The organism is Fibrobacter sp. UBA4297 (assembly GCF_002394865.1).
Taxonomy (GTDB): Bacteria; Fibrobacterota; Fibrobacteria; order Fibrobacterales; family Fibrobacteraceae; genus Fibrobacter.
This window is the reverse complement of sequence record NZ_DGUZ01000019.1, coordinates 205,448-263,118: the sequence shown is the minus strand read 5'-3', so window position 1 is coordinate 263,118 and position 57,671 is coordinate 205,448. Positions and strand designations below refer to the sequence as shown.

The window sequence follows — 57,671 nt, the reverse complement described above, 5'->3', positions numbered from 1 at the left end:
TGAGGGATGTTCTCTTGTCGCACTTGTTGCGGTTGCTTTTTACGCAGGCTTTAATTCCCCTGTGACGCCTGCGACTCCGTGGGAGTCTATTGGCGGTTGCGGTGCGGGCGGTTCCGGTGGCGGTTCTGGCGATGGTATCAAGTGGATTGGTCAAGGCGTTTCGGGCGGAATCCTCGAAGCGGAGGTCTTTACAAAGTACAATGTGGGGCAGAATTTCTCGGCTCTTACGGTGAATCCGCATTTTTCGATTAAGCCGACGTGGGATACAAAGGTTGGTGTGACGATTCCGTTCATGAGCCATCAGGGCGAAGTTCAGTATCGCAGTAACCAGACTCCGACGGACCGCACAACGGGCGGTCTTGGCGATATCTCGTTCGATTTCTCGAAGACGATTGGCAGTGGCGGTGCGGCATCGCTTTCGGCGTCGCTTTCGATTCCGACGGGGCAGTATGATATCAAGCGCGGTAAGGATGGCGGTAAGGAAATCTTGCCGAGCAGTTTCCAGAAGGGGAGTGGCCTTTACTCGCTTACGCTTGGATGGGACTACAGCCGCGATACGGACAAGGGCATCTGGCTTTATAGCTTGAGTTACACGCACCCGTTTGCGATGCACTTGTTCTCGGGCGAAAATGAGTTTAACGACAGCTATTGGAAGGATATCAAGAAACATGGTGACCGTTTCAATTACCGCTTCAAACCGTATGGCGAAAATGACCTTGGCGCATTTACTCCGCCGTCTATTGGTGGTTCTGTCGCTTATGGTTATCGTGGTCGTTCGGGCATTGTCCAGTCGTTTGGCTTGAATTTTTCGATCCCGCTTGGCGTGGCTTGGATATCTTCTGAATCTGAAGGCATTTACGACCCGAGGCCGGACCCGGATCACCAGGCTTGGTCTGTTTCGCTCGTGTACGGCTTGGAATTCTCGAATCCGGACTTCCCGGTGTTCCTCGCGTTTTCGCTCCCGATTCATGATAAGGCGGGTGGCGCAGATTCTAAGAATGAATACAGCGAAAAGCCGATGAAGAAGTGGAACGCTCCGGACTGGAGTGACATTGGCCAGCAGTGGACTATTGCTGTCGGCGTTAAAGGAAGTTTCTTTTAGTTAGAGGGCTAGGCGCGCGGGTGCGTTTTCTTGAAGGCCTGCTTGAGGCGTTCGGCGTTCACATGCGTGTAAATTTGCGTTGTTGAGATGTTCGAGTGTCCGAGCATTTCCTTGACGCTCATGATTTCGGCGCCGTTTTCGAGCAGGTGAGTGGCGAAGCTATGGCGCAGAACGTGCGGGCTCGCCTTGCCTTCCCAGCCTATTTCACGGAGCAGGTCGTGGATGTCGTTGCGGAGTGTGCGGACGTCGTAAGGCTTTCCGTTTTCGTTTAAGAACACGTAACTTGTAATTGTTGGGGTATGCCCCGCTTCAATTTCTGCAGCCCTGAATTTTTCGAGCCAGAAAATTAGCGTGTCTGTAATCGGGACAATGCGTTCTTTATTGCCTTTACCAATCACTCGGACAAGTCTTTCTTTTGTTTGTAATTGGTTCCAACAGAGACTCTGGCATTCCGAAATTCGAAGTCCCGAACCGTAAATGAGTTCGAGCAAAAGACGTGCGCGGACTTGCGGGAGCGTCGGATTCTGAGGCAATTCAGGGAATTTCTCTTCGGCGAGGTCCTTTTGACCGAGAAATGCGACGAGGCGCTTGGGGCGCTTGGGCATGGGGACCGCTTCGGCGGGGTTCTTCTGCAAAATTTTGGAACGCACGAGGTACTTGCCAAAACTTTTTAATGCGGCGAGATGCTCGCAGATGCTTGTAGGCGCAAGCTTTTGCTTGATTTTCAAGTCCCACACAAAATTCTTGACGTTCGTTTCGGAAAACGCTTCGAGAGGCGCACTTTCGGTGAGTGTGGCGAGGTATTTTTCTAGCGATTTTCGGTACGTAATGACCGTTCTTTCGGAATACCTGCGCTGGGTTTGCAGGTATATCAGGAAATTTTGGATGTATTCGTCTAAAAGCATGGCCTTGATTTATTTTCGAAAAGAAAAATATCTATTTTAGATGACACCAAATGTCTTTTTTGAAAAAAATTATATCTCTGCGGACTTGTTTCCTTGCCTGCGCGCTTGTGTCGACTTCTTTTGCTGCCGACCGCGTTGTGGGTGCGAATGCAACTCTTGATATTGGACCGGGTGCGCGTTCTGCGGCCTTGGGTTCTGCGACTTTAGCGGTCGAAGGTGATTATCTTGGGCTTGGTACGAATGCATACCAGCTTTCTCAAGCCAAGTACATGTGGGCTTCGTTTTCGCATACGGCATATTACGAAGACACCAAGTACGATTACGCATCGATGGTGATTCCGCTCCCTGATAATCAGGGCTTAGGTGTTTCATTCTCCAGATTTGGTGCAGATGACATTCCTTACATCCATGAAGGGGACCCGCTGCCGGAAGGTTCGGACTACAATACGCTTTCGATTGCCGACTGGGTGTTTTCTGTTGCCTGGGGCCGCCGCATTATAGACCGCTTGGACTTGGGTCTTGCGTTCCATGTGCTTTATCGTGATATAGACCAAAGTGGCTGGGGTTTCCGTGGCGATGCTAGCGCTCGTTACCAGATCAAGGACGATTTTTATGTATCCGGTCTCTTGAAGGGCTGGACCTCGTCGGCAACGTCTTGGGAATCGGGCGAGTTTGAATATTCTTCACCGGAGTTTTACGTGGCCTTGAGCTATGGCTTGCCGGTGAACTATTTGTATGGCAAATTCAATTTCTATTGGCAGAGTGCGGGGCTTTTCCACCGTGAAGCTAGAGATTTGGATTATGAGACAGACACTAACGGCAAGCGCATTTGGGAAAATCCGATAGACTGGCTGTCTGGTGGTCATGGCGGTGTGGAATTCGCATTTGACTTTGGCCTCAAGTTGCGCGTTGGTTTAAGTAGCTTTACGACATTCAAGAGCGTGACGGCGGGTGCCGGTCTTACGATTGCAAACTTCCTTGAAGTGGATTACGCCTTTGAATCGCATCCGGTGTTCTCTCCGGTACATCGTGTGAGCGTAAACTTTAGCCCGTATCTCTTTGGCCACAAGCCTAAAGAATCTGGGCGCTTAAATAAGACCGACGCATTGAAGAAGCTTGTCACGGAGGAGCCCGAAGAATATCCGGTCGAAGAGTTTGTAGAGGAACGCGTTTCGGAAACGCCTAGTGCTCCGGTGGAAGAAATCGCAATTCCGGTGAACGAACCCCCTGCGACAGTTCCGACGAAAGAATCGCCTGCAGCCTCGGAATCACGGACTTCGATTGTTGAGACCGACGATGAAATTTTGGAATAAAGCAAGGAGACTCTTTAAATTTTTTTGATATTTTGAGTGTTACTTTGCTTGCTCAATAGCTTATATTTTTAGTCATGATGATGGATAATAAAAGTGTGGGTTTATTCCGTGTGCTTCCGGCTCCTCTCAATCCGATTGGAGCTTTCGATGCTGAATCTTTCAAGGCGAATTTCCGTGCCGTAATGGCGGAAAATGATGATGTCAAGTTTATCGGTGTTGATTTGTCGGGCATTGATTTTGTCTATAGCGATGCGTATAATGCCTTTATGCAGTTCCACCAGGAACTTTCCAAGCGGAATGGAACGTTTGCTGTTCTTGCCGATAGGGAGTGCCTTGCTAAAAGCCTCAAGAAAGTGGGTCTTGAACGCTATATTCGAATTTTCATGAGTGAAGAAGAAATGGCGGCCTATGTTCCGGTGGAACAGAAAAAGCTTGTTCAAGAGGAACCTGCGAAAGCGGAACCGCAAATTTCGGAATCGTCGGCAGCTGTTGAAACTTCAGCTGCTCCGCAGACGCCTCAACCCGCTCCGCAAAAAACGGTGTCGGAACCGAAAATTTTGGACAAGAACCCTCTTGTGGACGAATCTTCGTCTTCGAAGGGTTCGCTTGTTGCGGTAATCGTGCTCTTGCTGGTTGTCGTTGCTGTCGTGACTTATCTGGTCTTGTAACCAATGGCTGTAGAGTTCTCTGAGTATCAAGGAAAGCGAAGGAAGAGGCGGGAACGTCGCAAATTCCCGCTGATAAGGATTGTCTTAGTCTTTGCATTGATTATTGCCGCCTATACAAATGGCTGGTTCCACAAGTTGGTGGATATGCTCCCGCTCCCTGGTAACGAAGAGCCTGCACCTCCAGTTGTTGAAGACTGGATTGCTGGTTGCACGTCGTATGACGGAACTCCGTTTGAACTGAAGAACGATTATGCCCAGTGTTCATGGATTGTGACGGATTCGCTTGAACTTCCGAATACGTTCTTGCGCTATGTGAAAAATTTGGCAAACGATGGGGCTAAAATTCATTGGGTGGCCTCCAAGAAGGACTTTGGCGATGCGCTTCTTGTCGTGCTTGAAGATTCGACGCGCAATGTCTTTTTGCACATGATGCGCGAGGATTCCTCGAAGGTCTGGATTTCGAGCAAGACGGGCTGCCTTTTCCCGGGACCGTGTCCGCATGTCCCACTGGGATGGTCGGCGCTTGCGATTGTAGACAACTTTGACTTTGAAGGTTTGGAGCAATTGCTTTCGGCCGATTTGTTCAAGGGACTTGGCGAAGCCCCGATTTATCCGGTGCTTCCGGGGATTGTGCTTGAAGCTGGACGCGATTCCTTGGGCATGTTTGTTGAACTTAACCACGGAAACGGCATAACGTCGCGCATGTTTGGCATCGGTTACTGGAAAATGGCGCCTGTAGTCGGCAAGACGCTCAGCGTGAAAGACGCCGTCGGCCGCCTTTCGCCGCAGGACAGTTCCTCTTTCTTCTTGACAGTTCGCCAGAATGGATTGTTCGTGCGCTGGAAAGATTTCTATAAGGCAACACACCCGGTGGATTCTGCTCAAATTGCTATATTCAAAAAGAATTTGCCATTTTGAGTGAGCCCGTATGAAGCGTCCTTTTGCAAGTAATTTTCCTGTCTACATGCTTGTCATTTTGATGTCGTCTTTTATGGCGTTATTTTCTTCGTGCTCGCAGGATGGCGATGGCCCGCTTTCGGTAATGCCAAATGGACAGGCTGTAGAGGGTAATGGCTATTTTCTTGGCGCAACGCTTGATTCTGGTAGGGCGATTCATCTGACTTCGGATACGCTCTATATTACGCTTTCAAAAATCTGGTCTTTTTCGAATTGCTCGCTTAAGTCAATTGACTTGAATTATACTTTTGAAGATTCGGCCATCGTCATTTCGCCCAAGGTAAATATCAAGGTTAATACGGAGGATTGCCCATCTCCGATGTTTCGCCCGGACACGACATTTAAGAGGTTGACGAACGAAGGAATTTCTTCGAATATCACGAGAATAGTCGTAAAGAACGATGCGGATTCGCTTTTGGATTCCATCATGTTGCGCCGTGGGAAATTGGAACTTGATACATCCGTTATTTATGTCGATTCTGCTTTTGCAAAACCTAGTTCGCTGCCGTTACGGACAAAAGAATCTCCCTCGGTCTTGCGCGTCTTGGATTCGCTGACTCCGCAGATATTCCATTGGAGAACGATTCGCGCAAATTGCACGATGCGTGTAGATATGTGCGATTCCGTTATCGCGGACACTGTTTATCCGACCTCCTGGAAGACTAGTGATACAGCCCTTGTTCCAGTGCGTTACGCTTGCGCTTCTTCGGATTCCACGTATTGCCTTGATGCAAAGTGGGAACTGGATTCTACTGCTTTGGGCAAGGTGATGGAGCGTCCTGATACCGTTTGGCACACGAGTACGTATTACGTGGAAGAAGTCCCTACCTGTGCTACGGTAAGTCGCTTTGTTCATTCGGCGCTTTATTATGGCGGACGGATGATGTTTATTCGCGAACTCTTTGTGCCAAATGAAGAGGAACGTTCTTGCGGCCCTGCGACAAAGAAGGACTGGGTGGCGTACGACATTTCTACGGATAGCCTTGTGGTTGAATCCGAAGATAAAATCTCTGTAGATAGTTTATATAAAATCTGGAAATCGGCGACGGTTGCAAACGATACGCTCCGCACCGATTCGACGGAGTTGAAATGATTGAATATTCCTTTGCTGCTGAAATTGCCGAAGAAGATAAGCCCGTTATTCTTGAAAGTAAAATTTATAAACAATGGCTTGAAGCTTCTGAGAAAAAGTTCAATATTACGAAGGTGCATTTTGCTTCGGTCGATTACTTTAGCAAACGTCATGAGCCGCTGTTCATCAAGCTGAATGCGACGGCTTTTTTGCCAGACGGTAAGCCTGTGCACGGAATTGTGCTTGTGCGAGGCCATGCCGTGGGCGTGCTTGTCGTGCTTCATTGCGAAGGCAAACGCTATTTACTCTTGGTGCGCCAGCCGCGATTTGCTATTTCGGAAACGGCTTCGCTTGAAATTCCGGCAGGGATTCTCGACTGGTCGGGCGATTTCCGCAAGGTGGCGCTTTCGGAACTTGAAGAAGAGGCTCAAATCAAGGCGAAGGATTCCGAACTTATTGATTTGATGGACTTCTGGTACAAGGGTAAAAGCGATGGCTTTGCCGGAAGTTGCGGGCTTTTGGACGAACGCATCCGCCTTTATGCGATTGAACGTAGCGTGACGCGCGAAGAACTCGAAGCGATGGACGGCAAGAATCAGACCTATACCGACGAGAACGAATGGATTCGCACGGAAGTCTTGCCTTACGAAGAAGCGGCTCACCAGTTTATCGATGGAAAGAACTTTATTGCTTTGTTCCTGTACGAACGCTGGCTCGAAGCGCAGAAAGTGTATTACTAGCTATTAGTTTTTAGTTTCTAGTTATTAGTTCGAAGTTAGGCGGCTACGCCGCAGTTACTATGCTAATGACCAAAGACCAATGACTAATGACTAGAAAATCGTATTGTTGATGGTGAGGCCTGCGAAGAACAGGATGAGGTAGCCGTACCAAAGTCCGGTCGGCACATAGTTCCAGATACGCTTGTATTTTTTCGGTTCGTCCTTATTTTTTTCCTTGATGCGGACAATGTTCTTTTTGAGATAGAAACCGCAGAGTGCAAGTCCTGCGATGCTGATAAGGATGAGAAGTACGTAAGCCATGCCTTAAATATAGCATAAAGCGAGCGTCGCGACAACAAGTTTACTTGTTGGCATGACCGAACTGAGCTATATGCACTCCATATGGAGTGCCATATAGCATAAAGCGAAAAATTTTATTATTTTAAGAACAAACTTTTATTCAGTGCTAGTGTGTTTTTTATCGCCTAGCTATAGTAAGGAGGAAAAATGAATAGAAATAAAAGAAATTTGGCTTTAATTGTGCCGATTATGGCATGTTTGGCAGCTTGCTCTGAAAGTGACCCTGCTCCTGTTGATTTTGATGGCGCTCAATATAGGACGGACTGTCCTACGGATGGGTCTAGACCTCTTGCGAAAGAGGGGGCTAGCGCCGAAAATTCTGTGCTTAATTTAGATGTCGTTATACGCGATTTTCAGCAGAACCATTCGGATTTTGAAAACTTCTCGGAAGAAGCGGTTGAGCATCTGGATGATATCTATAACTATGGGTCTGCGACCGGTGCTGCCATGAAAGCTTTTGGCTTTGATGAAGAATGGTATTCGGCTGCGGCTTACCACAATACATGCGGTAACATGTACGCTTTCGAAAAATTCGGGGCGGGGGCTCAAATTGGCGTTGATGGCTTGCCAATGCAGGCGAATCCTTTTTTGCCATCGTATTTGCAACAGGTTTCTGCGGGGCCGGTCCTAGAATACGGGGAATGTTATGAGACTGTGGACGCTCTATCTGGGCTTAAGATTTTGCGCGGCTACAAAAATGCTCTTGATAACGTGAATGGTTTAAAGTGTCCTGGCGGTAAAAATAACTGGGCGAATCCGGTTGTTTATACACCGGGCATGGTGAATCCTTATTTGCTGTTTAAGAATACAAGCAATGATGGGACCATTGATATGTATGATGTTGCCGTTCAAAAGCTGAACGAACGTTGCGACAATAAGAACTTTGACCAGTGGTTTGCCGATGTTCCTTCTGTAAACAAACGCGTCAATATGATCCTTGATCTTGTGAGGTCCTCTGATGAAAATAATGATTTTGTTTACAATTATAATTCCAGTAATGGCGGATTCTTCCCGCTTGATAGCGTGAACCCGGTGAATCGGGAATGGGTGAGTGCAAAACCTTGTATTGAAACTATCCAGCTGACGGGTTCTTGTGAAGTTTTTGAGCCTCAGTCGCTCTCTATTTTCTGCCCGCCTTACAGGTATCAGTATGCTCAAACTCAGCAGGATTTGTACGGCCAGAGTACCGCTAAGCTTTGCGCAGACTGGCTGAATGCGGGTGGCCCGCGTGCTGTAAATTCTGAAGGGACCGGACATAGTGCGGCTTTACAGGCGACAATAAAGAATGGAACTCTTGGCTTGCAGCACTTGCGCAATTATGGCTTTACTATGGAAGGTTACACGACTTTCCAGTATAAGTCATCAAACCAGTTGCCGGTACCAGAAGAACTGAAGTTTATTAGTAGTGGTGACTTGTGGGTGTTTGTCGATGGTGTTCTGGTGATTGACTTGGGCGGTACGCACTTGCCTGCTCCAGGTAGCGTGAGTATTCAGACTCTTGCAAAGAATAATCATGGTTGCCATGTTGGAGAGCCTTTGGCTATGTATACGAATTGTGATGGGGCGTCTGATGCTACGGGATGGGCTGATGATTCTTGGCATCATTTGCATTTCTTTGTGGCAAACCGCCAGACCGAAATCTCTGATTTCTCGATGTCGCTGCCATCGTCCTTTAGCATTTATGCCGCACCTTCCCGCTATGGCATGCCGATGGTACGTAAGGTTACGACATTGGTAGATGAAGCTGGTTTTGCTCTTAATAGCTTGTATGTAAATACGGAATTGGCGGATTCCACAGTTGCTAAGATGAACAGCTCTCAAGTGCCTTCGTTCGTTGTATTACGTGGTGACAATGTTTACGGATTCTATGTGTCCCGAATTTCTGGGGCGACAAACAAGGGTGAAGAAGGGACTATGTACCAGTTTGAAGGCGTTTTGAAGGATGTTGATGGTAATGTTGTCGAAGGCGGGATTTTGCATGGCGACCGTATTGCCTTTAACGTTCCGTATAGCATGACGCTTGATGAAGAAGGTAATGGTGGAAATTACCCCGCAGGTAAGTGGGCGCAGTTGATGTTCTGGGCTAAGCTTATGGATTTCTATATCGCTTCAAGTTCTGGTAACCGTGTGGAAGGTTTTACCGAACCGGAAAAGTTTGGTGAGATCGGTGTGAACTGCGCTTATTGACGCCAAAGTCCGTAATAACGGTTGCCTAAAGCAAAAAAAATTTCTCTATTTGGTATGTACTGACGTTCGTGGGTTCAAATTTGGCTTGAACGAGCCGGATTCGGGCCCGAATACGAACGCCGTTTATTGTAAGAGGTTTATTTGGTCGCCCAAGAAAAACTGAATTCTCTCATTGCCGATGCATGCAAGTCCGCATCTGTTACGCTTGTGGAAGCCGATGTGTTCCGTGCTGGCAAACGCAAGACATTGCGAATCTTTATCGACAAGCCCGAAGGTGTTACTATCGATGACTGCACGAACGTGAGTCATTTCCTTTCGGATGCGCTGGACCTGGATCCCGAGTTGATCGAGGGCGCTTATACGCTTGAAGTTTCTTCTCCGGGAATAGACCGCCCCCTCAAGTCTATGGCGGATTTTGAACGCAACAAGGGGCGCTTGCTCCGTGTGACCCGCTCGACGGGCAAGCCAGTGACTGGTGAACTTTTGAATGCCGACGAAGAAAATCTGACGCTCAAGCTCAAGGGCAATGCCGGCGAAATCGTCATACCGCGGTCCGAAGTGCTTTCGGCCAAGGTCGAAGTAGAAATTAAATAGGAAGGTCAACTATATGAAGAACGAACCGAAAGTAAACTTGCTCGACGTACTCAAGGAAGTCGTTGAAGACAAGAGTGTCGATGATTCCGTGATTTTGGACGCCCTCAAGAAGGCTCTTATTTCTGCGGCCCGCAAGTATCTGCACATCGAAAAGAAAATCAACGTCGATATCGACATGGAAACAAACGAAGTCCATGTGTTCTTGAATGTCGAAGTTGTCGATGACTATCCGGACTACGACCCGAACATGACTGCCGACGAAGTGGCTGAAATGGACGAAGGCTACATGCTCGTCGATGAAGCTCGCGACTTCAACGAAGATGCTCAGGCAGGCGACAGCCTTTATATGGAACTCCCGACCTCCTCCTTTGGTCGTCAGGCAATCCAGACTGCAAAGCAGCTCTTGACCCAGCACATCCGCAGTGCTGAATGCCAGCGCATCATGGACATTTACCGCAGCCGCATCGGTACGATTATCAACGGTACGGTACTTCGTTTGGAACAACGTAACGTTATTGTTGACCTTGGCAACAAGATTGAAGCTGAACTCCCGGCTCGCGAACAGATCCCGCACGAACGCTTGACTCAGGGCGCTTCTGTGAAGGCTGTGATTGCACGCGTGGAAGAATCTACGAAGAGCGGTGCTCAGGTTATTTTGTCTAGATCCAACGCTGACTTCCTCAAGGCTTTGCTCCGTCAGGAAGTTCCGGAAATCTACGAAGGCACTGTCGAAATCAAGGCTGTTGCCCGTGACTCCAAGAATCGTCGTGCAAAGATCGCTGTTTACTCTCGCGATGAAAAGATTGACCCGGTTGGCGCTTGCGTCGGCATGAAGGGTGCTCGCGTGCAGACGATTGTCCGCGAACTCGGCAACGAACGTATCGATATCGTTCACTGGGACGAAAACTTTGATGTGTTCGTTCAGCGTTCCTTGGCTCCGGCATCAGTCCTCAAGATGTTCCCGGTTCCGGATACGGACCGTATCGTGATCATCGTGGATGACGAAAACCTCGCTCAGGCTATCGGTAAGGGTGGCCAGAACGTGGAACTTGCCGGTCGTTTGGTGGATCGCAAGCTCGATGTTCATGGAGAACAGGAATGGTCTCAGATGGACGAAGAAGCCAAGAACAACATCCTCGCTCCGAACTATGAGGATGAAAGAAGAATGAGAGCGAAGCGTATGGACGAAGACAGAAAGGCAAAGGCCGCAGCTGTCAAGAAGGACGTGAACGCTTAAAAACTTTTGCGCAGGGCAAATAGTTTAACGGAAGAATAAGAAAAGGAATTGAATAGGCTATTCATGACGAATGAATCTCAAATGAAACCTAAGGATTGGGCAGATGCTCATGGATTGAAGGTTGATGTGGTGATGAAGCTGCTTCGCGATGCAGGCGTTGCAGTTCGTACCCATATGTCCAAATTGGATATGGCAGACTTTGCTAAAATCGAGGATGCTGCCGCTGCCGAAAAACAGAAGCAGGATGCCCGCAACAAGAATCTCAAGAGGCCCGCTACTTCTGAATCTGATTCTTCCGCTTCCGCTCCTGCAAAGAAGAAGGAAACGTCGGTTGCGACGAACAGACTTGGCTTGAAGGTGAGCCTCAAGAAAGGCCCGGGTCCCCGCAAGGAGGCTCCGAAGCCTGCCGCTAAACAGGATGTGAAGCCTTCGGTTGCAAAAACTGCAGCTCCGGCCGCCGTAAAACCGGCCGCCCCGGCCCCGGCACAAGTTGCACCGAAGCCAGCCGCACCTGCTCCGGCTCAAGTGGCTCCTGCCGCTCCGGCCCCGAAGCCGGCAGCACCTGCTCCCGCACCGGCCGCAGCACCTGCTGCTCCGGCTGTTAAGCCCGCTGCTCCCGCACAGGCCCCGGCACCTCAGGCAAAGCCTGCCGCCCCGGCGCCTGCACAAGCTGCTCCGAAGCCCGCTGCTCCTGCTCCGGCTGCAAAGCCTGCCGCTCCGGCAGTGAAGCCCGCAGCTCCGCAGCCGACGATGATGTCTGCTACGACGGAACTCAAGCAGCCGCCGATGAAGGCACAGGTCTTCAAGCCCGATGCCGCAATCCTTGCACGTATCGAAAAGTCCCGCCAGCAGGCTCAGGCCGCTCGCAACAACCACCGTCCGAATGGTGGAAACCGCAATGGCGGCAATGGCCAGGGTTACACGGGTACGTTTGGCCGTCTCTCGAACAACGGCAATGGCGGTAACGATAACCGCAACAATAACAACAATAATCGTCGCCCGAACGGCGGTAACGCTAGCAGCAGTAGCCGCGGCTATACCGGTCGTAACGGTGGATTCTCCAGCGGTTCCATGCAGGAAGCCTTCAACGCTTCCAACAACAATAACCAGTCTCTCGGTCAGAACAACCAGAACGGTAAGGGCAATGGCAAGGGCCAGAACGGTCGCCATGCCAATGACAAGAACCGCCGCAGCAATACTAAAGACCGCCAGGAAATGCAGAGGGAACAGCAGCAGGAAGCCGTTCGTCAGAATGTCTCCCGCGTGATGGCCTCGCTTTCCAAGAACCCGGTCAAGAAAGTTTATCACAAGGATCACTCCGAAAACAATACGGGTGAAGAAAAGAAGATTCTCAAGACTTCGGACTTCATTACCGTGGGCGAACTCGCAGGCCTCATGGACCAGATGCCGGCACGCGTCATTGCAAAGTGCATGGAAATGGGCATGATGGTGACCATCAACGCTCGCCTTGATTTCGAAACGATCCAGATTTTGGCTGATGAATTCGGTTACGAAGCTCAGCTGATGGAAGAATACGAAGAAGAAGCTCTCGGCATCGAGGAAGAATCCCAGGAAAATCTCCAGCCGCGTCATCCGGTGGTTACCGTCATGGGCCACGTTGACCATGGTAAGACCTCTCTCCTCGACTGGATTCGTAAGACTCACGTGGTGTCCGGCGAATCGGGTGGCATTACGCAGCACATCGGTGCATACGAAGTCACCACCAAGCAGGGCAAGGTTACCTTCCTCGATACTCCGGGTCACGAAGCCTTCAGTGCTATGCGTGCTCGTGGTTCCCAGGTGACTGACGTTATCGTTCTCGTCGTGGCTGCTGACTCCATGGTGATGCCGCAGACGGTTGAATGTATTGAACTTGCCAAGCGCGAAAATGTGCCGATGGTCGTCGCCATTACGAAGATGGACCTTCCGACCGCAAACCCGGACAAGATTCGCGCCCAGCTCGCAGAACGCGGTGTGGAAGTCGAACAGTGGGGTGGTCAGACCAGCTGTATCGAAGTTTCTGCACGTACGGGTCAGGGCATGGATGTCCTCCTCGAAACGCTCGCTCTCGAAGCTGAAATTCTTGAACTTAAGGCTAATCCGGATACGCACGCCCGTGGCGCTGTCGTTGAATCCAAGCTCGACGTGGGTAAGGGTTCCATGGCTACGATCCTCGTGCAGAACGGTACGCTCCATGTGGGTGACCCGTTTGTTTGCGGTATCTACGCTGGCCGTGTCCGTGCCATGTTTAACGAACGCGGTGAACAGATGAAGGAAGCTCCTCCGTCTGCTCCGTGCCAGGTGCTCGGCTTTGACGGTACTCCGCAGGCTGGTGACGAACTTGTCGTGGTGGAAGACGAAAAGACCGCACGTGAAATTGCTTCCAAGCGCCGTATGGCCGCTCGTGAACGCGATCTCCGCGCCCGTAAGACGGTCTCTCTCGAAAACTCCTTCAATGCAAAGAAGGAAGGTACGCTCTCCGAACTCAACCTCATCGTCAAGGCCGACGTGGGTGGTTCTGCAGAAGCTTTGGCCGCTTCCCTCGAAAAGCTTACCAACAAGGAAGTCCGCGTCAACATCATCCGCAAGGGTGTGGGTACGATTACGGAATCCGATATCCTGTTTGCAACGACCGCACAGGCAATCATTATTTCCTTCCACTTGATGCCGTCTCTCGCTGTCCGCGAAATGGCCCAGAAGGAAGGCATCGAAATCCGCAACTACCGCGTGATTTACGACTGCATTGAAGATATCAAGAACGCTGTGGAAGGCCTCCTCAAGCCGATCATGCGCGAAGAACTCGTTGGCGAAGCCGAAATCCGCCAGGTGTTCAAGGTCCCGAAGGTTGGTCTCATCGCTGGCTGTATGGTTACCGACGGCGAAGTCGACCGCACGAGCCATGTCCGCGTTTACCGCAACGGTATCGAACTCGGTACGACCGTGGTCCAGTCCTTGAAGCGCATGAAGGACGACGTCAAGTCTGTTGCTCGTGGCTTTGAATGCGGTATCGGCCTCAAGGGTTACGACGATATCAAGGAAGGCGATAGCCTCATCTTCTTCAAGGAAGTCAAGGTCGCCCGTACGTTGGAAGACGTTGCCCGCGAAGAAGCTGAAGAAAAGGCAAAGAAGGCTGCTGAAGAAGCTGCCGCAGCGAAGGAAAGTAATTAGAACTTAGAACTTAGAGCTTAGATTATCTTTCTAAGTTCTACCAACTAAGTTCTGCCAACTACGCCGAAGGCGAAAATGACTAGAAGAACCGATAGATTAGGCGAGCAGTTCCGCGAAGAGATCTCCAAGCTCATCCAGAAGGGCTTGAAGGATCCGCGCGTGAGCACTCTCGCGAGCATTACCCGTGTGGACATTACCGAAGACCTGAGCTATGCAAAGGCCCTCGTCTCGGTGATGGGTTCCGATAAAGAAAAGCGCGATACGCTTGTCGGACTCAACAATTCCGCCGGCTTTATCCGTGGCGTCTTGGGCAAGGCTTTGAAAATTTTCAAGGTTCCGGAGCTCAAGTTCGTTCTTGACGAAAATCTCGAACATGCCATGCACATTGAAGATATCCTTGCAGAACTGAAGCAGAAAGGGGAACTTTAATTGTCCTCTTCCGGCTTCGTCCTTTTGGACAAAATTGCAGGTGAAACATCTTTTAAGGCCCTTTTCCCTCTGAAAAGGGTCTTTTGTACTAAACGTGTGGGCCATGCGGGTACGCTTGATTTGCGTGCAAGCGGGCTCATTATTGCCGCTACGGGTCGTGCAACGCGCCTTTTGCCTTACATCGAGGCGAAGGACAAGTGCTATACGTTCCGCCTCCACCTTGGCTATGAAACCGATACCCTGGAATGGGACGGGGAAGTGGTTAAGGTAGACGACAAATGCGTGGGGCGAGAGTCGCAGCCATGCTTGCATGGATATGACCGAGCCCAGCATTTGGGACTTGAGCAAAGCGAAAGTCCAAAGACTAGAGACGAGAGTAGTTGTCATCCTGGAGCCGAAGGCGATAGGATCCAGTGCGGAGTGCCATCGGTGACGCGTGCGGACCTCGAAGCGGTTTTGCCGCAGTTCATTGGCGACATTGACCAGGTTCCGCCGAATTACTGTGCCGTGAAAATTAACGGTCATCGCGCTAGCGACTTGGCGAATCGTGGTCGTGATGTGGAACTCAAGCCTCGCCGCATCCATATCGAATCGCTCAAAGTTGTGGGCGAGGGGCTTGTGACGGAAGGCTGTACCGGCAAGAGCTTTGCCACGTTTGATTTGGAATGCAACTGTAGCAAGGGAACGTACATCCGTTCGCTCGGTCGAGATTTGGCTCGTGCGCTTGGAACGTGCGGTTGCGTCTCTATGATCCGTCGCCACCGCATTGGTGATGTGACTGTGGATCGCGCTGTTCGTGGGGACGCCCTTACGCCGGAACATTTGCTCCCTGTAGACCAGGTGCTTGATTTCCCGGTTGTCCGCTTGAATGACGACCAGGTGAAAGCGATTCGTTTAGGAAATTGGGTGCCGTGGCGCACTCCTGTTGAAAATTTAAGCACGACGCCAGGGGCGGAAAAGTTTGTCTTTACCGCCGATAAAGATGGCGCTGTGATTGGGCTTGGCGTTTATGACCCGGGCCGCATTTGCCCCAAGTTCTTTTTAGGTGATGATTAAAAAGGTGATGATTGGATGAAACGCGCTGTGACAATGGGTAATTTTGATGGATGCCATTTGGGGCATCAGGCGCTTTTTCGCACGCTCAAGGCGGTTGCCGAAGTGAACCATTTGCAGCCGACAGTCATCAGCTTTGAACCGCATTCCAATTACGTCTTGCGTGGGCCGGGTGATCCGTTGCTCCTCACGACGACCGAAGAAAAACGCGAATTTATCGAAAGCTTTGGCCTCGAATTTTTGGTTTTGCCGTTCACGCACGAATTGGCAAAACTCCCGTTTGATAAATTTGTCCGCACGGAACTGATTGAAAAGCGCGAAGTCGTTTCGATGTTCTTTGGCCATGACCATTGCTTTGGCGCTGGCGGCAAGGGCAATTACGAGACGATTACCGCTGCGTTCCCGGAACTCTCGACGCAGATGCTTTCAATGGTTTTGCACAAGGGCGAACGCGTGAGCTCTTCTGCAGTGCGCAATGCGCTTTTGAACGGCGATGTGGACCGCGCGCAGACTTATCTGGGGCGCCCGTATCGCTTGTCCGGAACGGTTGTGGTCGGCAAGCGCCTTGGTCATACGATTGGATTTCCGACGGCAAATGTGCAAATGGAACAGTACAAGTTCTTGCCGAGAGGTGGCGTGTATGTCGCCAGTGCAAGACTCTCGGACGGTCGCATTTATCGCTCTGTTGTGAACATTGGAACGCAACCGACAACGCCCGGAACGCATAACCTTGCGGTCGAAGCGTATCTGCTCGACTTTAGCGAAGACATTTACGGCCAGCACTTAGCGCTGGACTTGCTCGCCTTTTTGCGCCCTGAAAAGAAGTTCGCAAGCATCGAAGATTTGGTCCGCCAGATTGGCATGGACGCCGACACCGCCAAGAATTACAACGGAAACCATTGGGCGGAGTAGGGTAAGGAATAGATTCTAATTCCGAAAACTATTGCGGCTGAATTATTTTTTTGCTTTTTTCATTTCTTGATATGCTTTCTCGATTTCCTCGAGCTTTTTCTTGTCTGTTGAGCGTAGAAGGAGCTTACTTTGTCCTTCCCGTTTTGGTGGAGTTTCCAGTCCCAATGTCTTGTACATATCCTGGACCAAAATCGCGATATCACCATAGTCAAGTCCAGTTTCTTTAATGTTATGTGTTGTAATAGCGATGGCGATGTAGGTAAACCCTGCATCTTTTATCATCTGTATTAGCGGCTTATAGGATTGAAGTTTCTTCAAGAAGTTTTCTCTATTATCATTCGGTTCTGCAATTTTATCTGGGTCCAAAACAATGACAATATCATTTGTGTCATATTTCGGTGCATAACTTGGTGCATGACGGTATTTAAGCAGGTCTCTAAAAACTTCATCGAATATGGATAAAGGGGCAACGGCGACTTTATCGTCCCTGTGCTGTGTAAGCTTGTGCTTCAGATGGGGCGGCCATATCCCGCCTTCGCCTTGGCCAACGGCTGAATAGATATTGTTGTTCTCATCGACAATCACGCTATCCAGCATGCCGTTCTTTTCGGAGTAAAGTGCCCATACGATACGTCCGGCATCATCTTCGTATTCCTTGTGAAGCGAAATGTAGCGGCTCTCATATAAGTCGTGTGCGGCTCTGTAATAAAAATTTTTTGAAAAACCTCCGAATGCACCGATGACCATATAGTTCTTCGTGATTTGCAGGGATAGATTTAGCATTTGTTCTTCCGCCCAGCAGAGGGCAGAACATGCCAAGGCTAACGCCAGTATCTTTCTAACACTTTTGAGCATAATCGTTTTTCGCTTTTCCGGTAAAGTTGGTGCTCGTAATTTTGAACACTGTTACGGTGGCGGCCTGCGCGGGTGTGAATTCGAATTTGTGCGGGATCGCTGATTGCGAGGAATGCGCGGAATCTGGGGATTGTGGCGTTCCCGCAACTTGTCGTTTCATTAGGAGCGAGATTCCGCGGCATTTTTCAGTCACGTCTTCGACGATTTCGGCCTTGCCTTGTCCGACGACACTTGCGTAAAAGCGCCCGCTTTTGCAATAGGCTTCTTCGTGAATTTCGATGCGGTTTTCGACGCACATGCTGAATGCGACATTCGGATTTTTGCGGATGCAGTCGAGTTTCTTGCCGACATGAGCGCAATGGAAATACAGCTCTAGAACGCCGCTGTTAAGGCTGTATCCGAATGACAGCGGAATCACGTAAGGCATGCTTGCATCTGCATCATCTGTCATTGCAACATGGCAAGTCGTGCATTGCTCAATAATCTTTGCGATGTTTTCGTCGCCTAAAACTTCTCTGTCCTTGCGCCGCATGTTACCTCAACTTTTTTTACGCTGTTTGAATTAAAATATAATCTTTCAAAGGGTGTGTAATTCGTGAAGTCGCAATTTGCGGCATCACGAATTTTTAAAAGTCTCAAAAATTACACAATCGTGTTGTCCAGGCAGAAGACTTCGGCGAGTTGCTTGTCGTCCATGTCGGCGAGCCATGTTTCGCCGGCGTTCACGGTCAAGTTGGCGATGGCTTTTTTGGTTTCGAGGAGCGCATTGATTTTCTCTTCGAAGGTGCCTTTGGTGATAAAGCGGTGGACTTGGACGTTGCGCTTTTGGCCGATACGGAAGGCGCGGTCGGTGGCTTGCGCTTCGATGGCGGGGTTCCACCACAAATCGTAATGGATGACTTGCGAGGCTGCGACGAGATTGAGGCCGGTGCCTCCTGCCTTGAGCGAGAGGATGAGTACTTTGCAGTCTGGATTTTCTTGGAAATCCTGGATCATTTCGGAACGCTGCGTTTGTGTGCAACCGCCGTGGTAGAAATGCGTACGGAGGCCGAGTTCGCTTTCGATGGTGGCTTTTAGCAGGTGCCCCATTTCGGCAAATTGCGTGAAGATGAGCGTCTTTTCGCCTTGCTCTTGGATGGATGTGAGGAGGTCCAGGAGCATTTGCATCTTGCCGGATTCGAGTTTGCTGGACTTTTGGGACGCGGCGTTGTCGTCTAACCCCTTGAGGAATGTGGCGGGGTGGTTGCAGATTTGCTTGAGCGCAAGAATCATCTGCAAAATGATGCCTTTACGCTTGAAGAGTGCGTGGGCGTCGTTTGCCTTTTCGCTGAGGGCTTGCTCCATCTCAAGCTCTTGCATAAAGTGTTCGAGCGTTTTTTGATAAAGGGCGGCTTGTGAGCGCGTGAGTTCGGCGTATTCGTCCTGGATGATTTTGTCGGGCAAGTCGCTGATGATGCTCTTGTCGGTCTTGAGGCGACGCAACATGAACGGTGCCGTGATTTTGCGGAATGTTTCGGCAACGACTTGATTGCCGTTCTTTTGAATCGGCGTTTCGAACTTTTCGCGGAATTCACTTGCGCTTGGAAAAAATCCGTGGTTCGCAAAATCCATGATGGTCCAGAATTCCATGAGGCGGTTTTCGACTGGAGTGCCGCTCATCGCGATTTTCATCGGGGCGCGCATGCGGCGGAGCAATTTACTCTGTTCGCTATCGGCGTTTTTGATGTTTTGTGCTTCGTCGATGATAATCGTTTGCCATTCGTGTTTGTCGAGTTCGGCAAAGTCCTTGCGGAACGTGGCGTACGTGGTAAGCAACACATCGGCATTGAACTTTTGCAGATCGCGGCGGCCTCCGTGGTACGCAAAGAACGTGAGTTCCGGTGCGAATTTTTTGATTTCGACTTGCCAGTTGCAAAGGAGGCCGGCGGGCATTACGACGATGGCTTTTTTCTCCGCGAATTTGCCTTCCTGCTTCATCTTGAGGAGGAACGTGATGACTTGTAGCGTCTTGCCGAGGCCCATGTCATCGGCGAGAATGCAACCGAACCCGATTTCCAGATTCTTGTACATCCAGGAGTAGCCGCGCATTTGATAGGGGCGGAGTGTCGCGTTCAGATTCTCGGGCAACGGAATGTCCGTTTCGGCACGCCAGGCGTCGAACTGTTGCTTGAAATCGCTCGCCATTTCAACCGGAATGTTGTCGCATTCGCCGGTGAAGCAAGCTTGTACGAGTTTGGCTTGCGTGATTTCTGGAACGGAATCTTCTTCGAGGATTTCGTCGGTTCCTTCCGCTTCTCCGGCAACCTTTTTGTCTTTGCCGTTTTTCGCAGACTCGCCAGACTTGCCTTCTATTTTATCGCGGATGGATTGCAAATCCTGTTCGGTAATTTGCACGTAACTGGACTTGTATTTTAAAAGTCCGTCCGCTTGTTCGGCGAGTTCCAAGAATTCCTTTGCTGAAATATTTTCGTCTCCGATGGCGATTTCCCAATCGAAGTCAAGCAGGTCGCCAGCAGTAAATGCACCAAAGCTCATGCTGCCTTGCAAGCGCATCTTGGGTTTCGGTTTTCCGATGTTCAACAAATTCTTTGGAATTTCTGTTTGGATGCCGAACAGTTGGAGTTTTTTGAGGCAATCCTGCAAAAAGTCGAGGAGTTCGGCGCCTCGCATCAGAATCGGTTCGCTCGCACGGCGTTCCAAATAGGCGTCGAGTGGCTTGAATCCATCGGCAATGCCATTCAAAACGCTCATAATCGAGAGCAGTCGCGAGTCGTTGTTTTCGAATAGTTCCGAAAGTGGCGTGCGTCTTGCGATATTTCCGGCGGCACTCGCAGCATCTTCGTCAAGTACAAAAACGTCCAGCGCTACATCTTCGTCCATTTCGCTACAGACAAAGAGAATCTGCGTGCGGCAACCAAGGCAAGAATACACCGAGAGCCATTGCTGGATTTTCCCAGGAATGGCGTGTGCATTGTTCGCGAGCTTCCCTGAAACGCTATCGAAAAAGAATGAAAGTAAGTTGCCGTGATTCGTCTTGAGCGGCGTCTTGTATTTGCGTGCAAATTTCAAGAGCTGCGAGATGAACAGCGAAAGAATGTGCTCGGCGGGTTCCGCGATTTCGAAGAAGGATTCTTCTTTGCTTGTCCACGCGAGTTCTCGCGGGGCGGTGACTTCGAGATCGGCAACAATGTAGAGAATCTCGGGAAGCATTTCGGCGGGGAGCCAGCGCATCTGCGCCACGTCTTTCCCGACCCAAAAAACTTGCGGATAAATGGCTCCGGTGCGCACAAGGTAAAAAGCCACTTGCAACATCAAGTGCAAGTAACGCACGGAGTAGTGATGCCACGAAAAATTCCCGGCGCTGAGGCAGCAAAGCGCTCCCATCACGTTTGTGACGGTAAGGTTGCTGTTGATGATTTTGCCTGCCATGGACTGCTCAAAATTCCAATGCCATCCGGGCTTGTGGAACAGTCGCAGTTGCTCGTTTTCCATCAGGAACGTCTTCGCATTGTTCACGCGGAACTGTTCCGAGAAAGCATCGAAATTATCGAAGTCGGTAAAGAACTTGTGGCACGATTCTAGTTCGTCTGTAAAGCTCTTGCGGAAGTTCCCGGCGGGGCAGAACTTGGGGAAGTTTTGCAACATCGCGGGCAGAATGTGCGAGTAGTCTTTCCAGCTCTTGAAATCGAATGTCGGCAGTTGCTTGGGCGGGATGCTGTTTTGCGATTCGCGGCCCGAGCCTTTATACCCACCAAATAAACTTGCGCTCGCGTCTTCTGCATGAGAAAGTTCGGCGACATTTTGGGCCTCGCGTTCATCGCTATCCCCGGCGCTTTCTCCTTTGCCATTCCCGGCGGCATTTTCTGAAACTTCTACTTCGTTTCCGGTTTCATTTTCGGCGCCAGTTCCCACGAGTCTCGTCGCCTTGCTGAACGACCTCACGAGATTTGCTTCGGGCGGAGCTTCCATTTCCATCGCGTCCGGCTTGTAGTCCTTGATAAATTCCAGGTCGAGTCCGTGGATTTTGAAAAGGATGTTCGGCTCCTTGTCCGCCTGTTCTGCAATTTTTAAAAATGTGGCAACGAGGTACTTGCACGGGCGTTCATCACGACAGTCGCAACCCATGTTGACTTTGGCCGGGTCGTCAAAAAGCTGAAGCCCGCTTTTGCTCATCAAAAGCTCAAGTGAGGGGCTAAGTGCCTTGTTATTGAACGCCAAAAGTTCTGCGGGCTGTTGCTTCAAAAAACTCACGAAGATTTCGGAAGATTCCTTAGAAAATTTCGGGAAGACGATGTAATTGTTGTGCAGGCCACCGTTCGGGCCTTTCACCACGGATATCACACGGTTGTCGACGATATCTATGCTTGTGACCTGGCCACGTGCAGCAAATTTGAGTCCCTGCAAAACGGTTTGCTCGCTTGCGGTTGCGAGAATCGAACTCAACCACTTGTTTGCCCACCAAGTCTTTCCGTAACTTCCAAAATCCATGCGCCCAAATATAGCAAAAAGTGCTCAAATGAACAAACGAACCGTGCTCCTGCAGCAAATGAACAGTTTGGCAGAGTCAAAAACTGCACAATATCACGATGTGATTTATATTAATTGCATTAGGCGTGTAAATTTGTATATTATTGCTATTAAATCAATAAATAAAGAGGATTTTATGAAGTTTTCTCATGCTTTGATTTTGGCTAGCTCCCTTGCTTTCTTTGCTTGCGGTGGTGATGACGATGATGATTCCCCGGCAGGTCCGTCTAAGACCTCTTATGATTGCACCGTGTCCAACGGCGTCAAGGTTGCTTACCCGACCATTAGTGAACAGTTTAAGATTGGCCAGACGATTGATGTTGTCTTTGGCACGACTATTGAAGATGGCTACCGCATTGTGTTCAAGAAGAATACTAGCGATGCAGGCTTGGACTTGCTTGATGAATCCTACGATTTGACAGGTCCGGCTGATGGCAAGACTTGCCACACTGTAAAGGTTAAGCTCGATGCCGAAAAGGGTGTTGAAGCGACGTTGACTGGTATTATCCGCGTTATTCCGTACAACAACCAGAATAAGGGCAATAACTCCGAACTCTTTGTTGTCAAGGAATGATCCCTCAGTTCAATGACCAAAGCATCACCGTAGCCATTGTTGGTTGCGGTGGTTTTATTGGTTGTCACCTTCTCGACGCTATTTTGACGCGCACCCAGTGGCGCGTTTTTGGCGTTGATTTGGATTTTTATAGAATCCAGCACCGACTGAATGACGAACGATGCGAGTTCATGGTCGCAGACCTCGCCGATAAGAGCGTCGTTGAACGAATTGCAAAATATCCGATTGTCGTGAATTTGGCGGCAATTTGCGTGCCGAGCCGCTACATGGCGGAAGCACCCGAAGTCATTCGTAGCAATTATGACCATCCGGCAGCGTTGGCCGATGCTTGTGCAAAGTCTGGCTCTTGGCTGATTCATTTTTCGACGTCCGAAATTTATGGGCGCACGTCGGCGGATTCGGGCTTGCTTGTTGAAGATGAATCGGAACTTACTTTTGGACCGGTGACGGCGAGCCGCTGGAGCTATGCAACTGCGAAACTTTTGACGGAACGTTATATCGCGGGCCTCAAGAATTTGAAGTGGACCGTGGTTCGTCCGTTCAACTTTGTCGGACCTTACATGGACTTTATGCCGGGCGTCGATGGTTCGGGCATTCCGCGTGTGCTTGCTAATTTCTCGTCGGCGCTTGTTCGCGGCGAGCCGCTGAAGCTTGTGAATGGCGGTGTTGCAAAGCGCAGTTTCACGAGCGTCTTTGATGCGGTCGATTTTATGTTTGCGCTGTTTGAAGTGGGCCTCTCGGCGAATGCTGTTGGATGTGTTGCGGAAAAATCGCCAATGTCGCAGGCGTTCAATATCGGAAATCCGGAGAACGAACTCACGATTGCGGAACTCGCCAATAAAATGCGCAAAATCTTTGCCGAAATCAAGGGCGTAAGTGTTGATACAATTCCTGAACCGGAAGTAGTTTCTGGCGTAGAATATTACGGCGAAGGTTACGAAGACTCCTTGCGTCGCTTGCCGTCTGTCGAAAAGGCGGAACGCTTGCTTCACTTTAAGGCGAAGACTCCGATTGACGTAGTGCTTCGCGAATCCTTGACGTGGTTTGTAAATCACTATGGATCCGAATTCAATTGATTATTTTATCTTTGTTCCTGCGTACAACGTAGAAAAAACTCTTGGTGAAGTCCTCTCCAAAATTGAGGAATCTGTTTTGGCACGTGCGCATGTGCTTGTGATAGATGACGGTTCGCAAGATGGAACGGCGCAGGCATTTGTGCGCTTTATATCGAGTTGCGCGGAAAATGCGGAATGCGCGTGTGATTCAGAAAATGCGCACGACCTCAAATCGCATTTTGAATATTTTAAGTTTGAACAAAATAACGGCTACGGAGCTGTTGTCAAAAAGGGACTTGCCGATGGGATTGCTTCGGGTGCGGCGTTTATCGCTTGCTTGCACGGTGATGGCCAATACCCAGCTGAAAAGTTGGGCGAGTTCTTTGAAGAAATGGAAAACTGCAATCTCGACTTGTTGCAGGGCTCTCGCCATGCGGTAGCGGGGGAGGCCAAACGCGGTGGCATGCCTTTATATAAGCGGCTCGGCGGGGTGTTTCTCACTGTGCTTGAAAATAGGGCGTTCCGCGTAAAGCTTACGGATCGCCATAGTGGCTTTATCGTTTATTCCTCGCGGTTCCTGAAAACGGTTGATTTGAATCGCTTGAGCCCATCGTTTGATATTGACTTGGAACTCATTTCTATTGCCGATGCTCGCCATTTTGCTGTTGCAGAACTTCCGATTCCGACGCGTTATGCCGATGAAAAATCGAACCTTAATGTGATTACTTACGGTATGCGCGTTCTACGCCAAATCTGGCGAAGACAGTTTGTGATTCGCTGAAAATACTCTAAGTTCTATTAAAGAAAAAACTAATAACTAACGACCATTGACCAATAACTATATATATTATAGGCATGGTTAAAGATTTAATTCATGCTTTGAATGGTGTTCTGCTGGGCAAGCAGGATCAGGTTGAAATGCTTGTGATGGCGCTCCTTGCCGATGGTCATGTGCTTATCGAAGATGTTCCGGGAACGGGCAAGACGACAATTGCGAAGGCGCTTGCCACGGCGATTGGGGCTGACTTTGCGCGTATCCAGTTTACACCGGACTTGTTGCCCGCTGATGTGACCGGAGGTGCCGTGTTCAAGGCGAATACGGGTGAGTTCGAAATCCGCAAAGGACCGGTTTTTACGCAGGTCTTGCTCGCGGATGAAATCAACCGCGCATCTCCGCGAACGCAGAGTGCGCTTTTGGAAGCGATGGAAGAACGCCAGGTGTCGCTTGAAGGCGAGCGACATGCGCTCCCGAAAATGTTCATGGTGCTTGCGACTGAGAACCCTGTGGAATTTCACGGCGTGTTTCCGCAGCCCGAAGCGCAGATGGATAGATTCTTGGTGCGCCTTTCGCTCGGGTATCCGACGGCGGAGACGGAACTGAATATTTTGCGTGCACATCGTGACGGGCGTCCGCTCGATACGCTTACGGCAGTGACGACTCCTGATGAAATTATTGCAGTGCGGAACGATGTCCGCAAAATTCACATTGATGAATCTCTTGAAATGTACGTGGTTTCGCTGGTACAGGCGACGCGTACGAATCCGGCGGTGCGCTTGGCAGCAAGCCCGCGTGCGGGAATCAATCTCATCAAGATGGCGCAAGCTTGCGCGTATGTCGCGGGTCGCGATTTCGTGAATCCCGATGACATCCAGCATGTGTTCTTCCCGGTGATGGAACATCGCGTGTTCGCCAAGGATTCCAATACGCCCGGTGCTTCCAGACAAATTCTCGAAGGCATCCTGAAACAGGTGAAAGTACCGAAGTAAAAACTTCACTGGATCCAGCTCCTTCGAACCTAAGAATTGTAGGGTAATAAATTACCAACAATTCTATATCAGCCCTACAGGCTTCAGGATGACGTTCTTTTTACATGAACCTCTACTTCCCACTTCTAACTTCCTACCGCCTACTTTTAACCTCCTACTTCTTATCGTCTACTTCCAACTTCCTACTAAGTTCTAAGCTCTAAGTTCTGCCAACTAATCCTCCCATGTCCCTTTTACGTTATTTTATAAACGCCATTCCAAGAAGTCCCAAGCGCAAGGGATTCTTGATGCGTTTGTACTACATTTGGCAAGAAGGCTTTACGCAGGTGGGGCATGCGGCGGCAGCGCTAATGCTATTCTCGATGTTTGCAGGAGCGGTGCCCGGATTTTGGGCGGCGTGGGTGTTTTGCGGTTTGGACTTCATGTATTTTCTTGCGCTCGTGCCGTGCCTTTTTATGACCGTGCGCAAGAGCAAGTTTAAGGCGGGTGACATTTCTGTTCGGAATGTTTATGAGGGCGAAACGTCAACCGTTGACTTGTACATTACTGCCGAAGACAAATTAAATGCGGTGTCGCTTGGATGTTTCCGCATGGATCCATCGCTCAAGTGCGAAGAGTCTTCGCTTGTGGCGATTGCTGCTGGAGAAACTGCAAAACTCACTTGCAAAATCCAGACGAAAAAGCGCGGCGCATTTGAAATCCCAAAAGTGGCGGTGATTATTCCGGAAATCAATGGTGCCTTGCGTTATGCGGCGAATGCAGGGAAAGCGAAATTGCTTGTGTTCCCGCGACCGTTGCGTGTGGGGACTTTCCCGTTTTTGACATCGGGTGCAAGCGGTGTTGTATTTGCTCCGCTGCTGATGCCGAGTCTTACACGCGGGATGGATTTTGTGGGCGTGCGCGAATATCGCGAGGGCGATTCTTTGCGCGATTTGCATCACAAGGCTTTTGCACGTTACGGCAAGCCATTCACGAAAGAATTTGAGACGGAACGCGGTGCTGGTGCGATTCTCGTGCTGGACGTGACGGCACGTAGTTTGCGCGAAAAATCGGCTGTTGAAATGCTGATTCGCTTGGCGGCTGGCGTTGGCTTGTGGCTTTTGGAACGCAAGGCGCTTGGTCGATTCTTCATTGGTGATGACGAAATTGCGCTTGTGCAGGGGGATGGTGGCGTGAGCTTCTTGGAAGCGCTTGCGCGAATCCCGGCTGCGTCTTGGCTAGGGGCGCGCACTTCGAATGGCTCGCGCGTATCTCGAAATACTGTAAATTCTCGAAGTGCGACAAGTGCGCAGAAACTTTGGTCGCCGGCGGCACGCCCGCTTGGCCCTGTGCTCCGCATGGGGCTTTTCGCGACTGAAGATCCGCTTGTGCATAAGCAGGTGATTTTGGATGCGCGTTCCAAGTTGACGGACGAATCTAAGATCGCAATTTCCGATGATGTTTTGGCTGTGAACGCGGCGCATCTCGAACACGTTTTTAATGAACGTTTGCATCGTGAACGAGCGCATTTAGAGCGTCCACTTGAAAGTTCCCGCGAAGCGGAGGTCAGTCTATGATGAACTTCCGTGAAATTTGCAAGACGATTTTCTTCTGTATTGTCTCCATCAATTTGGGCGTTTCAAGTGGGCTTGAAATTCTTGGCTTTGTTTTTGCAGCCTTGTTTATCGCGATTCACGTCAAACAATATTTGCTTTCAAAGTCTGCGACGAACCAGAGAAAAATCCCGCGTTACAGAAAAATTTTCGCATACGGTGCGATTGTTCCATGCGCGTTGTGGTGGGTGCTCACGCCGAGCGTTGAAATGGGAGTTTCGCCATATTTGGTCTTTATCCCGGCGTGGTATTTACTTTATTTGGCGTGGCTGCAAAAGCGGAGTCTCGGGAATGGCGGCTACGAAGTCTTTGTCGTGTTCAATGGCGTTGCCGCACTTTTCATGGGGCTATTCCAAGCGCCTCGTGCAAGTGTCATCAGTGCCGTTGTGGCGCTATTGCTTGCGGTATATGCGTTTGGCCGTCCGCACGTTGCTCTTTACAAGCGGTTGCTTTTCGTTTTACTTTATGCGAGTCTGTGCGGCTCGTCGTATCTCGGTTTTAAATATTGGAAAAGTAATCGCTATTACAGTGGTCGCTGGGCCGAAGAGTATTACGTGAAAAATCGCGTGATGGGATTTGATCCCGTGGCTGCATTGGGCTCCTTCTCTAGTAATTACAATTCCAAGTACAATAGCGAAATTGTCCTCCGCGTTTGGGATACGCTTGCACCCACGTACCTGCGGGCTGCCGCCTATGAAAAATATGTGGCGGGCATCTGGAAACTCCCGGCGACGGCCGAGAAGAAACTTTATCCGGCGCGTTATCGGGTGGACTACGCTGTCTTTGAATCTGAAGATTCTGCGGTGGTTGCGCCAAATGTCAAATCCGTTTGGGTGCAGGCGACTCTCGACAATTTCGGCTTTATGTTTGCCCCTCCGAATGTTGTGGGCGTGGCGAGCAAAAATGCAGACTCCCTAGATTACTATTCAACGAACGTTTTTGCGGGCGCGAATGGAACTCGTAGTGACTGGTTTTATTATGTGCCTGATTCTGCGGAAACTCTTGCGATTGCGGCGCGTTCTTCAACAAAATCAACGACGATTGAATCTCTTTCCTCATTTTTGCAAATCCCAAGCAAAGAAAAATCACTCCTAGATACAATTGCCGCTGCGATGTCTCTCCCGACCACGCATCTCGATAGTGTAAGTCTTGCTCCTGATTCTGCGGCTCTTGTGAACAGAACTTTGGACTCCGCACAATTCGCAGTCCAGACGTTAAAATTAATTGAATCTTATTTTATACATAATTTCAAATATTCTTACGTTGTTCCTGGGCGACGTGTAAATTCAAAAATCGACCCCATTGCAATTTTCTGGAAAACTAAAGAGGGCTATTGCGAGTACTACGCAACGCTTGCGACACTCCTTTTGCGCCATCAGGGAATTCCGGCGCGCTACGTGACCGGCTTTGCTCACCCGGAACATATCGCTGGCCGCCCGTATGCGACATTCCGCCGTCGTCATAGCCATGCCTGGGTTGAAGTCTACATTGAGCAGAAATGGTACATTTTTGACCCGACTCCGCCATTAACCGAAATGACGTTTGCAAAACCCTCATGGCTTTCCATAAAGCTAGAAGGCTTGAAAGGCCGTTTCTCGTACGTAATGCATTTGCTCAAGGATGGGGAGTGGCGTCGTGTCGTTGATAGCTGGCAAACCGCTTCGGAGCGTTTCGTTTCTAGCCCCGCGCTTTATATCGCGCTTGTAGTCTTGCTCCTTGTTTTGGCACTACTGAAGTTTCGTGGACTCCATCGCCAATCAGGTCAGCAAAATGTCTCGAAAAATGCGGTCCAATGGATTGCGCTCCTTGCCGATGCCGAAAAACGCCTTGCCCGCTTAGGCTTTGTTCGTGCTCCCGGTGAGACTGTTTCCGCTTTTGCCAAGCGAGTGGAACAAGCGTTAAATACTACGCGGGCGACTGCTCAAGCAACAAAAAAGGCGAGTCCCAAGGACCCGCATTTTGAACAAGCTTTGTCTACTGCTTTAGATCAGTTGCGAGAATACGAACGTAACCGCTGGAAGGCAAGTTAGTCGGCCGAAACGAAGGTGAAAATTTCGGTCGTGTTCTGTTTGTCGACGAGATCGGCTTGCTTCATTTCCGGTTCCATGAAGAAAAGTCCCTGAAGTGTCAATGAGACCTTGTTCGCTTCGACTGTTACGGTTGCCGGGAGCGTTACATCGCTCTTTTCCATACATTCGTTACCGATTCGTGCGTAAAGATGGATAGATGTTCCGACAATGTCCCAGATTCCGTAAGTTTTTCCGGTCGGAGTTTGGCAATCGGCCTTGCTTAGGGGTGAGTTGGTGAATTCAAATGTGTTGGTTTTCTTTTCGGAATCGATATAGAACCTGAGTGTAGCTGGGCTAGCGGTCAAGTCATGGCTCTGGTCGATGCCGTAGGCAATGTCTGTTCCGACAGTCTTTGCTACGGTCGGGCCGTTGATGCTCCATGTACCAATGACGCAGTCTGCGGAAAGCCCTGCGGCGCACTGTTCGGCCTTAGTCGGCGGGGGCGTGGAAGAATCGCTACAGGCGGTGAACAATGTTGTTGCAATCGCAAGGGAAGCCAAGATTTTGATTGTCATATAAATCCTCTTTTTTAAAGGGAATATATATAAAAAAATAGATGTTGCAGAATCCTACAACGCGTTTTTCCAAAGATTTAACAAAAGAGTGGAAATTAGGGTATATTTAGAGCGTTGTTGGGGGGTACTTTAGTGCCCCAAGGAGTGTAGAATGAAAGTCTCGCGTCTTGTGGGATTGTTTTTTGGTGTGGGATTGGCGGCTTCTATGACTCATGCCGCACCGGATCCCAATTTTCACATCTATCTCGCTTTTGGCCAGTCCAATATGGAAGGGCAGGGCAATATCGAAAACCAGGATAGGACTGTTGATGAACGATTCCAGATCCTTTGGTCTGCGGATAATGGTTCCTGTTCTGGCAAGACAAAAGGGAAGTGGGCCAAGGCTACACCGCCGCTCGCTCATTGCAATAATGCTAAACTCGGCCCCACGGACTACTTTGGCCGCACCATGGTCGAAAAGACTGATCCGCAAATCAAGGTGGGTGTCGTCATAGTGGCGGTTGCCGGATGCAGTATTCAGCTATTTGACAAGGATAAATATCAGAACTATGTCAATTCCATCAGGATGTCGCAGAGTTGGATGACTGGTTATATCAATCAGTATGGCGGTAATCCATATGGTCGTTTGATTGAAATGGCCAAAAAGGCGCAAGCGGATGGTGTCATCAAGGGAATCATCTTCCATCAGGGTGAAACGGATGCCGGTGACGGTCAATGGCCCTCCAAAGTCAAAAAGGTTTACGACAACATTATCAAGGATTTGGGGCTAGGCAATGATGTGCCGTTCCTTGCTGGCGAAGTGTTGCGTGTCGGTTCTAGCAAGGGCGCGAATAACAATATCGCAAAACTCCCGCAGCAGTCCAAGAATTTTTACGTTGTCTCGTCCGAAGGCTTTAACCAGGCGCTGGGCGATGGACAGAATGTCCACTTTATCTCGCAGGAATACCGCGAATTTGGTAAACGCTATGCTGAAAAGATGATTGAAGTCCTTGGAAATAAGTTGGATCCTGTTGCGGAATCGAGCAGTAGCGAAACACCGTCGAGTTCATCGGAAGCGAAAAGTTCCTCGAGTTCCGTTCCGGTTGAATCCTCTAGCTCGTCGGAGGTTCACCACCATAGTAGCTCTTCTACGGTTGGAGGTGTTGCCATCCCGAATGCAATCTACGCTTTTTATGTCGGTAAGGTTTCTTATGCGGGTGACTTTGTACAAGTACCGCTTACTTTATCAAGATCGGGCTTTGTGAATATTCGCCTTTATTCCGTGCTTGGTGCCGAAGTTGTCAGTGTCAATCGCATATTGAGCGCTGGCGAACACGATGTCTTGATTTCCAAGAAAAAGGTGCCGTCGGGCGTTTATATGATGAGTGTTATCACTGAGTCGTCGCAAATTGTACAGCGAGTGAATTTGCAATAATAAGTTCTCCTCAATGCTAAGGGCTCCGTGTTTTTACGCGGGGCTCTTTCTTTATTGCTTTTGGTGGAAAAGAGCGAAATGTGTTACTAAATCATTGAAAATTTAATTTTAGTAGCATGTTTTTTGGGAAAAAACGTCCTTTTTTAAGAATGAAATGTTGCGGAAACACTTATTCAATGCTCACGATTTCCAGTTCTTCGCCAACGACTTTAAATTTGACTTCAAATTCGGCGAAGGTAAATCCGTAAACTCGTTTGGGGTCGTTTTGGTAGGCGGGGCGCGGGTCCTGCTCCAGGACTTCTATAAGCGCCGTTTGCTTGTCTGCGCTCAGGTTTTTTAGCGCTTCGGGATTCTTGACGTGAATCTTATTTTGCTTCACTGCGTCTGCAAAGCCGCCAACCGCTTCGGGGTGGGCGTCCGTGTAAGGCAGGTACGGCTTGATATCAACAATCGGGGTGCCATCCATGAGGTCTGCGCCGCTCACAACAATTTCTGGACCTTCGGGCGTATCGAGATTGACGCTTTCGATTTTTACGCAAGAAAGTGCGATCGGATTCGGGCGAAAGCTCGAACGTGTGGCAAAAACGCCGAGGCGCTTATTGCCGCCAAGTCTTGGCGGGCGCACGGTCGGGCTCCATGTGCTGCGAATATTCTCCGAAAAAATCCACATAATCCACAGGTGGCTAAATCCCTCGAGACCGCGGAGTGCATCCGCATTGCTGAAATCCGGCTCAAAGCGTATGGTCGAGCGCAAGTTTTGCACTAGTCCACTTTGACGCGGAATGCCAAACTTTTCGTGAAAGTCGCTTTTGATTCGTGCGATGATTTTAAAAGTCAGTTCTTGCATAGGGAATTGCCGTGCTTTAAGTCCTTGTCACGCTTGCGCAGAGCGGGCCTCCTTATAACATAGCAAAAAAGAAAGGCCAGAGTTTGCAAGCGTTCGCTTTGGACTCTAGCCTTTTTAAGTGTGGGATTGATGATTATTGAAACTTTTTGTTGTTGTCATGCCCGCTGGGCGGGCGATTTCGTTAATGCGGTTTATTTAATTGCGATAGCTTTTTTCAAGAGCAACTTGCCGTTAGTACCAACAACCTTTGCGATGTACTTGCCGGTCGGGAGTTTCTTGAGGCTTACGCTTCTATTGCCGTTTACGTCTGCTGTAAGGAGCGTCTTGCCGTTCAGCGCGATGACTTCGAGCTTGCTTTCGCTCGGGACGTTTACCAGCAAAGTTCTGTTCTGCTGCGTGAGCGTTACCTTGCCAATGCTGCGCGTAATTTTGTTGAGTCCTGTCGGCGGAACTTCGACAAATTCAGTGCCTTCCGGAGCGCCCACGATGGTGCCACGACCCACGGTGCTCATGTAAACAACGCCGAAGGTGTTCATGTCGCCCTGTACGAAGTTTCCGTTACCCGGACCGCCGAACTGGTGCAAGTCGTCGTTCACGCGTTCGAATGTCTTGCACTTGTCTGTACTGCGGTAAATGCCAATCGGATCGCCTGATTTTGCAGCTCCCCAGATAAAGATGGTTTCGTAGTCGGCTCCATCCTTGGCCTTGCCGATGCCCACGGCGATTGCGGTCGATGCGCCTTCGCAATGGTTCCAGCTCTTGCCACCGTCTTCGGTGTAGGCAAGTCCGTTTTCGCTGAATCCCTTCGGGAGCCAAACTTGAGACTGGTCTACAGGAACCCAGAGGTGGCCTTCTCTGCCGGGAACCGTGCGGATGAGTCCGCCGCCATTATAGTATTCGCCAGCCTGTTCGTTCTGCAAGCGTGCTTCAGCTTCAGCAAAAGTCTTACCGCCGTCGGTGGATCTGTAAAGCGTGCCCATACCGCCCATGACGTAGAATGTTTTAGGATCTACGGGGTCTGCGACAATGCGGGAATAGTTTGTCTGCGTGCCGGTTTCGACGGCGGTCCAAGAGGCGCCATTATCATCGGAGCGGTAAACTGTTGCGCCCTGGTCTGGACGGTGCAACATGATTTTGCCATCTGCAGAAAGTACCACCAAGCCCTTCGGGCCCTTGAGTGTGGTCTTTACGCTGTCCCAGGTCTTGCCCATGTCATCGGAACGGTACATCACGTTGAAGTTCTGTGAATCGTACTTGCCGTAAACGGTAATCACGCCTGTGCGCACCAAGCTTCCGGTAAGCGGGGCGTAACCCATGCTTTCGGTAGTGCCGATTGTCGGCTTGTGGCGCTGGGCGCTCTGCTTAATGTCCGTGTAAACTGCGCCGTCATAGTCGCCAATAGCGGTGACAAGCGGGCCTCCCGGAATGCTCACGATGTCGAGCGGCACGGTTTCTTCGATGCCCTTGGACATGAATTTCCAAAGGGGAACCTTTGCGGAGACGTCTTCAGTCATAAAGATGCCGTTACCGCTTGTGACCCAAGCTTCCTTGTTGTTGAACGGGTTAATTTCGAGGGAACCTGCCCAGTGGATGGCATTGCCCGGAATCCAGTCGGTGCCGTTTGCGTCAATGTTCGGAATGTCGTTGTAATGCTGTCCGTGATTCCAGGTCTTGCCGCCGTCAGTGGTGGCGTAGATGCGGTCGCCGTAATTCTCTTTTTCGTCTTTGGTCACGTGGCGGCCGGTGTACTTGCCCAATGTCGAAATCACGATATGGTTCTTGTCCGACGGGTCAATGGCCACGCCGCCGTAAGAGCTCTTGTCCTTTTCGTAGCTCTTGGTGGTGCTACCTTCGTGTTCCACGGAATCGCTCGGGGTGAGGTCGGTCCATGTGCCGCCGGCGATGTTGTACTTGTAGAAACCGCCGCTTGCGATGTTGTATGGGCCAGGGCCGTCGGCGAAGGTTACGTACATGTCTCCGTCAACAATCTTTGCGCGGTGCGGCATGAGTCCTGTGGGGACGCCTTTGATGGCTTCCCAGGTGGCGCCGCCGTCGTGGCTTACCTGCAAATTGTCCTTGGTTTCAGAAATGCCGATGTAAATGGTCTTGGTGGAACCGTCGGCGTTTTTGCCCTGCGATTCGTCGAACATCACGAAGCTAATGCCGTTCACGCCGTTCAGGCTAGATTCGGTTGCGGTAGAAAGGGCGACCTTGTAGGCGCTTGTCCAAGTTTTACCGTAGTCGGTACTTTTGTAAAGGCCCTTGGTGCGGCTTCCGCAGAAGATGATATTTGGCTTGTTGGGGTCCACGGCGAGTTTTTCACCAGTCTGGCGGCCCATGCCGTTGCCGTGGGCGAGCATCTCTACATAGCTTGTGTCCCAGGTAGCGCCGAAGTCTTCACTGCGGAGCACTGCTGTGCGGCCCTTGCTAAAATAGCCGGTGCCGGCGAGTACGTAAATGCGCTTGGGGTCGGTGGGGTCGAGTGCAAAAGCTTCGGTGCCGTAAAGACCTTTGTCGTTTTCCGAGATGAAATCCATCAGCGGAATCCAGGTCTTGTTTTCAAAATCAAAGCGGTAAATGCCACCCACGTCTGTGCGTGCGTACAGCAGGTTCTTGGCCTTGGGGTGGAACATTACGGCAGAAACGAATCCACCGCCATCAAAGCGGACATTGCCCCATTCGTATTTTTCGGCGCTTGCACTTGTGGCGAGAGTGAGTGCGGTGATGCCGACCATTGAAATTTTACCAAACATATCGTCTCCGTTGGAATTTTGAGAACAATTAAAACCCTAACAACTATAGATAATATATATTAAAATTTGAAAAAGAGGTTGTTATATAAACCTTAATTTGAGAAATATTTTGAGAACATTTTGAAGCGTGCTGAGGATTGTGCTTCGAATACAAAAAATCCCCGAAATCAGTCAATTTTCGAGGATTCTTGTTAAAAAATGCTAAATGTGGCGATTTTTTGCAGATGCCGGGAAGTTGTTATTCCACGCCGATGCCAAGGCCTCTAAACGGAACGTACCTGATTTGGTCTTTGTTGTCGATGATGACGGCGACACCGGTCAAGAAGTACGGCCAGTGACTTGTAACGTGGTATTTGTAGTTCACGGTTCCGTTGGAAACGTATGCTGTGAACGGGACGACAAAATCGTCGTGAGTGCAGATGACGCGGTACTTGTTCATGGATGCGTAGCCCGGAGCGATGTCTTTTTTCACAATTTCTTCGGACTTTTCTTTGAGGTTGTAGAAGACTTCTGCATAGAGGTTGTCGAATGCCCAGCCCGCAATAACCAAGCGGACGTTTCCTGTGGAATCGTCAAGGAACTTATAGCGTTCGCTGTCTTTCTTGAACCAGCTGATGGAATATAGTTCTGTTGTGTCATGTGGGAACGTTTGCTGCCCGCGACCGATTGCGATGTTGAGGCATGTCTGTTCTGTGCGAACGTAGTTGGTGTGCGAGAAAACAAAGTCTTCAGCGCTGATGAGTTTTTTGCCGACGGCTTGAGCCTGCCTTATGCCATCAGTGGGTTCACCGCCAATGGAATCCGGTTCGCCTTCGTAGTAGGTGAGGGGAGTTTCTCGGCTAGTCTTGCCATCTTCACGTTCGCCATGGCGGATGACGAACACGGCCTTTTCGTTGCAACGGACGCTCTTGAATACATCGGCGATGTCGGCAAGGCCGTTGGTGTCAATGGGGATTGCAGCGACAGGTGTTTCTACGCAGCCTGGGTCGAGCTCAACATTCCCGGCCGAGGAACTGGACTGGGTGGGTGGGACGCCTGCATCCGAGGAACTGGAAATGCCGTCCGGAGCTGTTGCAGAACTGGAGTTTGCGTCTGCGGAACTTGCTGGGAGCTGTTCGGTCGAAGAGCTGGAAATCGTTGATGGTTGGGCCTGATCGCTAGAACTCTGATTAGCGAAATTGTTGAAGGCGGCTGTCGCATTTTCGTCGCCACAGGCTGCCAATAGCGAGGCGGAGAGGATTGCCCCGGTAAAAGCTAAAGAAATGCGGGAAATTTTATGCATTGTGTGAAATTCCTTGTTTTTATCCCTCTAAATCTATTTATGTTGAGGGGTTTCTTCAAGTAAATTTTTTCTAAAAACCTTTAAAAAGCTGCTTTTGGATGATTTGGGGTGAATATGCGTTTGAAAAAGCGCTTAAAAAGCGCTTAAAAAGGCGGGACGTGCATATAAAAAGGTCAAAATGATGCTTTTTATATGTGTTTTATGAATAAATTAATTACTTGCTGTGGTGCATGGTGCATATAAAAAGGCTTTTTGGGGAGTTTTTATATGCATGGAAAACTACCTGTTTGGATAATTGTATGGTTAATTTGTACTAGAATTGTGGAAAAATGCATATAAAACCTGAAAAAAAGAAGATTTATATGCATAGGGCTGTTTTTGAGGGGGCGTTTAACGCAAAAAAACGTGTTTTTTTATGTTTTTGATTCGGCGGGCTTGTCGGAATTGTAATTGATTTCGTTGCGGCGCTTGAGCTCTTTGTTGAGCGGCCAGTAAATGAAGGCGAAAACGATGTAACCGATGAGGAGCACAATCCAGTGGTTGAGTCCGAAACCGATTTCTATGTAGCGCATGGTTGCGAACATGAATGGCCCTGCGATGAGGAAGAGCGGGAGCTGTCTGCATTGGTCGCCGAGCGAGTAACGGCTTTCGTAGCTTACGATGGAATTCATCATCGGGAAGCTGGTGCAAAAACCGCCCATCAAGTGCTTGATGAACATGAGCCCAGAAACGACGCCTGCAATGGCGGGCGCCTTGATGTAAACGGGAAGCGGAGTCTTGTAGCGTACGCCGGCTTTGTACTTTTGCTTTTGGAAGAAAATCACGCCGATGACAAAGTCAAAAATGCAGGCACCGATAAAGTACGTTTCGCCTTCAGGGATGCGCGAATGCAAAAATGTTCCGAGTGCAACGAAAAACGCGAGCCCGGCAATAATCGACGGTACAATTGGAACTTTTACTTTGTAGTGGAGAATGCGTACAATGTGTACGTACAACATGCACATGAAGCCCGAGACTGCATTTTCGGTGCCCATCGGGAGGCCGACGGCGATGTAGGCAAAACCGCAGGGGATGGGGATTGTTGCAGTGACCGCTTTGAGTTGCGGGTCCTTGAGGTAGGCACTCAGGGTACCGAGGGCGGTAACCATAAAGACGAGCAGCCAGTCGTATGCCGAAAAGTGAAAATTTAACGCTTCAAACATCGAGGCCAAAGATAGAAATTTGCAAATTGAAAAAAACGTCTTGGCTGACAGACTCTCTGTGTCATGGCGCTCTGACGTAACGGAATGACGTAGGGGTCGACCGTAGTAACTAGTAACTAATCATTGTTATTTGCTATATTCCGACAAGAGGTTTTATTATGAAAGTTTTGGTAACTGGTGTCGGTGGCCAGCTGGGTCACGATGTGATGAATGAACTTGCAAAGCGTGGCTACGAAGGTGTCGGTAGTGATATCGCTCCGGCTTATTCCGGCGTGGCTGATGGAAGCGCTGTGACCACGATGCCTTATGTTCCGATGGATATTACGAATGCAGCTGCGGTTGCAGAAACCATCAAGAACGTGAAGCCGGATGTGATTGTGCATTGCGCTGCCTGGACTGCAGTGGACCTTGCCGAAGACGAAGACAAGAAGGCAAAGGTCTTTGCGATTAACGCCGAAGGCACGGAAAACATTGCCCGCGTTGCAAAAGAAATCGATGCAAAGATGGTTTACATCAGCACGGACTACGTGTTTAATGGTCGTGGCACTTCTCCGTGGAAACCGGATTGCAAGGATTACGAACCGCTCAACGTTTATGGCGAATCCAAACTCAAGGGCGAGCTTGCTGTGAGTGGAATGCTTGAAAAGTATTTCATTGTTCGAATTGCCTGGGTGTTCGGTCTCAATGGCAAAAACTTCATCAAGACGATGCTCAAGGTGGGCGAAACGCACGATACCGTCCGCGTCGTTTACGATCAAATTGGTACGCCGACTTACACGCTCGATTTGAGCCGCCTCCTTGTCGATATGATTGAAACGGACAAGTACGGCTACTATCACGCTACGAACGAAGGCGGATTCATCAGCTGGTACGATTTCACGAAGGAAATCTATAAGCAGGCTGGGCTCCCGACAAAGGTGTTGCCAGTGACGACTGCGGAATACGGACTCTCGAAGGCCGCCCGTCCGTTCAATAGCCGTTTGGACAAGAGCAAACTCGTGGAAGCTGGTTTTAAGCCGCTCTCCACATGGCAAGATGCGCTGGGCCGCTACCTCAAGGAAATTGGCGTGCTCGCGTAAGAACGGCGCACTTATCGAGTGTGCGCTCTCTTAAGAAAATCTTTCGTACAAGGCGTCTCGTTCCACCGGAACGAGGCCTTCTTTTTTGATGAGATCTTGCATGCGTTCTGGGCTCATGCCCACGGGGACCGTGGCGCCAGCAGCATGCGTGATTTTCTCTTCGATAATCGTACCGTCCAAATCCGATGCGCCGGCGTGGAGTGCCTTCATGGCAGTCTCGATGCCCATCTGGATCCAGTAAGCCTTGATGTGCGGGAAGTTGTCCAAGAACAAACGAGAAACAGCGACCGTGCGGAGGATGTCTTCTTCGCTTGTGATGTTCGGGACAATCTGGTGGAGCGCGTTGTGTTCCGGGTGGTACACGAGCGGGATGAATGCGAAGAATCCCGGCGCTTCGTCTTGCAAGTCACGGAGCATCTTCATGTGCGCGATGCGGTCTTCAATTTTTTCGATGTGCCCAAAGAGCATGGTCGCATTCGTCGGAATGCCGAGCTTGTGGGCGGCGCGATGGACGTCAAGCCATTCTTCGCCGGTTTCTTTGCCCGGACAAATCTTGTCGCGTACACTTTGTACTAAAATTTCGGCGCCGCCACCGGGGAGGGCGTCAAGGCCTGCGTCCTTGAGCGTTGCCATGATCTGTTCGGGCGTCTGGCCAGAAATTTTGGCGAAGTGGCAAATTTCAACGGCGGTAAAAGCTTTCAAGTTTGCGGATGGAAATTCCTTGCGGAGCTTGCGCAACATCTCGATGTAGTAATCGAACGGATGGTCGGGATGGAGCCCGCCAACAATGTGCAATTCGCGGGCGCCTTTGCTAATCGCTTCGGCGGCCTTGTCACGGATGGTTTCGTAATTCCAGTCGTAAGCCGTCGGGCTATCTTTTTTGATGCGGCTGAAGGCGCAGAATTTGCAGTGCAGCACGCACACGTTCGTGTAGTTGATTTGGCGGTTGTTCACCCAGTAAACGGACTTGCCGTGGCGCGCTTCTTTTTCAGCATTGGCGCGTGCGCAAAGTTCATCGAGCGGTGCGTTCATAAATAAATCGAGAGCTTCTTGTTCTGAAATGCGAGACATGCTGTAAATATATTTATTTTAGTTGGTAGAACTTAGAGCTTAGAACTTAGATAATGCAGGAAAAGGGTTTGGAGTTACTAGTTTTAAGTTACTAGTTACTAGAGAATATCTATTATGTGATCTAAAATCTAATTGTTAATGACAAAACAAAAAAGACGCAGATTGAAATCTGCGTCTTTTTAGTAGCGGGGGCAGGACTTGAACGCTGCGACCTTCGGGTTATGAGCCCGACGAGCTACCAACTGCTCCACCCCGCGTCGAGGTTGTCCCATATATAGAAAATTATAATGGATTTGGCAAGAGTGAAAAGCAGAGTATTTTCTATAGTAAGCTTTTTTTATACTTTTTTCGCAGTTTGTGAGCGAATTCGCACTAGACGAATTTTTTCAAAATGTGCTTGCTTGCATAGAAATAATCAATTCCACTGATGATTGTAATGGTGGTGATGATGCCCATCACGACAATCGGGAACTGGTGCCAAATGCTTTCAAATCCTGGAATCAATGCGCGGACCGGATCGATAGCGCCAAGAAGAATCGCGACAATGCCGATGCCTTGCAATGCGGTTTTCCACTTGCCACTACGACGTGCGGGCATCACGAGGCCTTCACTTGCGGCGAGCGTTCTGAGCGTTTCCACACTAGATTCGCGGAAGTAAATCAAAGCGACCATCCACACGGGCGCATAGCCTGTAGCGATAAAGCACATGAAAATCGTCATGTTCGAAATCTTGTCGCTGAACGGGTCAAGGTATTTGCCGAGCGTGCTGACTTCGCCCATCGCGCGGGCGAGCTTGCCGTCCAAGAAGTCCGTGAGCATGAAGCCGAGCACCATCACGAGCGAAAGCACTTTAAAGACGATGTTGTTGTTGCTGTAATCCAGATCGTTATCGTAGAAGAACACCCAAAGGAAAAACGGCGTGAGCACAATGCGGCTCATGGTGAGCTGGCTTGCAATCGAAAGCGGCTTGCGGTGTGCGGGGTCGCGGTAGTACCAGTACGCGTATGCTGCAGTGGATGCGGCTATGAGCAAAATGGAAATGACCATCATAATTTGTTGGTAATTTTCCAAGTTCAGCAAGTATACGCCCATCGTAATTGTGACAGAAAGATTTGCAAGTTTGCTCCAACGGCGCTTGCGGGGGAGTTGTTTGCCTTCGCGGAGAACGCCGAGCGAAAATAGCGTGTGGGCTATCAGTCGTCCAAGCAAGACGGCGCAACCGACGCCAAGAATCTTCTCGGCACTTTCGTTCTGGATCAAGTCGCGGAAGAAAATGCTTGCCATCACGATGAACTGCAAAAATCCGTCGATGGTGTTGAGCCAAAGTCGGTAATAGGGCTTTTCAATTTCCTGGCTCTTGAGCTGGAACAAGTTGACCCATCCCATGATAAGTGCTATGCCTACAAAGGAGCACGCCATCGTGGTCCAGTCTTTCCAGATGAAGATTATGACACAGACAAAGATGAGAGCACGCATGATGCTCCAAATGCGTGACCTTAAACGAACATCAGAAGTTTTTTCTGGTTCTGTCATAAATTATTCTCCAACAGCTGTTTTGCATGGGTGCGGACTGTTTCGGATGTCCCACCTAACATTCTAGCAATTTCTTCGATACGACCGTTCTTGTCGAGGTCAATAATGGACGTAAAAGTCCTTCCGTCCACTTCTTTTTTGCTCACGGCGAGCTGATTTTGGGCTCGACTTGCGACTTGATGCAAGTGGGTGATGGTGAGCACCTGGTGATGTTTGCCTAAATTGCGGAGTGCATCGCCAATGCTGTTGCCTGTTTCGCCCGAAATTCCGGAATCCACTTCGTCAAAAATCAGGAGCGGGACCTTGTCAAGTTCTGCCATGACGCTCTTGATGGCGAGCAGCACACGGCTGAGTTCACCGCCGGAGACTGCCTTTTGCAGCGACTTTTCGCCTTCGCCCGGGTTCGGGGCGAGCAAGAATTCGATGCGGTCGGCGCCGTTTGGTGTCGGGTCCTGCTCCGTGATGCTTGTAAAGAATTTGGCTTTCGGCATACCGAGGCTGTGCAAGATTTCTTGCACGGCCGAGTCAAAGCGCTGTGCCGCTTCTTTACGCTTCTCGGTAAGACTTGCCGCCAGGCGGTAGGTCTCTGCCTTGTGGGCTTCTGCTTTGCGCTTGAGTTCGTCGAGGTCGGCATCGAGATTCTCGAGACTGTCGAGTTCCTGCTTACGTTGTTCGGTGAGCGCGATAAGCCCTGCAACATCGGTGCGGTACTTGCGCTTGAGCTTTTGAATCGTTGCAATTCGAGAATTCGCACGGTCGATTTCAACAGGGCTCATGGACTTTGATGGGCGGAGCCTCTGCAAGTCCTTGCAGATTCCTTCGAACGGGTCTGCGACTTCGACGAGAGCGTTCAAGTCTTCTTCGTAATGCGGAATCTTTTGCGCAAGGCTGCGCAACTTGTACTGAAGGTTCTGGACCTGTTCCAAGATGCCGTTGTCGCAACCGATCAATCCCTGAATTTCATTTAGCAGGTTGTGTTCCGCTTCGCTCTTGCTTGCAACGTTGACTTTTTCTTCAAGCTCTTCTTCTTCGCCATCGCGGAGTGACGCCTTTGAAAGTTCATCGTACTGGAATTTCAAAAAGTCCTTTTGCTGCGCTAGATCTTTAGCGTGCGCTTCAGTCTTTTGAATTTCGGCGAGAACGTTGTTCCAGGCGTTGTAGCTTTTTGAATAGTTTATCAACAACTCGCTATTGCCTGCATATTCATCGAGCATTTTTGCATGCGTGCGGATGTCGCGCAATAAAAGCTGTTCGCTCTGTCCGTGCATTTGGATAAGCGATTCGCCAAGCTCCTGCAAATCCGAGAGGCTAACGACGGAGCCGTTCACGCGGGCGCGTCCCTTTCCGTTTTCAAGAATCTCGCGGCGGATGATGAGTTCATCGTCGTCATCGAGTTCTAACTTTGCAAGAATTTGTTTGACTTCGGGTTCGTTCGAAATGTCGAATGTTCCTTCGATGACCGCTTTTTCTTCGCCAGTGCGGACCATCGAAGCTTGCGACTTGTCTCCGCAGACCATGCGGAGCGCTTTCATGAGGACGGACTTGCCGGCACCAGTTTCACCTGTGATAGCGGTAAAACCTTCATGGAACGGGACGCTTGCCTCGGCAATGAGTGTAAAGCTGTTTATTGTGAGTTGCTTTAACATGATTATTTCTAGTTATTAGTCATTAGTTATTAGTTGTTAGTTGCTAGTTGCTGCTATTGACTACTGACTAATGACCATTGACTAATTCCTATTTTTCAAACTCTATAATACTTCTATAAATAGGTCTGCCTTCTTTCTTGTACTTGCGTTCAAAACCGGTCATAATGCCTTCGGTGGGCTCAGCCGTATTGCGGACAAGCACCTTGCAAGTCGGATAGGCGTCAAATGTTTCAAGCGCGATTTCGTTGTATTCCTTGTGGTCGGTACCCCAGTAGAAAATGCGCTTGCCCGGCTTTAAGCAACGGGCGACTTCATCGAGAAAGTCAGGGCGGAGCAATCGGTTCTTGTGGTGGCGTTCCTTTGGCCACGGGTCCGGGAAGTACATGTGGAACGCATCGACCGTGTTGTCCTTCACCGCATCGCGCAAGAAGTAGAAAACGTCACCGCGCAACATGGCCGCGTTACCTTGAGCGACGATACCGCGTTTTTCCATGCGTTCGTGCGCAAAGGCTGCCCACGTGTAGTCCCATTCGCTACCCATGATAAAGTAATCCGGATGTTTCTCGGCGTAGTCGGTCATGAAGTTGCCCTTGCCACTTCCGATTTCGACTTCGATGTGTCCATTTTCGTTCGGGAACATGTCTTTCCAGGTGAAGTCCAGCTTGTGCGGCTTTCCGTCCGGCGTCTTGATGGGCTTGCGGTCGCCATTCGTGCGGAACACATAATGCCACAGCGCCTTCATTTGCGGGTCCTGACTCAAGTCGCGGTAAAATTCCGGAATCACGACTTCTTTCGGAGCCTTTTCTTCTTCTAAAATTTCGTTGTTGATTTCTTCTGCCATGTTTTTGTTCCTATTAAACTTTTTTCTGCCCGCGCATCTCGCACACTCTCGTCTTTGTACATTTGCTTCGCTTATGTCCCAAATGCTAGGCTCGGTCATATCCATTCAAGCATGTCTGCGACTCTCGCCTTATGCATTTGTTGTCTGTAGGCGCTTGCGCCGTTCTCTCGTCTAGATAAACGCTACGATCCTCTCCTTAAATTTCTCCGGAATGGACTTGTCAAGCATTTCGCGGATGTGCCTTTCGGAATACTTCATCGAGAAATGACTCAAGATGATTTTTTCGCACTTGATTTCATCATCAAGCTCGTTCAGCGCATGTACAATATCTTTCAAGTGGCTGTGGCCCTTCTTCTTGCTCATTGCTTCTTCGCCGTCGTCGAGGAATGTGCATTCCGTAATCAGCACCTTCGACTGGAAAACGCGGCTGTTGTCGAGCAAGCTTTCGCCAAGACAATCGCCCATAAAGCTCACGAGCGGGTCGTAAACTTCACGCGTGATTTCGACACCGTTCTTGCGGAGTTCGATGATTTCGGCGGGCGTTTTCCCGAGGAATTCGTCCTTGAGCTTTTTCTTGTAAAAGTAGAGCGTGCCGCCCATCGCCGGGATGGAATGCTTGACTTCGAACGCTTCGAGCGCGAGATCCTTGCGGTATCTCAAAAATTGCAATTCGCCTGCGGTAACGGGTTCAATTTCCGGGTAGCGGAATTTCGCTTCGCCAACGCCTTCGAACAAAGCTTCAGCCTTAATCCAAGCCTTTGCATTTTCACTCACGCAGTCGGGCATGTAATAAACGCTATCGCGTTCCACGCCCATCATCTTGCGCAAACTGTGGTGACGCATCAGGCAACGGGCATGGTCGCCGTGCGCATGAGTCAGGAATACGTGGTTCAGGGGAATTGCCGAGAGCGGGCATTCGCCCATGTCAATGCAAAAATCCAGTTCTGGAATCTGTATGTACGTCGCAAGGCCGGAAATCGAAAATCCGGAAATGGGCGAGCAGGGCGTGTCGACGTGGATTTGCCGCAGGGCGTTGTGTATGTACTTGTTTTCGTTCACTTTTTTACCGCCCGATAATTTAGCAAATTGCGTTGGATAAAAAATGTCATTTTAGCCTAAAAAGGACCGCGAATGCTAAAAAAAATCCCGGCGTTCGTGCCGGGATTGCGTGGAAAACTTTGTACTTATCGGTTTGATGTGATTCTGTCGAATTCAGCACAAGACATGGTTTCGATGTTCACGCCCATAGCCCTGTTGCGGGTCCTGTCGTTTCCCTTTCGTTCTGGAATGCGGAAGCAGAAATTGTACTTGTTTCCGCGGTCCGTCGGGATGCCCATCTTGAAAATGCGGAGACGTTCAGACCCCTTGGGCGTGATTTCGAAATAGTCGTAGGTGTTTTTGACGCGTTCGAGGCGCTTTTCCTGGCTAAAGTCAAGTTCGTTTGTAATCGGACCTTCAAGGTCGATTGGGAGGGAGTTCTGGAAACGAAGCTCCAACTTGCCGTTCGTCTTGACGATGGACGTTTCGGACGGTTTGATCAAGTAACGCTGTTGAGGAATGTTCTTATACGCAATGTTGTGACGGCTTGCCTTGCGGACTCCGCAAACTTCGCGCATGTCGGGATTCGCGACAAAGTCGATATCGCGGCAAATTGGCGGAAGGTCGGTCGGAACTTCGAGTTCTTCACCGTTCTGGGAGGAGGACGAACCTGCGCAACCTACCAAGAACGATACTGCAAGGAAACAAGATGACAACAAAAATTTATTCTTCATGTCAACAAATATAAGATTATTAAATATAATTGTGAAAATTTTTTTTGAAATGTGAAAAATAGGTGTGTTTTTCTTCATGTAGTTGAATTTTTGTAAAGTTTTATAAACTTTTTAGACCGATTGGAGCCTTTTACCCTTTAGAGATTAAAAAAATATTCTATCTTTGGCGTGAAAATTGAGATTGGGGTCAAAATGAAGATCTACAGCTGGAACGTCAACGGTATTCGTTCCGTATTGAAAAAAGGCTTTGAAGATTGGTTCACGGCGACCGATCCCGATGTGCTATGCCTTCAGGAAGTCCGTGCCGAAAAAAGCCAGGTTGCGGAAATTGCAAGCCGTGAAGGCTATTATACCTACTGGAATGCCTGCAAGCGCAAGAAAGGTTACAGTGGTGTAGCCGTCTATTCTAAAATTGAACCGGATGCTGTCAATTACGGCTTTGATATCGAGGAATTCGATGAAGAAGGCCGTGTGCTCCAGCTCGTGTTTCCGGACTGGGTGCTCAACTGCATCTATTTCCCGAACGGTGGCCAGGGCGATGACCGTCTGGATTACAAGTTGCGCTTCTATGACGCGTTCCTTGAAAATTCCAAGCAGTGGCTCGCCGATGGCAAGCATGTGGTGACTGTCGGGGATTACAACACCTGCCACAAGGAAATCGATATTGCACGCCCGAAGGAAAACGAGAACGTGAGCGGCTTCTTGCCGATTGAACGCGCCTGGATGGACAAGTACGTCGAAAACGGCTTTGTCGATACGTTCCGCACGTTGCATCCGGATACCCGTGATGCCTATTCCTGGTGGTCGAACCGCTTTGGCGCCCGTGAAAGGAACGTGGGTTGGCGTCTGGACTATGGCTTTGTTGATGCCGCCCTCATGCCGAATGTGGTGAGCTCCGAAATCCTGAGCGATGTCAAGGGCTCGGATCACTGCCCGATTTGCCTGGAACTTGAACCGCCATTTTTGCCGATTCCGATAAAGAAATCAGACGAAATGTAATTTTGTAACAACATTGTAAGAAGCTCCGCGCTGGCGGAGTTTTTTTGTGAAAAATGTTGTTATGACCATGTTAATTTTTTATAATAACTTGTATTTACATAAAGTTTATTCTATATTAGGATAAACTTTTAACTTTTTTGTAAGGAAAAAATCATGTTGAAAAATTTTATGTTGGCTGCACTCGTTGTGACTAGTGCTGTCTTTGCAGAAAACTCTACATCAAATGCTCTCGCTAATGTGAAGTTTGGTGCTCATGCTGCTTTTAACTATGGAACAGTTTGGGGTGACAATACGGATAAGTTTAAGTTTGAAGGGGGACCGGGCTTTACAGGTGGTTTTGATGTAAAAGTAGACGTTTCTCCGACTGTGTCGATTATTACAGGCTTGGAATTCGAGTACCGTTCTATTGACTGGAATATTGGGGAGTTTTACAGGAGTATGGCTGCATCACAAGATGTTTATCTTGACCGTGATGAAGAATCCATGATTTCTGGTATGAAATTCGGTTTTTCTTTGGGATACTTGAATATCCCATTGATGGTACGCTTCAATGCTCATCCTCAGATTTTTATTGATGCGGGTATCCGTTTGGGCTTCAATGTAAGCTCTGAAATGGAAGTCTCTGCATATGGAATGTCTAATTCTATTGACGTTCCTAAACAGATGCAAAAGGATATTGACTTTGGTATTGTCGCTGGGGCCGGTTACTCCGTAATGCCGAATTTTGACGTGTTCTTCCGTTATACGATGGGCTTTACGGATATGATTGACGTTGTTAAGATCGCATCTGTAACAGGAGAAGAGGTTGATTACAGCGAAGCTCCGAATGTCGGCTTCAAAAATATGCGCTTCCAAATCGGTGCAACTTTCTGGTTTAACTAATTTTTTGAACTGAACAAAAGAACCCGCACAGTTATATTGTGCGGGCTTTTTTTATAAACGGAATTATTAGTGGGTCTTGATAATCATCCAGGCTTCGTCGAAGTATTTTTCTGCATCCCCCAAGTCCGTGAGGAATACCATGCGGTTAATCTCTTGTTTGTTCGGGTTTATGACGCGGTTGTTCTTGAAATCGTTGTCAATGATTTCTAGGCTTGCCTTGTTGGGAGTTGCGTAGTTGATTGATTTGGCGAGCTTCGCCCCGATTTTAGCATCGAGGATGTAGTTCATAAAAGCGTACGCGCCTTCGATGTTCTTTGCCTTGCTACTGAGCGTCATGGCATCAACCCACATAAAGCTGCCTTCAGTTGGAATAACGTATTGAAGCGAGGAATCCTTGTCGATTGCGTCCATAGCTTCTCCGCTGAATACAATTGCTGCCCAGAGTTCATCGGAAATTATTTTGTCTTTACCGATGTCAGATCCGTCAAAACCGGCGAAGTGCGGGTCTTTTTTGGCCTGCAAAATGCAGTCTACAGCCTTGTTCAGCTCTTCTGGCTTTGAACTGTTTGCGTCGTAACCGTTTGCCTGGAGAGCCATGCTGAGCATAGAGCGGCTTTCGTTGAGCAGGCTGAATTTTCCTTGTGTGTTCTTGGCGTCAAAAAGCAAGGAATAGCTTACGCTGTCGGGGTGCATTTTATTCCCGTGGAAAAGTATGCCTGTGGTTCCCCAAAGATAGGGGAGGCTATAGGTGTTTGTCGGGTCGTAGGCTTGCCCTAAAAATTGCGGTGCTACGTTCACGTGGTTTGGAATTTTGTTAGTATCGATAGGAGCGATAAGCCCGAGGTGCACCATTTGCGGGATAACGACGTCCGATGCGATGATGACATCGTATTTGCCAGAATCCGCTGTTATAAGCTTTGCGATCATTTCTTCTTGAGCTTCGTAAAGTTCCAGCTCCACTTTGTAGCCAGTCTTGTTACGGAAGTCTTCAAGCAATACAGGATCAATGTATTCGCTGTAAATCATTACCGTGAGATTTTTTGTAGACTTTGCATCACCCTGCTTTTGAATGCAGACCGTTATCGCAATTGCCACGAAAAGTGCAATAATGAAGATTATCTTTTTCAAGTTGTTCTCTCGATGCCTAGTAATGATACAATAAACATAAAAAATCTTATCGCATGAGAGCGTTGTTTTTTGAATTTATAACAAAAATCCTGACACTTTGTGTGTCAGGACTTCAGTCACTAATAACTATTGACCAACGACTATTGACTAATGACCAACAACTAACTATGCAAGTATTCAATAATTGCATCGTGAATCGTGGTGAACACGCTGCGGAGCTCGTCTTCGTCTTCTTCCAAAAGCGTCACGCGGAAGCCCTTGAGGTCCGTGCAGAAGCTCGTGCTCGGCACAACGCAGATGCCCTTTGCGCCCAGGAGGTAGTACACGAAGCGGTAGTCGAGATTCGTCGTTTTGCTGCACCATTCTTCGACTTTCTTCTTGATAATCGGATTGTCGATCTTCAGTGTCTGGTGGTTGTTGAGCGTGCCTTCGCGGAAGATGATGGTGTTGTAGAATGCGCCGTAAGTCGGGTTGAAATACAGCTCCGGAATGTCGGAGAGAATTTCATTGATGATGGCGCTCCTGCGTCCAATCTTTTCGTTCAATGCCTTGCGGTGTTCCATAAAACGCTTGTCGCCGAGAACTCGCGGAATCGTCATCTGCGGGAGCGTCGTCGAGCAGACTTCCACCATCTTGGCGTTGTCGATAGCGCGGCAGAAGGCGTCGAACTGTTCGTCCTTGTCGCGGTTGTAGTATTCGGCCCAGCCGCAACGAGCGCCCGGCCACGGGTATTCCTTGGAAATGCCCTTGAGCGCAATGCCCGGGACATCGCCGATGTATTCAGCGAGCGCATAAGCATGGGCGCCATTGTACGTAATCTTGTTATAGATTTCGTCGCAGATGATGAAGAGGCCGTAGCGCTTGGCAATGTCGACAATCTTCTGGAGAATGTCAAGCGGGTAGACCATGCCGGTCGGATTGTCCGGGTTCAAAATCAAGATGCCTGCGATGCTCGGGTTGTACTTGACCTTGTTCTCGAGTTCTTCGAGGTCCGGGTACCAGTGATTTTCCGGTTGCAGGCGGTAGGTAATCGGGGAGGTGTGGGCATGAGCCGCTTCGGCGGAACTGTGGGTGGAGTAAGCCGGTGCAGGTCCGATGATGCGTGTGTTCATCGAGAGAAGGCCGTAGATGGTGGCAATAGCGTCACCGAGGCCGTTGAAGAACAAGATGTCATCGACGTTAATCTGTGCACCGCCGAGCTTGTTGTTTTCTTTCACCAAGAATTCGCGCGTTTCGAGCATGCCCTTGGACGGGCAATAGCCGTAGCTGCGGTTTGTGCGGACGAGGTCTACGACAATGTCCTTGATCCAGTCGGGAACTTGACATTTCTTTTCAATCGGGTCACCGATATTTTCCCAATGGATTGGCAAGCCGAGTGCCTTGAGCTGGTTCGCCTTCTTCACGATTTCACGGATTTCGTAAGAAAGTTCCTTAGCACCTTCGCTCAACAATCTTCTACGCATTTTAGACTCCTATAGCGGTATCGAAAATTCACTTGTTTTACAGCGTAATTATAGAATAATATTTTCGTGAATTCCCGTTATCCTTTTTGGTTTGTGGTTAAAGTTTAGGGGAAATTTTTAGGGTAAAAAAAGGCAGCCTTTTGCGGGGCTGCCTTTGAAACTTTTAATCTGAGTTTTTTGCTTTAAGCTTTACAGATTTTGGTTTCTCTGGACAGCCCCATAATAGCTCGGGCTGCTGCCGGGCTTGCTGCAATCGCTTTCGCTGCGATGAACTGTCCAAAAATCATTTTCACGGCTTCAAATATAACTTCGCACATGCAAAATGTCAATAGCGTTTATAGCCGCCTTCTGTTGGCGGGGAACCGGTCGTAGTAACGCTTTTTGTCTTCGTACATGTGGACGTCGGCTTCGTGCATGGCCGTGCGTATGTCGCCTTCGCCTTTGTTGTAGAAGAACCCTAGCGCAAAACTTACGTTGCCTGGCATCATCGATTTCTCGCGAAGCTTTTCGACTTTTGCTTCGAGCTCTTCTTGTGGCTTGTCTAAGGCGATTATCAAGAACTCGTCGCCGCCGGCACGATAGAATTCGCAACCGTCAAAGGTGTTTCTCAAAATTTGAGAAGCGTCCTTTAGCAGCTTGTCGCCAGCGTCGTGTCCCTGCATGTCGTTCACGGGCTTGAGGCCATTTAGGTCGGCAAAGATGACGCCGAGAGATTTGTGCGGAACTTCTCCGTTCAAGAACTGCGTCACGCGATTGTTCATGGAATTACGGTTCTTGACGCCCGTCAAGAGGTCCATGCTGCTGAGTAGTTCAAGTTTGTTCAAAAGCTGGTAGTTTGCAATTTCGGAGGCTACAAAGAATGCCGAAAGTTCGAGCGTTTCTCTGATGTAGAGCGTGTTTGACGTGTCGAAATTGGTAACCCAGATAAAGCCGAGTGTAACCCCATTGTAATCCAGAGGTAAAAGAACAAGGCTCTTGACATGTGCGCCTACGAGTGAAGCGTACCATACGGGATTGTCCTGACGGATTGTTTCGAAGTCAGCCTTGTTCTTGAGCATCAGACAGTTGCTTCCGTTCAGCGTCTTTTTCCAGGATCTTGCGTATTCGACAAAGTCTTCGGATTCAAGCTCACGGACGGAATGTATGCCGGAGTCTTTCTTTATGGAATCGCTGAACACAGACCAAGTGTTTTCGCAAAAGTCCGTGAGCATGACGCAGCAATAGCTTGCATTGCAAATGGTGCGGATGTCCTCGATGACCTCGTCCATGGTCTTTTGCAGATTTTGGGCGCCGCGCAACTTGACGCAGGTCTTTAGAATATTGCTTGCGGTCTGTGCCGAAATGTTCGACATCGATTCGGCGTTTTCTTCAAAAGAAATTTCTTGTGAATATGTGCAGTACGCTTTTTTCGGGTCGTCGATGGCGAGCGGCATCATGTACAGGTTGATGCTGAAGGTGTAGCGCTCGGGGCGGATGTAGGCGTGTACAGGTTTCTTTTTGATGGCACATTCGTAGCAGAAGTTCTCGAAGTTCAGTTCCTTTTTCATGTAGCGTTCGTAGCATTCGCCCGGTACAAATTTCTGCTTGAAGACGACGTTGCCGTCCTTGTCTTCCTTTTCCATAGAGCGGATATACAGGTCATTGGCGGCCTCGATGCGGATGGTGCCGATTCTGCCATCATCACGTTTTTCGACCGACAAGATGCTTGTCATCGTGTGAAACTTATCTACAATATTTTGCAAATCAATCATTTAACGATACCTGCATTCTGGGTGCCTGTTGTAAAATGCCTTTTTGTCTTCGTACATGAGGGTGTCTGCTTCTCGCATGGCGGCTCGGATGTCGCCCCCTCGTTCTTCGTAATAGAAGCCTACAGCAAAACTGATTTTTTCGGGATCGTCGGAATCCTTGCGGAGCTTTTCGACTTTCTGGTCCAGGATCTCCTTGGAGTCCTTCATGGAAATAATCAGGAACTCGTCGCCTCCGGCTCTGTAAATTTCGGCATTTTCGAATGTCGATTTCAAAATGTCGGCCGCGTTTTTGATGAGTTCGTCGCCAGCGTTATGGCCTTCATTGTCGTTGACAGTCTTGAGGCTGTTCAAGTCCGCAAAGATAACGCCGTAGTGGTTAGGCACTCTTTCACGTCCAGTCAAGATTTTGAGCACGCGGTTGTTCATTGCGTTGCGGTTCTTGACTCCGGTGAGAAGGTCTGTTGAACTCAGCTTTTCAAGCTTCTGGAGCAACTGGTAGTTCGCAATTTCGGATGCGATAAAGTAGGTCGAAAGTTCAAGTGTTTCCTTGATATGGTCGGATTCTTCGGGGGCGAAGTTCGTAGCCCAAATAAAGCCTATTGTCTCGTCGCTGTAGTTGAGCGGGAACAGGGCAAGGCGCTCAATTTGAGCGTACTGCATAGACTGGTACCATTCAGGATATTTTTCCTTGATTTCATTTTTCTCTTGTTCGTTCCTGATGAGCAGGCATGTGCTGCCGTTGATGGCGTCTAGCCACGTTTGCGCATAATTGATGAATGAATCGTCCAGGTAGTCCAATAGCGTGTGGTACCCCGCTTCTGGAGCGGTGTTTTCGCATAACAAGGAACATTTGCGAGCCTTGAAGTCGGTCAGCATGATGCAGCAGTAGTTGGACTTGCAAATTTTACGGATGTCTTCAATGACCTCGTCCATGGTCTTGAGGAAGTTCTTTGTGCTGCGGAGCTTGATGCAGGTCTTTAAAACATCGGAGGTCGTCTTTGTCGAAAGACTTTGAATGGACTCCGTGTTCATCTCGGTTGAGAGTTCCTGTGTGTAGGTGCAGTAGCATTTGAGCGGATCGTCAAAGTCCAGTGGCATGCTGAAAATGTTGAACCAAATATCAAATCTCTCGGGGTGGATGTAGGCATGCATCGGCTTTTTGAGGACGGCGCTACTGTAAATGAAATGCTCGAAGTTTAAATCTTTGGGCAAATATTCCGTATATTCCAGACCGGGGACGAATTTTTTGCCATAAGGCATGTCGATAAGGGAATCGTCGTGCTTTTCGAAGGAGGCGGCGTATGCCTTGTTCCCGACTTCGATGCGCATCTTGCCGTAGCCGTTCGGCTTTTTTTCGACGGACATGATGCAGGTCATCGAATCAAATTGATTGACATATTCCTGTAAATCCATATTTTCTCCTTCGTGGCGTTGGGCAAAAAAAGGCTCAAAGCCATTATAAAAATAATATGAATTCTTCTTTGGGGGTAATTGGTTTTTTAGATTTTCGTTTTTTGTGCGCGAATAAAGGTGATTTTCCTCACGTTTTTCACTTTTTTTTATATTCTCGCCAATGACCCACGATACGCTATTTGACCCGATTCGCAAAAAAGAAGTCCCTGCAACGCCCGAAGAGCATGTTCGCCAGGCAACGGTGCGCTATTTGCTCGATGTGGTGAAGGTCCCCGAGCACCTGATTGCGGTGGAGTTTCCGCTTTCGTCGATTGATGTAAAGACGGCGGACCGCGTGGATATCATGGTGCATAATTTTCGGGCTGGGGCGCCTTTGAACAAGCCTTGGCTTTTGGTGGAGTGCAAGGCTCCGGGTGAATACACGTGGCCCGTGCTGCAACAGCAGCTGAACAAGTATTTGCAAATTTTGACGCCGAACTACGTGATGCTTGCGTTAGGCGATTGTGTGCGCTATTTTGAGCTGGATTCCGTGACTCACCGGTTCAAGAAAATCGAAAGCCTGCCGGTGTTTGGCTAGGGACTGTGCGGAGCTTGTCATCCTGAGCGGGGTGCGCAGCACGAAGTCGAAGGATCTAGTTATTGTACCACGGACAAAACGTCGCCATCGGCGAGGCGAGTCTTGATGGTGTCGCCGCTCTTGAGTTGGCTTGCCTTGCGGATGAACTTTCCGTTTACGTCGAGCGTGAGCGAGTAGCCCTTGGCAAGTGTCGTTTTGGGGTCTGCGTTCTTGACTTTTTCGTTTACAAGCTCGAACTGCGATTTTGCAAGGTCGAGAATCTTGCGGGAACCTTGCTTTAAACCTTCATGGTTACGGTCGAGGCGCTCGTGCTCGGATTTTATATAAAATGCGGTGTCCTTCTTGATGGAAGCGGCCATCAGCACGTGTTTGGATTTTTCGTTCTGGATGAGCCCGAAAACTTTTTGCTGGAGCTGGTTTCCTATCGTGCCGAGTTGCTTGTTGCTTTCGGAGAGGAGGTCGCGGGCACCATCGGCGATGTTTGCCATCGCGTCTGTCATGCGGTTCCAGCTATCCGTCACGCGTTCCACGAGACGCTTCGCGCAATCCGTTGGCGTGATGCACGAGAGGTAAGCGACTTCGTCCAAAAGGCAACGGTCGATTTCGTGGCCGATTCCCGTAAAGACGGGGGTGGGGTAGTTGGCGACCGCACGGCAAAGCGCTTCGCTATCAAAAAAGTTCAAGTCCGTCTTGGCGCCGCCGCCGCGCACAATGCAGACAACATCTAAATTGGGGTCGCTTTGAAGTTGCTCTAGGGCGGCGATAATACTCCCTTCGGTTTCGTTCCCTTGCATTCGCGCATAAACAGTCGACACTTCGAAGGCGAACGGAGAGGCTTCAAGTCGCGTGGTAAAGTCCTTGTACGCGGCGGTGTTTTCACCGGTGATAAGCCCCACGCGGAGCGGAACGTCGGCAAGTTCGAGCTGCTTGTTCTTTTCGAGCAGGCCTTCCATCGCAAGGCGCTTTAAAATGGCGCTCTTCGTCAGGGCAAGTTCGCCAATCGTGTAAACAGGGTCGATGTCCAGGATTTGCGCTTGCAGCTTTCCGTACGGGATGTACAGTTCCGCACGCACGAGAAAATTGACTTTCAAGTCGTGCTTGAGCGTAAACGGCTGCGAAAGGCTAGAAATCTTGGCGAGAATCGCATCGTATTTGGCGGTGTAGCAGTAAAGGGCGAGGGTGGCCTTGGGCTTCACGTCGCCATCGGCGAAGTCTGCAATGCTCAGGTAAACTCCCGACGGTTTTTCCGCAATTTGCGAAATGACCCCGTGCACCCAAACCGCAGGCGTTGATTCTACGGTGTTCTTGAGCGAACGCATGTACTGCGTGACCGAAAATGTGCGAACTTCTTGATCCATTTGATTTTAATTGAGATGTCGTTTACGTTGTCATCCTGAGCGAAGAACCGTTAGGTTCGAAGTCGAAGGATCTAGAACGCGTGGGTTTGACGTTAATTATAATAATAATTAAATTGGTAAAAAAAGGACTCGCCGTGTCGAAAGTTGTTTCAGCAATGGATATGCGTCAGAATTTTGGGACGCTCTTGAATCAGGTCGCTATCAAGGACGAAGAAATCGTCATTGAACGTGCTGGCAAGCCCTTGGCACGTCTCGTGAGCATGAATTCCGCAACAAGCGGCAAGCTCGATTTCCGCGACATTGGCAAACTCCCCAACGACATCTGGAACGAGTTTTAGTTCGAATTTTTGCATTCAGTCTTTCTGAACGTTTGATATTGTCATCCAGCGCTATATGCAACCATCAACAGCCAAGCGCTTTTTATTAAACACAACGTAATTTTACTATATTAACACGATAAAAACTTAAAAATCTTTCGCGGCAGGAGCCGCCGTTATCGCGCTGCTTGCAGCGTGCGGTGACGATGTCACCAACGTAACTGAGGTGAACGAGAAAGCGTCTCTCCAAGTACGAGGTTACGTACCTGGCCACCTGCGCCAAGTACTACGGGTTTTCAGTTCGTTGTCTCAAGGACTCGCCATAGGCTCCATAGGATTCCACTAGCCACTAAAAAAGCTCACCCGAGGTCTACCAAGGACTTCGGGTGTTTTTGTCGAAAACGGAAAAGTTCGAGGATCTGCTGTAAAATATATTTTATAAAAAAATCTTACCCCCCTTAACGAAATTGGGGTAAATTCCTAAATTTGGGTCTCGAATTTAATATGGAGACCTTCAATGTCTGATATTCACGCCAAGGAATCCGTCAAGCAGTATTTGACAGGCGTCGTTTCGACAATCACCCCGGAAATCGTTCGTAGCTTCAAGCGCGGCTACACTCGCAAGGATTTCACTAGCGACTTGATGTCGGGCTTGATTGTTGGCATTTTGGCTCTCCCCTTGGCGATTGCGTTTGCTATCGCTTCTGGCGTGGGGCCGGAACGAGGCCTTTACACCGCCATTATCGCGGGCTTCATCATCTCGCTGTTGGGCGGTTCCCGCTTCCAGATTGGAGGGCCTACAGGCGCATTCATCGTGATTGTCTACGGCATTGTAAGCCAGTACGGTTACGATGGCCTTGCTTCGGCGACACTTTTGGCGGGTATTTTCCTCGTCATTTTCGGTCTTGCTAAATTCGGTGCGATTATCAAGTTCATCCCGTATCCGGTGACGGTCGGTTTTACGGCGGGTATCGCTATTATTATTGCGCTTGGTCAGGTTCCGAACTTCTTTGGCCTTACCTTTGCAAGCGCTGACCCGGCTGACGCCGTGGGCAAAATCAAGCTTTACGTTTCTTCTTTTGGTTCCATGAACGTCTATTCCGTGATTGTGGGCGTTGTCGCGCTCGCGGTCTGCATCTTGTGGCCGAAGATTACCACGAAGGTTCCCGGCTCCCTCATTGCGATTATCGTTGCAACGGTGATGGTGAAGGTCCTTGGCTGGGACGATCCGGTGAACGGTCACGGCGTGGTGACAATTGGCATGAAGAATCACATCCCGAGCGGATTCCCGGTGCCGCACCTCCCGAATATCAGCCTCGAAATGATGCAAAAGGTGTTCCAGCCGGCACTTACGATTGCTATGCTCGGCGCTATCGAATCGCTCCTTTCTGCAGTGGTGGCTGACGGTATGACGAGTACAAAGCACCGCTCTAATACGGAACTTTTCGGTCAGGGTGTCGCAAATATCTTGAGCCCGATTTTTGGCGGTATCCCGGCAACGGGTGCTATTGCCCGTACCGCAACGAACATCCGTAACGGTGCCGTGAGCCCGGTTTCTGGCCTTGTTCACGCTGTCGTTCTATTGCTCATTATGCTCGTGCTTGGCAAGTATGCCGAAATGATTCCGATGGCAGCCCTTGCCGCAGTGCTTTTCCAGGTGGCTTTCAATATGTGCGGTTATCGCAGTGTCATCAAGATGTTCAAGGCTCCGAAGAGCGACGTGACGGTGATGCTTGTTGCATTTTTCCTCACGGTGATTATCGACCTTACGGTTGCTATCGAAGTGGGCGTGCTCCTTGCCGCTGTGCTCTTCATCAAGCGCATGAGCGATGTGGCCGAAGTCGAAGCGGTCTCTTCTGCCTTGAAGGATGACGATGACGAAGCTGCCCGCAATACTCTCGGCCGCCAGGTGCCGAAGGGCGTGCTTGTGTACGAACTTGCAGGTTCGCTCTTCTTTGGTGCGGTGGACAAGTTCAAGGAAACGATGAACCGCATCTCTGAAAAGCCGAAGATTTTGATTTTGCGCATGCGTAGCGTCTCTAGCATTGACGCTGCCGGTATCAACATGATTGAAGACTTGCTCAAACGTTGCAAGAGCGAAGGGACGCAACTCCTCTTGAGTGGTGTGCATGCCCAGCCGGTGGTGGCTTTGACCCGTGCCGGAGTGCTTGCCCAGCTTGGCGAAGAAAACGCTCTCGGTAACATTGATGCTGCCCTCAACCGCGCCCGCGAACTCCTTGGCCTCCCGATTGTGGATGCCTCCCAGGAAGAACAGAAGGCTCCGACCGTGTCTTGGGAAAAGAGCCTCGACAAGCCGTGGATGCCGGAAGAATCGAACGCTGCCGTGGCTGAAGAAACTCCGGAAGTCATTGCCGAACGCATGATGGACGAACCCATCAAGAAGATTGAAGAAAGCAAAAAGTAATAAACGGTGCGCGTCTGCCTGTATACAGTTGTGTAAAAATATTTAAAAAGTGCGTTCCACTTTGGATTAAAATATGTTAAATTAATCTATGTAGAAATAATCTACAGGGATTGAGTTGAAATGGGATACTGGGACGAAAACCATTGCACGGATGAAGATCCGAAGCGGACTGCTTTTGAAGAGTTCGTGGTGAACTTTGTGGTCGCCTTTAGCGGTTGCGCGCTGTTGTTCTTAGTGAACATGATGTAAGACCTTTAAATTTCCCGCTTTTCGCGGGATTTTTTTTGT

At 49.5% G+C, this 57,671-nt stretch carries 48 protein-coding genes and 1 tRNA gene (1 of these 49 cut by a window edge); 27 read left to right on the top strand and 22 right to left on the bottom strand.

Annotated elements, in window-relative coordinates; all coding sequences use genetic code 11:
* Positions 1-1,102: the 3' portion of a hypothetical protein gene (locus B3A20_RS11885; protein WP_290765086.1), read on the top strand. It extends 20 nt beyond the left edge of the window; 1,102 of the gene's 1,122 nt are visible here — the last part of the coding sequence; its start codon lies off the left edge, out of view; the stop codon is at positions 1,100-1,102.
* An 8-nt stretch (positions 1,103-1,110) separates the two neighbouring features.
* On the opposite strand, the gene B3A20_RS11880 is transcribed toward B3A20_RS11885, so the two are convergent.
* Positions 1,111-2,007: a tyrosine-type recombinase/integrase gene (locus B3A20_RS11880; protein WP_290765084.1), complete on the bottom strand. Its 897-nt coding sequence runs from the start codon at positions 2,005-2,007 to the stop codon at positions 1,111-1,113.
* A 107-nt stretch (positions 2,008-2,114) separates the two neighbouring features.
* Here B3A20_RS11880 and B3A20_RS11875 point away from each other — a divergent pair, with 107 nt between their 5' ends.
* From B3A20_RS11875 to B3A20_RS11855, 5 genes are all read left to right on the top strand, one after another.
* Positions 2,115-3,320 carry a hypothetical protein gene (locus B3A20_RS11875; protein ID WP_290765082.1) on the top strand — a complete coding sequence of 402 codons (1,206 nt, stop codon included), beginning with the start codon at positions 2,115-2,117 and terminating at the stop codon, positions 3,318-3,320.
* A 95-nt stretch (positions 3,321-3,415) separates the two neighbouring features.
* Positions 3,416-3,988 (top strand): STAS domain-containing protein, encoded by a 573-nt coding sequence (locus B3A20_RS11870; protein WP_290765080.1) that lies wholly within the window; start codon positions 3,416-3,418, stop codon positions 3,986-3,988.
* A gap of 96 nt (positions 3,989-4,084) precedes the next feature.
* Positions 4,085-4,906 (top strand): peptidase M23, encoded by an 822-nt coding sequence (locus B3A20_RS11865; RefSeq protein WP_290765077.1) that lies wholly within the window; start codon positions 4,085-4,087, stop codon positions 4,904-4,906.
* A 10-nt stretch (positions 4,907-4,916) separates the two neighbouring features.
* Positions 4,917-6,038, top strand: a complete 1,122-nt coding sequence (locus tag B3A20_RS11860) for a hypothetical protein (protein WP_290765075.1) — start codon at positions 4,917-4,919, stop codon at positions 6,036-6,038.
* Complete coding sequence (locus B3A20_RS11855) at positions 6,035-6,757, top strand: NUDIX domain-containing protein (RefSeq protein ID WP_290765073.1); 723 nt, start codon at positions 6,035-6,037, stop codon at positions 6,755-6,757. Before B3A20_RS11860 ends, B3A20_RS11855 begins: the two co-directional genes overlap by 4 nt.
* 90 nt (positions 6,758-6,847) lie before the next feature.
* On the opposite strand, the gene B3A20_RS11850 is transcribed toward B3A20_RS11855, so the two are convergent.
* Entirely contained in the window at positions 6,848-7,057 is a 210-nt protein-coding gene (locus tag B3A20_RS11850; protein ID WP_173561475.1) for a hypothetical protein, read from the bottom strand.
* 186 nt (positions 7,058-7,243) lie between these two features.
* Between B3A20_RS11850 and B3A20_RS11845 the strand changes: the two genes are divergently transcribed.
* The 7 genes from B3A20_RS11845 to ribF all read left to right on the top strand — a co-directional run bounded on the left by B3A20_RS11845 (position 7,244) and on the right by ribF (position 16,676).
* Positions 7,244-9,283: a fibro-slime domain-containing protein gene (locus tag B3A20_RS11845; protein ID WP_290765070.1), complete on the top strand. Its 2,040-nt coding sequence runs from the start codon at positions 7,244-7,246 to the stop codon at positions 9,281-9,283.
* Between the two features lie 141 nt (positions 9,284-9,424).
* The gene (rimP, locus tag B3A20_RS11840; protein WP_014546932.1) at positions 9,425-9,877 is read left to right on the top strand and encodes a ribosome maturation factor RimP; all 453 of its coding nucleotides are present in this window, start codon (positions 9,425-9,427) and stop codon (positions 9,875-9,877) included.
* A 13-nt stretch (positions 9,878-9,890) separates the two neighbouring features.
* On the top strand, positions 9,891-11,114 hold the full coding sequence (gene nusA, locus B3A20_RS11835) for a transcription termination factor NusA (RefSeq protein ID WP_085490843.1): 1,224 nt from the start codon (positions 9,891-9,893) through the stop codon (positions 11,112-11,114).
* Between the two features lie 81 nt (positions 11,115-11,195).
* Positions 11,196-14,282, top strand: coding sequence for a translation initiation factor IF-2 (gene infB, locus B3A20_RS11830; RefSeq protein ID WP_290765065.1), 3,087 nt, complete (start codon positions 11,196-11,198; stop codon positions 14,280-14,282).
* A 75-nt stretch (positions 14,283-14,357) separates the two neighbouring features.
* Positions 14,358-14,711 carry a 30S ribosome-binding factor RbfA gene (gene rbfA, locus B3A20_RS11825; RefSeq protein ID WP_290765063.1) on the top strand — a complete coding sequence of 118 codons (354 nt, stop codon included), beginning with the start codon at positions 14,358-14,360 and terminating at the stop codon, positions 14,709-14,711.
* A 96-nt stretch (positions 14,712-14,807) separates the two neighbouring features.
* Complete coding sequence (locus B3A20_RS11820) at positions 14,808-15,767, top strand: tRNA pseudouridine synthase B (RefSeq protein ID WP_414655239.1); 960 nt, start codon at positions 14,808-14,810, stop codon at positions 15,765-15,767.
* A 15-nt stretch (positions 15,768-15,782) separates the two neighbouring features.
* On the top strand, positions 15,783-16,676 hold the full coding sequence (gene ribF, locus B3A20_RS11815; RefSeq protein WP_290765059.1) for a riboflavin biosynthesis protein RibF: 894 nt from the start codon (positions 15,783-15,785) through the stop codon (positions 16,674-16,676).
* 42 nt (positions 16,677-16,718) lie between these two features.
* Here the strand turns inward: ribF and B3A20_RS11810 are convergent, their stop codons facing one another.
* The 3 genes from B3A20_RS11810 to B3A20_RS11800 form a co-directional block, all read right to left on the bottom strand.
* Positions 16,719-17,531, bottom strand: a complete 813-nt coding sequence (locus B3A20_RS11810) for a hypothetical protein (RefSeq protein WP_290765056.1) — start codon at positions 17,529-17,531, stop codon at positions 16,719-16,721.
* On the bottom strand, positions 17,515-18,063 hold the full coding sequence (locus B3A20_RS11805) for a pyridoxamine 5'-phosphate oxidase family protein (RefSeq protein WP_290765053.1): 549 nt from the start codon (positions 18,061-18,063) through the stop codon (positions 17,515-17,517). The genes B3A20_RS11810 and B3A20_RS11805 overlap by 17 nt, the downstream gene beginning before the upstream one ends.
* Positions 18,064-18,173: 110 nt before the next feature.
* Positions 18,174-22,019 carry a DEAD/DEAH box helicase gene (locus tag B3A20_RS11800; RefSeq protein ID WP_290765051.1) on the bottom strand — a complete coding sequence of 1,282 codons (3,846 nt, stop codon included), beginning with the start codon at positions 22,017-22,019 and terminating at the stop codon, positions 18,174-18,176.
* A 175-nt stretch (positions 22,020-22,194) separates the two neighbouring features.
* Between B3A20_RS11800 and B3A20_RS11795 the strand changes: the two genes are divergently transcribed.
* From B3A20_RS11795 to B3A20_RS11770, 6 genes are all read left to right on the top strand, one after another.
* Positions 22,195-22,632 carry a hypothetical protein gene (locus tag B3A20_RS11795; RefSeq protein ID WP_290765049.1) on the top strand — a complete coding sequence of 146 codons (438 nt, stop codon included), beginning with the start codon at positions 22,195-22,197 and terminating at the stop codon, positions 22,630-22,632.
* Positions 22,629-23,708, top strand: a complete 1,080-nt coding sequence (locus B3A20_RS11790) for an NAD-dependent epimerase/dehydratase family protein (protein ID WP_290765047.1) — start codon at positions 22,629-22,631, stop codon at positions 23,706-23,708. Before B3A20_RS11795 ends, B3A20_RS11790 begins: the two co-directional genes overlap by 4 nt.
* Entirely contained in the window at positions 23,689-24,468 is a 780-nt protein-coding gene (locus B3A20_RS11785) for a glycosyltransferase family 2 protein (RefSeq protein WP_290765045.1), read from the top strand. Before B3A20_RS11790 ends, B3A20_RS11785 begins: the two co-directional genes overlap by 20 nt.
* A gap of 74 nt (positions 24,469-24,542) precedes the next feature.
* Positions 24,543-25,454, top strand: a complete 912-nt coding sequence (locus B3A20_RS11780) for an AAA family ATPase (RefSeq protein ID WP_290765042.1) — start codon at positions 24,543-24,545, stop codon at positions 25,452-25,454.
* A 224-nt stretch (positions 25,455-25,678) separates the two neighbouring features.
* A complete protein-coding gene (locus B3A20_RS11775; protein WP_290765040.1) occupies positions 25,679-27,010 on the top strand; it encodes a DUF58 domain-containing protein in 1,332 nt (443 codons plus the stop codon).
* Entirely contained in the window at positions 27,007-29,076 is a 2,070-nt protein-coding gene (locus B3A20_RS11770) for a transglutaminase-like domain-containing protein (RefSeq protein ID WP_290765038.1), read from the top strand. Before B3A20_RS11775 ends, B3A20_RS11770 begins: the two co-directional genes overlap by 4 nt.
* Here B3A20_RS11770 and B3A20_RS11765 read toward each other — a convergent pair.
* On the bottom strand, positions 29,073-29,630 hold the full coding sequence (locus B3A20_RS11765) for a hypothetical protein (RefSeq protein ID WP_290765035.1): 558 nt from the start codon (positions 29,628-29,630) through the stop codon (positions 29,073-29,075). The two genes, B3A20_RS11770 and B3A20_RS11765, sit on opposite strands and share 4 nt — an antisense overlap.
* A gap of 151 nt (positions 29,631-29,781) precedes the next feature.
* Between B3A20_RS11765 and B3A20_RS11760 the strand changes: the two genes are divergently transcribed.
* Entirely contained in the window at positions 29,782-31,044 is a 1,263-nt protein-coding gene (locus B3A20_RS11760) for a sialate O-acetylesterase (protein ID WP_290765033.1), read from the top strand.
* A gap of 169 nt (positions 31,045-31,213) precedes the next feature.
* On the opposite strand, the gene tsaA is transcribed toward B3A20_RS11760, so the two are convergent.
* The 4 genes from tsaA to B3A20_RS11740 all read right to left on the bottom strand — a co-directional run bounded on the left by tsaA (position 31,214) and on the right by B3A20_RS11740 (position 37,128).
* Positions 31,214-31,891: a tRNA (N6-threonylcarbamoyladenosine(37)-N6)-methyltransferase TrmO gene (tsaA, locus tag B3A20_RS11755; RefSeq protein ID WP_290765031.1), complete on the bottom strand. Its 678-nt coding sequence runs from the start codon at positions 31,889-31,891 to the stop codon at positions 31,214-31,216.
* A 191-nt stretch (positions 31,892-32,082) separates the two neighbouring features.
* Positions 32,083-34,644 (bottom strand): VPS10 domain-containing protein, encoded by a 2,562-nt coding sequence (locus tag B3A20_RS11750; RefSeq protein ID WP_290765029.1) that lies wholly within the window; start codon positions 34,642-34,644, stop codon positions 32,083-32,085.
* A 238-nt stretch (positions 34,645-34,882) separates the two neighbouring features.
* Positions 34,883-35,926: a histidine phosphatase family protein gene (locus B3A20_RS11745; RefSeq protein WP_290765027.1), complete on the bottom strand. Its 1,044-nt coding sequence runs from the start codon at positions 35,924-35,926 to the stop codon at positions 34,883-34,885.
* 413 nt (positions 35,927-36,339) lie between these two features.
* Positions 36,340-37,128, bottom strand: coding sequence for a hypothetical protein (locus B3A20_RS11740; RefSeq protein WP_290765025.1), 789 nt, complete (start codon positions 37,126-37,128; stop codon positions 36,340-36,342).
* Positions 37,129-37,286: 158 nt separating this feature from the next.
* On the opposite strand from B3A20_RS11740, the gene rfbD reads away from it, so the two are divergent.
* Positions 37,287-38,207, top strand: coding sequence for a dTDP-4-dehydrorhamnose reductase (gene rfbD / locus B3A20_RS11735; protein WP_290765023.1), 921 nt, complete (start codon positions 37,287-37,289; stop codon positions 38,205-38,207).
* Between the two features lie 30 nt (positions 38,208-38,237).
* Here the strand turns inward: rfbD and mqnE are convergent, their stop codons facing one another.
* From mqnE to B3A20_RS11700, 7 genes are all read right to left on the bottom strand, one after another.
* A complete protein-coding gene (mqnE, locus tag B3A20_RS11730; protein ID WP_290765021.1) occupies positions 38,238-39,278 on the bottom strand; it encodes an aminofutalosine synthase MqnE in 1,041 nt (346 codons plus the stop codon).
* A gap of 183 nt (positions 39,279-39,461) precedes the next feature.
* Positions 39,462-39,535 (bottom strand) — tRNA-Met (locus tag B3A20_RS11725).
* 115 nt (positions 39,536-39,650) lie between these two features.
* On the bottom strand, positions 39,651-40,811 hold the full coding sequence (gene pgsA, locus B3A20_RS11720; RefSeq protein ID WP_290765018.1) for a CDP-diacylglycerol--glycerol-3-phosphate 3-phosphatidyltransferase: 1,161 nt from the start codon (positions 40,809-40,811) through the stop codon (positions 39,651-39,653).
* A complete protein-coding gene (gene recN, locus B3A20_RS11715; RefSeq protein WP_290765015.1) occupies positions 40,808-42,457 on the bottom strand; it encodes a DNA repair protein RecN in 1,650 nt (549 codons plus the stop codon). Before recN ends, pgsA begins: the two co-directional genes overlap by 4 nt.
* 88 nt (positions 42,458-42,545) lie before the next feature.
* Positions 42,546-43,298 carry a tRNA (guanine(46)-N(7))-methyltransferase TrmB gene (gene trmB / locus B3A20_RS11710; RefSeq protein WP_290765013.1) on the bottom strand — a complete coding sequence of 251 codons (753 nt, stop codon included), beginning with the start codon at positions 43,296-43,298 and terminating at the stop codon, positions 42,546-42,548.
* A gap of 171 nt (positions 43,299-43,469) precedes the next feature.
* Entirely contained in the window at positions 43,470-44,357 is an 888-nt protein-coding gene (locus tag B3A20_RS11705) for an MBL fold metallo-hydrolase (RefSeq protein WP_290765011.1), read from the bottom strand.
* 125 nt (positions 44,358-44,482) lie between these two features.
* Positions 44,483-45,070 (bottom strand): hypothetical protein, encoded by a 588-nt coding sequence (locus B3A20_RS11700; protein ID WP_290765009.1) that lies wholly within the window; start codon positions 45,068-45,070, stop codon positions 44,483-44,485.
* Between the two features lie 192 nt (positions 45,071-45,262).
* Here B3A20_RS11700 and B3A20_RS11695 point away from each other — a divergent pair, with 192 nt between their 5' ends.
* Entirely contained in the window at positions 45,263-46,069 is an 807-nt protein-coding gene (locus tag B3A20_RS11695; RefSeq protein WP_290765007.1) for an exodeoxyribonuclease III, read from the top strand.
* A 153-nt stretch (positions 46,070-46,222) separates the two neighbouring features.
* Positions 46,223-46,951: a porin family protein gene (locus B3A20_RS11690; protein ID WP_290765005.1), complete on the top strand. Its 729-nt coding sequence runs from the start codon at positions 46,223-46,225 to the stop codon at positions 46,949-46,951.
* A 66-nt stretch (positions 46,952-47,017) separates the two neighbouring features.
* Here B3A20_RS11690 and B3A20_RS11685 read toward each other — a convergent pair whose 3' ends face one another.
* From B3A20_RS11685 to B3A20_RS11670, 4 genes are all read right to left on the bottom strand, one after another.
* On the bottom strand, positions 47,018-48,079 hold the full coding sequence (locus tag B3A20_RS11685; RefSeq protein WP_290765002.1) for a polyamine ABC transporter substrate-binding protein: 1,062 nt from the start codon (positions 48,077-48,079) through the stop codon (positions 47,018-47,020).
* A gap of 161 nt (positions 48,080-48,240) precedes the next feature.
* Positions 48,241-49,542, bottom strand: coding sequence for a pyridoxal phosphate-dependent aminotransferase (locus B3A20_RS11680; RefSeq protein ID WP_173561712.1), 1,302 nt, complete (start codon positions 49,540-49,542; stop codon positions 48,241-48,243).
* A gap of 335 nt (positions 49,543-49,877) precedes the next feature.
* Complete coding sequence (locus B3A20_RS11675) at positions 49,878-51,293, bottom strand: GGDEF domain-containing protein (RefSeq protein ID WP_290764999.1); 1,416 nt, start codon at positions 51,291-51,293, stop codon at positions 49,878-49,880.
* Positions 51,294-52,706, bottom strand: a complete 1,413-nt coding sequence (locus tag B3A20_RS11670; RefSeq protein ID WP_290764997.1) for a GGDEF domain-containing protein — start codon at positions 52,704-52,706, stop codon at positions 51,294-51,296.
* Positions 52,707-52,866: 160 nt separating this feature from the next.
* Between B3A20_RS11670 and B3A20_RS11665 the strand changes: the two genes are divergently transcribed.
* Positions 52,867-53,283 carry a type I restriction enzyme HsdR N-terminal domain-containing protein gene (locus B3A20_RS11665; protein WP_290764995.1) on the top strand — a complete coding sequence of 139 codons (417 nt, stop codon included), beginning with the start codon at positions 52,867-52,869 and terminating at the stop codon, positions 53,281-53,283.
* Between the two features lie 59 nt (positions 53,284-53,342).
* Here B3A20_RS11665 and xseA read toward each other — a convergent pair whose 3' ends face one another.
* Positions 53,343-54,641 (bottom strand): exodeoxyribonuclease VII large subunit, encoded by a 1,299-nt coding sequence (gene xseA, locus B3A20_RS11660; protein WP_290764993.1) that lies wholly within the window; start codon positions 54,639-54,641, stop codon positions 53,343-53,345.
* A gap of 134 nt (positions 54,642-54,775) precedes the next feature.
* Between xseA and B3A20_RS11655 the strand changes: the two genes are divergently transcribed.
* From B3A20_RS11655 to B3A20_RS11645, 3 genes are all read left to right on the top strand, one after another.
* The gene (locus tag B3A20_RS11655; protein WP_254794303.1) at positions 54,776-54,979 is read left to right on the top strand and encodes a type II toxin-antitoxin system Phd/YefM family antitoxin; all 204 of its coding nucleotides are present in this window, start codon (positions 54,776-54,778) and stop codon (positions 54,977-54,979) included.
* Between the two features lie 496 nt (positions 54,980-55,475).
* Positions 55,476-57,383, top strand: coding sequence for a SulP family inorganic anion transporter (locus B3A20_RS11650; protein ID WP_290764990.1), 1,908 nt, complete (start codon positions 55,476-55,478; stop codon positions 57,381-57,383).
* Between the two features lie 120 nt (positions 57,384-57,503).
* The gene (locus B3A20_RS11645) at positions 57,504-57,632 is read left to right on the top strand and encodes a hypothetical protein (RefSeq protein WP_290764988.1); all 129 of its coding nucleotides are present in this window, start codon (positions 57,504-57,506) and stop codon (positions 57,630-57,632) included.
* Positions 57,633-57,671 lie beyond the last annotated feature (39 nt).

Excerpts from the sequence above, each read along its gene's own strand:
- infB (WP_290765065.1), top strand. The coding sequence starts at position 11,196 with ATGAAACCTAAGGATTGGGCAGATGCTCATGGATTGAAGGTTGATGTG.
- B3A20_RS11740 (WP_290765025.1), bottom strand. The coding sequence starts at position 37,128 with ATGTTTGAAGCGTTAAATTTTCACTTTTCGGCATACGACTGGCTGCTC.
- B3A20_RS11690 (WP_290765005.1), top strand. The coding sequence starts at position 46,223 with ATGTTGAAAAATTTTATGTTGGCTGCACTCGTTGTGACTAGTGCTGTC.
- rfbD (WP_290765023.1), top strand. The coding sequence starts at position 37,287 with ATGAAAGTTTTGGTAACTGGTGTCGGTGGCCAGCTGGGTCACGATGTG.
- B3A20_RS11880 (WP_290765084.1), bottom strand. The coding sequence starts at position 2,007 with ATGCTTTTAGACGAATACATCCAAAATTTCCTGATATACCTGCAAACC.
- B3A20_RS11695 (WP_290765007.1), top strand. The coding sequence starts at position 45,263 with ATGAAGATCTACAGCTGGAACGTCAACGGTATTCGTTCCGTATTGAAA.
- B3A20_RS11860 (WP_290765075.1), top strand. The coding sequence starts at position 4,917 with ATGAAGCGTCCTTTTGCAAGTAATTTTCCTGTCTACATGCTTGTCATT.
- rbfA (WP_290765063.1), top strand. The coding sequence starts at position 14,358 with ATGACTAGAAGAACCGATAGATTAGGCGAGCAGTTCCGCGAAGAGATC.
- B3A20_RS11785 (WP_290765045.1), top strand. The coding sequence starts at position 23,689 with ATGGATCCGAATTCAATTGATTATTTTATCTTTGTTCCTGCGTACAAC.
- B3A20_RS11645 (WP_290764988.1), top strand. The coding sequence starts at position 57,504 with ATGGGATACTGGGACGAAAACCATTGCACGGATGAAGATCCGAAGCGG.
- B3A20_RS11765 (WP_290765035.1), bottom strand. The coding sequence starts at position 29,630 with ATGACAATCAAAATCTTGGCTTCCCTTGCGATTGCAACAACATTGTTC.
- B3A20_RS11770 (WP_290765038.1), top strand. The coding sequence starts at position 27,007 with ATGATGAACTTCCGTGAAATTTGCAAGACGATTTTCTTCTGTATTGTC.
- B3A20_RS11670 (WP_290764997.1), bottom strand. The coding sequence starts at position 52,706 with ATGGATTTACAGGAATATGTCAATCAATTTGATTCGATGACCTGCATC.
- B3A20_RS11775 (WP_290765040.1), top strand. The coding sequence starts at position 25,679 with ATGTCCCTTTTACGTTATTTTATAAACGCCATTCCAAGAAGTCCCAAG.
- B3A20_RS11810 (WP_290765056.1), bottom strand. The coding sequence starts at position 17,531 with ATGCTCAAAAGTGTTAGAAAGATACTGGCGTTAGCCTTGGCATGTTCT.
- mqnE (WP_290765021.1), bottom strand. The coding sequence starts at position 39,278 with ATGTCTCGCATTTCAGAACAAGAAGCTCTCGATTTATTTATGAACGCA.
- B3A20_RS11800 (WP_290765051.1), bottom strand. The coding sequence starts at position 22,019 with ATGGATTTTGGAAGTTACGGAAAGACTTGGTGGGCAAACAAGTGGTTG.
- nusA (WP_085490843.1), top strand. The coding sequence starts at position 9,891 with ATGAAGAACGAACCGAAAGTAAACTTGCTCGACGTACTCAAGGAAGTC.
- B3A20_RS11795 (WP_290765049.1), top strand. The coding sequence starts at position 22,195 with ATGAAGTTTTCTCATGCTTTGATTTTGGCTAGCTCCCTTGCTTTCTTT.
- recN (WP_290765015.1), bottom strand. The coding sequence starts at position 42,457 with ATGTTAAAGCAACTCACAATAAACAGCTTTACACTCATTGCCGAGGCA.
- B3A20_RS11805 (WP_290765053.1), bottom strand. The coding sequence starts at position 18,063 with ATGCGGCGCAAGGACAGAGAAGTTTTAGGCGACGAAAACATCGCAAAG.
- B3A20_RS11850 (WP_173561475.1), bottom strand. The coding sequence starts at position 7,057 with ATGGCTTACGTACTTCTCATCCTTATCAGCATCGCAGGACTTGCACTC.
- trmB (WP_290765013.1), bottom strand. The coding sequence starts at position 43,298 with ATGGCAGAAGAAATCAACAACGAAATTTTAGAAGAAGAAAAGGCTCCG.
- tsaA (WP_290765031.1), bottom strand. The coding sequence starts at position 31,891 with ATGCAAGAACTGACTTTTAAAATCATCGCACGAATCAAAAGCGACTTT.
- B3A20_RS11665 (WP_290764995.1), top strand. The coding sequence starts at position 52,867 with ATGACCCACGATACGCTATTTGACCCGATTCGCAAAAAAGAAGTCCCT.
- xseA (WP_290764993.1), bottom strand. The coding sequence starts at position 54,641 with ATGGATCAAGAAGTTCGCACATTTTCGGTCACGCAGTACATGCGTTCG.
- B3A20_RS11745 (WP_290765027.1), bottom strand. The coding sequence starts at position 35,926 with ATGCATAAAATTTCCCGCATTTCTTTAGCTTTTACCGGGGCAATCCTC.
- B3A20_RS11780 (WP_290765042.1), top strand. The coding sequence starts at position 24,543 with ATGGTTAAAGATTTAATTCATGCTTTGAATGGTGTTCTGCTGGGCAAG.
- B3A20_RS11750 (WP_290765029.1), bottom strand. The coding sequence starts at position 34,644 with ATGTTTGGTAAAATTTCAATGGTCGGCATCACCGCACTCACTCTCGCC.
- B3A20_RS11680 (WP_173561712.1), bottom strand. The coding sequence starts at position 49,542 with ATGCGTAGAAGATTGTTGAGCGAAGGTGCTAAGGAACTTTCTTACGAA.
- B3A20_RS11700 (WP_290765009.1), bottom strand. The coding sequence starts at position 45,070 with ATGAAGAATAAATTTTTGTTGTCATCTTGTTTCCTTGCAGTATCGTTC.
- B3A20_RS11675 (WP_290764999.1), bottom strand. The coding sequence starts at position 51,293 with ATGATTGATTTGCAAAATATTGTAGATAAGTTTCACACGATGACAAGC.
- B3A20_RS11790 (WP_290765047.1), top strand. The coding sequence starts at position 22,629 with ATGATCCCTCAGTTCAATGACCAAAGCATCACCGTAGCCATTGTTGGT.
- B3A20_RS11760 (WP_290765033.1), top strand. The coding sequence starts at position 29,782 with ATGAAAGTCTCGCGTCTTGTGGGATTGTTTTTTGGTGTGGGATTGGCG.
- B3A20_RS11650 (WP_290764990.1), top strand. The coding sequence starts at position 55,476 with ATGTCTGATATTCACGCCAAGGAATCCGTCAAGCAGTATTTGACAGGC.
- B3A20_RS11855 (WP_290765073.1), top strand. The coding sequence starts at position 6,035 with ATGATTGAATATTCCTTTGCTGCTGAAATTGCCGAAGAAGATAAGCCC.
- ribF (WP_290765059.1), top strand. The coding sequence starts at position 15,783 with ATGAAACGCGCTGTGACAATGGGTAATTTTGATGGATGCCATTTGGGG.
- pgsA (WP_290765018.1), bottom strand. The coding sequence starts at position 40,811 with ATGACAGAACCAGAAAAAACTTCTGATGTTCGTTTAAGGTCACGCATT.
- B3A20_RS11845 (WP_290765070.1), top strand. The coding sequence starts at position 7,244 with ATGAATAGAAATAAAAGAAATTTGGCTTTAATTGTGCCGATTATGGCA.